The sequence below is a fragment of the Butyrivibrio sp. AE2015 genome (assembly GCF_000420825.1).
Taxonomy (GTDB): domain Bacteria; phylum Bacillota; class Clostridia; order Lachnospirales; family Lachnospiraceae; genus Butyrivibrio.
The window spans coordinates 1-42,960 of record NZ_ATVR01000028.1 but is presented as its reverse complement, the minus strand read 5'-3'; the positions used below and the strand labels follow the sequence as shown (position 1 = coordinate 42,960).

General features: G+C 40.5%; 38 protein-coding genes. 8 read left to right on the top strand and 30 right to left on the bottom strand.

The annotated features are described in order from the left end of the window. Nucleotides 1-881 precede the first annotated feature (881 nt). The 14 genes from G585_RS19060 to larB all read right to left on the bottom strand — a co-directional run bounded on the left by G585_RS19060 (nt 882) and on the right by larB (nt 16,501). Nucleotides 882-2,429 carry an SH3 domain-containing protein gene (locus G585_RS19060; protein WP_022775423.1) on the bottom strand — a complete coding sequence of 516 codons (1,548 nt, stop codon included), beginning with the start codon at nt 2,427-2,429 and terminating at the stop codon, nt 882-884. Further along, the gene (gene purD, locus G585_RS0112510; RefSeq protein WP_022775421.1) at nt 2,426-3,709 is read right to left on the bottom strand and encodes a phosphoribosylamine--glycine ligase; all 1,284 of its coding nucleotides are present in this window, start codon (nt 3,707-3,709) and stop codon (nt 2,426-2,428) included. Before purD ends, G585_RS19060 begins: the two co-directional genes overlap by 4 nt. Then, the gene (gene purN, locus G585_RS0112505; RefSeq protein ID WP_022775419.1) at nt 3,706-4,350 is read right to left on the bottom strand and encodes a phosphoribosylglycinamide formyltransferase; all 645 of its coding nucleotides are present in this window, start codon (nt 4,348-4,350) and stop codon (nt 3,706-3,708) included. The genes purD and purN overlap by 4 nt, the downstream gene beginning before the upstream one ends. A 25-nt stretch (nt 4,351-4,375) precedes the next feature. Further along, nucleotides 4,376-5,401 carry a phosphoribosylformylglycinamidine cyclo-ligase gene (purM, locus tag G585_RS0112500; RefSeq protein WP_026663978.1) on the bottom strand — a complete coding sequence of 342 codons (1,026 nt, stop codon included), beginning with the start codon at nt 5,399-5,401 and terminating at the stop codon, nt 4,376-4,378. Between the two features lie 48 nt (nt 5,402-5,449). Then, the gene (gene purE / locus G585_RS0112495) at nt 5,450-5,950 is read right to left on the bottom strand and encodes a 5-(carboxyamino)imidazole ribonucleotide mutase (protein ID WP_022775416.1); all 501 of its coding nucleotides are present in this window, start codon (nt 5,948-5,950) and stop codon (nt 5,450-5,452) included. A 98-nt stretch (nt 5,951-6,048) separates the two neighbouring features. Then, nucleotides 6,049-8,145 (bottom strand): aminopeptidase, encoded by a 2,097-nt coding sequence (locus G585_RS0112490; RefSeq protein WP_022775415.1) that lies wholly within the window; start codon nt 8,143-8,145, stop codon nt 6,049-6,051. A gap of 3 nt (nt 8,146-8,148) precedes the next feature. Beyond that, a complete protein-coding gene (locus tag G585_RS0112485) occupies nt 8,149-8,544 on the bottom strand; it encodes a DUF6142 family protein (RefSeq protein WP_242829993.1) in 396 nt (131 codons plus the stop codon). Further along, nucleotides 8,516-8,668, bottom strand: coding sequence for a hypothetical protein (locus G585_RS19730; RefSeq protein WP_022775412.1), 153 nt, complete (start codon nt 8,666-8,668; stop codon nt 8,516-8,518). The genes G585_RS0112485 and G585_RS19730 overlap by 29 nt, the downstream gene beginning before the upstream one ends. Before the next feature lie 35 nt (nt 8,669-8,703). After that, nucleotides 8,704-9,381: an orotate phosphoribosyltransferase gene (gene pyrE / locus G585_RS0112475; protein WP_022775411.1), complete on the bottom strand. Its 678-nt coding sequence runs from the start codon at nt 9,379-9,381 to the stop codon at nt 8,704-8,706. 87 nt (nt 9,382-9,468) lie between these two features. After that, nucleotides 9,469-10,395 carry an orotidine-5'-phosphate decarboxylase gene (pyrF, locus tag G585_RS0112470; protein ID WP_026663975.1) on the bottom strand — a complete coding sequence of 309 codons (927 nt, stop codon included), beginning with the start codon at nt 10,393-10,395 and terminating at the stop codon, nt 9,469-9,471. A 26-nt stretch (nt 10,396-10,421) separates the two neighbouring features. Further along, entirely contained in the window at nt 10,422-11,180 is a 759-nt protein-coding gene (locus tag G585_RS0112465; protein ID WP_022775410.1) for a response regulator, read from the bottom strand. Between the two features lie 29 nt (nt 11,181-11,209). After that, a complete protein-coding gene (locus G585_RS19055; protein WP_022775408.1) occupies nt 11,210-14,227 on the bottom strand; it encodes a response regulator in 3,018 nt (1,005 codons plus the stop codon). Between the two features lie 20 nt (nt 14,228-14,247). Next, nucleotides 14,248-15,720 carry a 4Fe-4S dicluster domain-containing protein gene (locus G585_RS0112455; protein WP_022775407.1) on the bottom strand — a complete coding sequence of 491 codons (1,473 nt, stop codon included), beginning with the start codon at nt 15,718-15,720 and terminating at the stop codon, nt 14,248-14,250. 10 nt (nt 15,721-15,730) lie between these two features. Beyond that, complete coding sequence (gene larB, locus G585_RS0112450) at nt 15,731-16,501, bottom strand: nickel pincer cofactor biosynthesis protein LarB (protein WP_022775405.1); 771 nt, start codon at nt 16,499-16,501, stop codon at nt 15,731-15,733. Between the two features lie 170 nt (nt 16,502-16,671). Between larB and G585_RS0112445 the strand changes: the two genes are divergently transcribed. Both G585_RS0112445 and G585_RS0112440 read left to right on the top strand, forming a co-directional pair. After that, nucleotides 16,672-16,866, top strand: a complete 195-nt coding sequence (locus G585_RS0112445; protein WP_022775404.1) for a hypothetical protein — start codon at nt 16,672-16,674, stop codon at nt 16,864-16,866. A 30-nt stretch (nt 16,867-16,896) separates the two neighbouring features. Then, nucleotides 16,897-17,556: a YczE/YyaS/YitT family protein gene (locus tag G585_RS0112440; RefSeq protein ID WP_022775402.1), complete on the top strand. Its 660-nt coding sequence runs from the start codon at nt 16,897-16,899 to the stop codon at nt 17,554-17,556. A gap of 57 nt (nt 17,557-17,613) precedes the next feature. On the opposite strand, the gene G585_RS0112435 is transcribed toward G585_RS0112440, so the two are convergent. From G585_RS0112435 to leuS, 5 genes are all read right to left on the bottom strand, one after another. After that, nucleotides 17,614-17,862 (bottom strand): hypothetical protein, encoded by a 249-nt coding sequence (locus G585_RS0112435; RefSeq protein ID WP_022775401.1) that lies wholly within the window; start codon nt 17,860-17,862, stop codon nt 17,614-17,616. A gap of 194 nt (nt 17,863-18,056) precedes the next feature. Further along, nucleotides 18,057-18,794 carry a hypothetical protein gene (locus tag G585_RS0112430; RefSeq protein ID WP_022775399.1) on the bottom strand — a complete coding sequence of 246 codons (738 nt, stop codon included), beginning with the start codon at nt 18,792-18,794 and terminating at the stop codon, nt 18,057-18,059. Next, nucleotides 18,795-20,447 carry a sensor domain-containing phosphodiesterase gene (locus G585_RS0112425; protein WP_022775398.1) on the bottom strand — a complete coding sequence of 551 codons (1,653 nt, stop codon included), beginning with the start codon at nt 20,445-20,447 and terminating at the stop codon, nt 18,795-18,797. Nucleotides 20,448-20,474: 27 nt separating this feature from the next. Beyond that, a complete protein-coding gene (locus G585_RS0112420) occupies nt 20,475-21,860 on the bottom strand; it encodes a diguanylate cyclase domain-containing protein (RefSeq protein ID WP_022775396.1) in 1,386 nt (461 codons plus the stop codon). A 203-nt stretch (nt 21,861-22,063) separates the two neighbouring features. Further along, nucleotides 22,064-24,493: a leucine--tRNA ligase gene (gene leuS / locus G585_RS0112415; RefSeq protein ID WP_022775395.1), complete on the bottom strand. Its 2,430-nt coding sequence runs from the start codon at nt 24,491-24,493 to the stop codon at nt 22,064-22,066. A gap of 237 nt (nt 24,494-24,730) precedes the next feature. On the opposite strand from leuS, the gene G585_RS0112410 reads away from it, so the two are divergent. After that, nucleotides 24,731-25,030, top strand: a complete 300-nt coding sequence (locus tag G585_RS0112410) for a hypothetical protein (protein WP_022775393.1) — start codon at nt 24,731-24,733, stop codon at nt 25,028-25,030. A 68-nt stretch (nt 25,031-25,098) separates the two neighbouring features. On the opposite strand, the gene G585_RS0112405 is transcribed toward G585_RS0112410, so the two are convergent. Continuing rightward, nucleotides 25,099-25,305, bottom strand: coding sequence for a hypothetical protein (locus G585_RS0112405; protein ID WP_022775392.1), 207 nt, complete (start codon nt 25,303-25,305; stop codon nt 25,099-25,101). Nucleotides 25,306-25,461: 156 nt separating this feature from the next. Then, nucleotides 25,462-26,097 (bottom strand): endonuclease III domain-containing protein, encoded by a 636-nt coding sequence (locus G585_RS0112400; RefSeq protein WP_022775390.1) that lies wholly within the window; start codon nt 26,095-26,097, stop codon nt 25,462-25,464. Nucleotides 26,098-26,239: 142 nt separating this feature from the next. Here G585_RS0112400 and G585_RS0112395 point away from each other — a divergent pair, with 142 nt between their 5' ends. Together G585_RS0112395 and G585_RS18055 are read left to right on the top strand one after the other, a co-directional pair. Further along, nucleotides 26,240-29,380 carry a toll/interleukin-1 receptor domain-containing protein gene (locus G585_RS0112395; RefSeq protein WP_022775389.1) on the top strand — a complete coding sequence of 1,047 codons (3,141 nt, stop codon included), beginning with the start codon at nt 26,240-26,242 and terminating at the stop codon, nt 29,378-29,380. 155 nt (nt 29,381-29,535) lie between these two features. Beyond that, complete coding sequence (locus G585_RS18055) at nt 29,536-30,513, top strand: bile acid:sodium symporter family protein (protein WP_022775387.1); 978 nt, start codon at nt 29,536-29,538, stop codon at nt 30,511-30,513. Between the two features lie 55 nt (nt 30,514-30,568). On the opposite strand, the gene G585_RS0112385 is transcribed toward G585_RS18055, so the two are convergent. From G585_RS0112385 to G585_RS0112355, 7 genes are all read right to left on the bottom strand, one after another. Next, nucleotides 30,569-31,225 carry a hypothetical protein gene (locus G585_RS0112385; protein ID WP_022775386.1) on the bottom strand — a complete coding sequence of 219 codons (657 nt, stop codon included), beginning with the start codon at nt 31,223-31,225 and terminating at the stop codon, nt 30,569-30,571. 8 nt (nt 31,226-31,233) lie between these two features. After that, nucleotides 31,234-31,857, bottom strand: coding sequence for a hypothetical protein (locus G585_RS0112380; protein WP_022775384.1), 624 nt, complete (start codon nt 31,855-31,857; stop codon nt 31,234-31,236). Between the two features lie 24 nt (nt 31,858-31,881). Continuing rightward, complete coding sequence (locus G585_RS0112375; protein ID WP_022775383.1) at nt 31,882-32,688, bottom strand: DUF1295 domain-containing protein; 807 nt, start codon at nt 32,686-32,688, stop codon at nt 31,882-31,884. Between the two features lie 37 nt (nt 32,689-32,725). Beyond that, nucleotides 32,726-33,574: an SDR family oxidoreductase gene (locus tag G585_RS0112370; RefSeq protein WP_022775382.1), complete on the bottom strand. Its 849-nt coding sequence runs from the start codon at nt 33,572-33,574 to the stop codon at nt 32,726-32,728. A 24-nt stretch (nt 33,575-33,598) separates the two neighbouring features. After that, the gene (locus tag G585_RS0112365; RefSeq protein ID WP_022775380.1) at nt 33,599-34,528 is read right to left on the bottom strand and encodes a hypothetical protein; all 930 of its coding nucleotides are present in this window, start codon (nt 34,526-34,528) and stop codon (nt 33,599-33,601) included. Nucleotides 34,529-34,651: 123 nt separating this feature from the next. Then, nucleotides 34,652-35,206, bottom strand: a complete 555-nt coding sequence (locus tag G585_RS19050; RefSeq protein ID WP_022775379.1) for a TetR/AcrR family transcriptional regulator — start codon at nt 35,204-35,206, stop codon at nt 34,652-34,654. A 206-nt stretch (nt 35,207-35,412) separates the two neighbouring features. Then, nucleotides 35,413-35,967, bottom strand: a complete 555-nt coding sequence (locus tag G585_RS0112355; RefSeq protein WP_022775377.1) for a DUF3990 domain-containing protein — start codon at nt 35,965-35,967, stop codon at nt 35,413-35,415. A gap of 75 nt (nt 35,968-36,042) precedes the next feature. On the opposite strand from G585_RS0112355, the gene G585_RS0112350 reads away from it, so the two are divergent. After that, the gene (locus G585_RS0112350; RefSeq protein ID WP_022775376.1) at nt 36,043-37,605 is read left to right on the top strand and encodes a glycoside hydrolase family 43 protein; all 1,563 of its coding nucleotides are present in this window, start codon (nt 36,043-36,045) and stop codon (nt 37,603-37,605) included. Between the two features lie 74 nt (nt 37,606-37,679). Here the strand turns inward: G585_RS0112350 and G585_RS18045 are convergent, their stop codons facing one another. Next, nucleotides 37,680-38,444: a PHP domain-containing protein gene (locus G585_RS18045; RefSeq protein ID WP_022775373.1), complete on the bottom strand. Its 765-nt coding sequence runs from the start codon at nt 38,442-38,444 to the stop codon at nt 37,680-37,682. Nucleotides 38,445-38,531: 87 nt separating this feature from the next. On the opposite strand from G585_RS18045, the gene G585_RS0112340 reads away from it, so the two are divergent. Next, entirely contained in the window at nt 38,532-39,314 is a 783-nt protein-coding gene (locus G585_RS0112340; protein WP_022775371.1) for a formate/nitrite transporter family protein, read from the top strand. A gap of 1,194 nt (nt 39,315-40,508) precedes the next feature. Here G585_RS0112340 and G585_RS0112325 read toward each other — a convergent pair. Further along, entirely contained in the window at nt 40,509-41,282 is a 774-nt protein-coding gene (locus G585_RS0112325; protein WP_022775365.1) for an SDR family oxidoreductase, read from the bottom strand. A gap of 184 nt (nt 41,283-41,466) precedes the next feature. On the opposite strand from G585_RS0112325, the gene G585_RS0112320 reads away from it, so the two are divergent. Then, nucleotides 41,467-42,624 (top strand): hypothetical protein, encoded by a 1,158-nt coding sequence (locus G585_RS0112320; protein ID WP_022775364.1) that lies wholly within the window; start codon nt 41,467-41,469, stop codon nt 42,622-42,624. The last annotated feature ends 336 nt before the right edge of the window (nt 42,625-42,960 follow it).

Genomic DNA, 42,960 nt, shown 5'->3' with positions numbered 1-42,960 from the left:
CATGAAAGTGGGTCTAAAGTGAATTGATATGTGTCCACTCTATAGGTAGTAGTTTAGGTGGCTCGAGTCTTGAAATCGGCCTATATGCCCAATTTCTCTTTTATAAAGACAATATCGGGGTGTCTGGCCTCGCAAAAAACTGCTATATGCCCAAAATAGTAAGAATCAGAGGTGGCTGGAAGCTTTCCAAAGCGCTATATGCCCAAAACGATATTTTTTCTATTATATGGATCGTTATACGGACGGAATGATTTTTATAACAGCGATTTTCTGAGATATAGGATAAAACCTGAATTTCTATCGAAATCCACTTTGATAATACCTATCATGACCAGAAACATGACCTAGGCAAGTGAAAAATGCTAATTAGGTCATGTTTTTAAGTAATAGCATGTAATCCATGCAGGCGTATCCTCGTATGTTACAATAAATCAATTATCACAGTAAAATGAGCATATAGCCCTACACATTCTTGAAAGTAGCCCCCTACTGTTCTCGGAATTTGATCCCGAGGCCCTTGTACCCAGCCACACCGAAGGTGCTTGCCATTGACGGGTTCTGGGGAAAACGCTACAATGCTGGTTCCGACGGTGCGAGATAATCTACTGTTCCCATCATCCTCACCGTCGGCTCGCAGACCAGGGCGTTTTCCTCAGACTCAGTCAATGGTGGCGGACGGAGACACAATCTAAAACTTTTCTAAGAGAATATGAGAGACGACTCAATAGGCTTTAAATTGGGAACTAATCACTAAAGCCGTCCCATTTTCCTACAGAGCCAGCTACTTACGCATATACAAAAACAGAGTGCTTTGGTGTAAGTAAAAACCTACGCCAAAACACTCTCCTAATCCTATCCAAAATGTTACTTATTTCAAAAGATCAATCATCAAGATCAAGGAACTCAAACTCGAAATCGTCATCGTCGCCGATAAAGTTCTTGGCTCTTCGACGAGGTGATTCCTCCTGAACATCATCTCTTCTTGAGACTCTGTCTTCTGCCTCTTCCTGTGCCTGACGGATGCGTCTTGATGCACGTTCCTCAGATCTTCTGGCCATACGCTCGTCACTATCATCTCTTCTTGAGTGTCTTGCCTGTCTGTCATCTTCAGCATTTCTTCTGGCAGCTCTGTCATCTGAATTTCTTTCAGGTCTTACTGTTCTCTCATCATCAGAATTTCTTCTTGATGGTCTGTCAGACCTTGCTGATCTCTCATCTGTAGCTCTTTCATCTCTTGAAGGACGAACTGTTCTTCCTTCGTTTTCTTTTCTTGAAGAGTCTTCTGCATTTCTTCTAAATGATTTGCGAGCAGGTTCTTCATCCTCGTCACCTCTTGCTCTTCTTCTGGCTACAGGAGCATCCTCATCCTCTTCATCTTCTCTTCTTCTCTTATCACTTGATGAATAGCGATCATACTCTTCATCTTCGTCTACATCCTCATAATACAAGGAATCTCTAAGCTTAAGAGCAAGAATGATAAGTGCAACAACAAGTACTGCTATAGCAATGCCAAGAGCGATGATAACGGTCTTGTATGTGCTGGCCTGCTTTGTAAGAGTTGGTACTGACTCAGCTACTTCTATAAGCTGTTTAACCTGTACTCTCTGGCCTTTCTCATAATCATAGAGATACCAAATATCATCTTCATACTTAAGTTCAAAAGAGCCATCGCCTACCTGAGTTGTTGTCTCTTCGGCAGGAGTCTCTGTCTCAGCAGGAGTTTCTGTAGCTTCTCCTTCGCCGCCTTCAGTGCCTTCAGCGTTCTCTCCTTCAGCATTCTCTGCTGTAGCCTCAGCTTCAGCAGGTGCAGCTTCGACAATATTTACAAGATCGCTTCTTACAAAGCCGGTCTTACCATTGTCTCCGTAAGTGATCTGATACCATGTTTTACTATCTGTACCTGTTGCCTCACCTGTGATAGTAACTGTATCACCCTTAGTAAGGTTTCCTACCTGATCATAGCCTGTGCCTGCACCTGAACGAACCTTACAGTTATCAACTGCTGTAGCACTCTTCTGATCTGTAGCTGTTACTGTTGTAGCAGGAAGTGATGCTGCTGCAGCATTTGTCTGGCTTGTTGTGGATGTAGTAGTTGTGGTAGCTGTGCTGCTATCTGTTGATCCGCTCTTTTTAACAAGATCACTTCTTACATATCCGTACTCACTCTTGTTGACTCTGATCTTGTACCAAACATAGCCTGAAGCATCTGTTGCCTCATCTACAATGTCAATCGTATCCCCAATCTTTAAGCTTGAAACCTGGGTTGCCGTAGTACTGGCTGATTCTCTTACCTTTACATTATCCTGGCTGACTGTACCTGTTGTTTCAGTATAGGCCAAAGCCTGAAGACCAGTTCCGGCAAAAATAACCACGCAAGCAATCAGTGAAAGTAGTACGTTGCCAATTCTCTTTCCCTTATTGTTTTTCATTTTACCTCCTTCGCGTCATCGATAGCCTTTCCAATATCATGACGCATATACTTGTTTTCAAAGCTAACCCATTCTGTAGCCTCATAAGCCTTTTTACGGGCCTCTGCAAGTGTATCACCCTTAGCTGTTATGCCAAGAACTCTTCCACCATTTGTGACTATCCCCTCTGAAGTAGCTTTGGTTCCTGCATGGAAGCAGTAGTAGCCTTCTTTGCCCTTGAAATTCTCAAGGCCGGTGATAAGCTTTCCTTTCTCATAGCTGACAGGATAACCTTCGCTTGCAAGGACAACGCATACAGCTGCTTTATCCTCAAATTCAAGGTCTGTTTCAGAAAGTTTACCATCAATACATGCATTAAACACATCTATTATATCAGTTTTAAGTCTTGGAAGCACCACCTGAGCTTCAGGGTCTCCAAATCTTGCATTGTACTCCAAAACCTTTGGCCCATCCTCTGTAAGCATAAGGCCAAAGAAAATAACTCCCTTGAACTCTCTTCCTTCACTGGCCATAGCCTCTACAGTCTTGCCATATATATGCTCGCGGCAGAATTTATCAACCTCTTCTGTATAGAAAGGACTAGGAGAAAAATTACCCATTCCACCGGTATTTAAACCTGTATCGCCATCTCCTGCTCTCTTATGATCCTGCGCAGATGACATAAGCTTATAGGTCTTTCCATCAACAAATGAAAGAACTGATACTTCTCTTCCTGTCATAAATTCTTCGATAACCATATGATTTCCGGCATCTCCGAATTTCTTATCCTGCATGATCTCTTTTACGCCAGCCTCAGCCTCTTCATAGTTCTGGCAGATAAGAACGCCCTTTCCAAGTGCAAGGCCATCAGCCTTAAGAACAATAGGAAACTTCGCATTTTTAAGATATTCGATTGCTTTTTGAGGATCATCAAAAGTCTCATAAGCAGCAGTAGGAATACCATACTTCTTCATGAGGTCTTTTGAAAAAGCCTTACTTCCCTCAAGGATAGCTGCGTTCTTCCTTGGTCCAAATACTCTTAAGCCTTCTGCTTCAAAAGCATCAACAATACCGCCAACCAAAGGATCATCCATACCGATAACAGTAAGATCGATCTCTTTTTCCTTAGCAAAAGCTACAAGCTTGTCAAACTCCATTGGAGTGATAGGAACGCACTCTGCGAGCTCCGCAATACCGCCATTTCCAGGCGCACAATAAATCTTATCAACCTGAGAGCTTCTTGAAACAGCTTCTGCTATAGCGTGCTCTCTTCCGCCTCCACCAACAATCAAAACCTTCATCCTAAAATACTCTCCTCATACCCTTCAATAATGACTTTGCCGTCTGCAACCTTAACCCTGTTATTAGCAATAAGGTCAATAGCAAGAGGCATTATCTTCCATTCAGCCTGTTCCATTATGCGTCTCTGCAGCGACTCCGGAGTATCATCATCTCTCACATAAACTGCCTTCTGCAAAATAATCGGTCCTGTATCTGTTCCTTCATCCACAAAGTGCACGGTGGCACCTGAAACTTTTACGCCTCTCTCAAGGACCTTCTCATGAACCTTAAGTCCATAGTACCCTGTTCCGCAAAAAGAAGGAATAAGTGAAGGATGTATATTGATAATCCTGTTCTTAAACTCTTTTACAACAATCTCAGGAATAACAACAAGGCAGCCTGCAAGGACAATAAGATCCGGCTCAGCATCCTTTAATATCTGCAAAAGAGCTTCATTAAACTCCGCTCTGTTTTCGAACTCCTTAGGGCTCTTTATAACGTAAGGGATACCTGCTTTTTTCGCCCTCTCTATGGCATAAGCATTGGGGTTGTTGCTATACACAAGGCAAATTTCCGTATTTGTGATCTTTCCCTCAGCTATCCCGTCGATGATTGCCTGTAAATTGGTACCTCCTCCGGATACCATGACTGCAATTTTCATATGTACTCCACCACACTCTTATTTGTTATACAAGTTCAACTTTTCTCTCGCCGGCCTTGGTCTCACCTACAACCCAAGCTTTATCTCCTGAAGCTTCAATAGCTTTGAGAGTCTTTTCCACATCGCTTGGATCAACTGCAAGTACCATACCAAGTCCCATGTTGTATGTGTTGTACATCATCTGTTCTTCAATTCCGCCCTTTTTCTGCATAAGTGTGAAAATAGGAGGAATGTCATAGCTGTCTTTTTTAACAACTGCTGTTATGCCTTCAGGAAGCATTCTTGGAATATTCTCGTAGAATCCGCCACCTGTAATATGGCTGCAGCCCTTAACCTTAATTCCGGCATTTTTGATGGACTTCATCATCTTTACATAGATTCTTGTTGGAGTTAATAAAGTCTCTCCAAGAGTTGCACCGAGTTCATCATAATATGTATCAAGGCTTTCTTTTGTCATATCAAAAACCTTACGAACAAGTGAAAATCCGTTGCTGTGTACTCCGCTTGATGCTACACCGATAAGTGTATCACCGGCTTTGATGCTGCTTCCGTCTATCATATCCTTACGATCGACAACACCAACAGCAAATCCTGCTACGTCGTACTCATCTTCTGGCATAAGTCCTGGGTGTTCTGCTGTCTCACCACCGATAAGTGCTGCATCAGACTGTTTGCATCCTTCTGCAACGCCCTTAACAATTGCAGCGATCTTCTCAGGAATGTTTTTGCCACAAGCTATATAGTCAAGGAAAAACAGTGGCTCGCCACCTGCACAGGCAACGTCGTTAACGCACATTGCTACTGCATCAATTCCTATTGTGTCATGTTTATCTAAAAGAAAAGCAAGTTTGATCTTGGTACCAACTCCATCAGTTCCTGATAAAAGAACCGGATCTTCCATGTTCTTTATATCTTTTAAGGAAAATGCTCCTGAGAACCCACCAAGTCCTCCAAGTACTTCAGGTCTCATAGTCTCCTTAACGTAAGCCTTCATAAGCTCCACAGACTTGTAACCTGCCTCGATGTCAACGCCAGCTTTCTTGTAATCCAGTGCCATAATAAAACTCCTCTTTTTCTATATTTTATCTGTAAAAATAAATTAGTAATTCTTGTATCCTACTTCCTGAAGATGCTCATCTTTTTTAACAACGCTGTCCTTCAGTGAAGCTGTATATGCTTTCAATTTATTAAGAAGTTCTGTATCTGATGTAGCCAAGATCTTGGCTGCAAGTATTCCTGCGTTAGCGCCGCCATTTATAGCAACTGTAGCTACAGGGATCCCTGTTGGCATCTGAACAATGCTATATAGAGAATCACGGCCTCCAAGTGAAGTTGTATGCATAGGTATTCCTATAACAGGCATTGGAAAGATTGCTGCGCACATACCCGGAAGGTGTGCTGCCATTCCTGCTCCTGCAATGATTACCTTAAAGCCTTTTTCTTCAGCAGTCTTAGCATATTCAAAGAACTCATCGGGTTCTCTGTGTGCTGAGATGATACGCATCTCATAAGATATTCCGAGTTCTTCGAGAATATCTGCTGCCTTTGCCATTACCGGCATGTCTGAGTCACTACCCATTACAATTCCAACTTGTGCCATATAAATCCTCCATTTTGTCTTTTATATATCTAGTAAACAAAATGTTATTTTTTTGTTTACTATAACATAACACAATATATTGTGCTACATTTTCCTCTTTAACCCTTAATTGGTATGTTGAGCTCTTCTGTACCCGGAAGAACAAATTCTCCGTTTGAAATGATAACGATTCCTTCTCTGTTCTCTTTTACTGCCCTGATCTCTCCAAGTTCATCATATGGAATGGTTATATCAGTATGACAGCTAAAGTAAGCTTTATCCGGATCAGTCTTTCTATTTAAAGAGATCTCGTTATCTCTTGCTATAATGCTCTTTCCATCTGGGTTGTAAGTGATATTGTCTTCTTCGTGGGAATAACATGTATCACCAACGGCAAAATGAGGTCCCGTCTTTTCAGCTATAAGGATTGGTAACTTATCCGCTATAGAATAGTCCCTCGCGATTTGGTATGCAGTTGTATTAGTTCCGATGGCAAACTCTCCAATCGGAAGAGTCTTATGATTAAAAAGAATATTGTCACTAATATACTTTTTATTCTCTTCATCGGATTCAAAGTTTGAACAATTATAATCTTTTATACATCCGTCTTCGAAAGTGATCTCAAGATTCTTAAAGAAAAGTCCCTCGAGATAAACTCCCGATACGTGGAGTGTTCCATTTGTTCCCTTGAGAACAGGCGATGTAAATACCTCTCCAACAGGGATATTGACATCGGCAACACAATTTTCGAAGTTGGTCTCATGAGCCTTGTCTTTTAACTCATGAAGCATGACCTTCATATCTGTTCTGTTGCCGTTCATGCCCTTAACTTCAACGTAAACAGCTTCATCAAGCGCATCTATGATTTTCTGTTGGATATTCTGATACAGCTTGTAATCAAGTGTATTTATCTTAACAACTTCATTGAAGATCTCAGGGAACTTTGGTCCAATTTCAGGAACAGGGAAAGCAATGATAGTAAAGCTTCTTTCCTTTCCTATTATGTATTCGTTCATAATAAGACTGTTCTGGATCTTATAATCACTTAAAAGCTTTTTCTGAGTATCGCTGTAGTGAACAGCATCCTTTTTAGGAACAGGGGCAAATGGCTTTTCTCCAAAGGTCTCAATAACAGCAGGGCCACCAAAAAGCTTTGCTTCCTTTTTATACTTTTCACCAGAAGCTCTCATGGCTTCAAGCCTTCTGGTAACAAGTGCTCCATCAAGATAAAGAGCATCATCATCTTTGTGGTCGTAGTCAAACTGCTTATTGGGAACTGCTCCTGTATATCCTGACCTTCTGGCACTTCCAAGCATTGTAAATACTGACATGTTAGCCCTATAAATACTGGACTTAAGACCAATTTCTTTAAAATTGGAAACAGCTTTTTTTACAATTCTTTCAAAACCAAGCTCATAAACAATAGCCGCAGTTTTCTTGATAGTAATGTCCTTGCCTGTCATGGCAAAGCCTATGCGATACCCTTCTGTATAAGTAGTTGCAAGCTTATCAATTTCTTCCTGCGACAGAGTGTTTAGATGCTCTGCAGTCTTAAGCTCATTGTCTGTAATATACTCTCCGAATTTATATAAATAACGAAGATCAGTAAGATCGCTCTCCATAATGATGTCTCTTGCAAAATCTGACTCAGGAGCCACCATCTGTGCAAATCTTATGCACCTTTCTTCCTCAGCATAGTCGCTGTAAAACCAGTACATTATCTGTCTGATATTTTCATATTCAGGAAGTTTTCCCGCCTCACAGGAAGAAGCAAAAGCTCCATATACTTCCAAAAACAGCTCAGCTCTGATGACCATGTCAAACAGGTTATGCTCAAACGCGCTTGGAATCATCGAGCGGATCTCAAAGTAAAGACTTGATAATATCTTTCCAAAGTCTTCTCCAAGTTTTTGAACAGCTACCTCTGGATTTCCAAAAGAACTGCCATAATTCTCAGGGAGAATATCCTCGTAAAGGGCTTTGTTTCTTTTTCCAAGCTCTTCCATAGAGTCTTTCTCAAGTCCGCCGTCAATCGACCATTTCAGCGTATCGTCCATCATCTCAATAAAGCCTGAAACGGTTCTGAAATACTCGTCAAACTCCGGTCTGCCCAGATTTTCATTTTTTATTTCTTTTATTCTTGAAACTGCAAGCTGATATCTTTCACCGATCATTTCGCTGTCAGTTGTAAATTCGTAGTAAAGTTCCTCACTCATTCTTTATCCCAATCCTAAAACTAAAATAAACACAACAAAAAGGAAGGCTACTAGGTTTAGTGCTATTCCAAGATTTGGAAAAAGTTTGAAAATGTCTTTTTCAAATCTGGATCTGATACCAAGCACCAACCCTATACATGAAAATATCGCCGCAACAAAAGCCGCTGCGGCGTATCTCATAATAGCCTGCCCATCATTTACATATGAAAAATAAACCGAAAGAGAAAGCGCGGTCACAGAGAGTACACCAAGAACAGTAGACATTATCCCCTTTTCAGGATGTCTATTATCTGTAAACATATACCTGTCTCTGACCGGCTCAAGTTTTTTAATCTTTAATCGAAAAGAACTCTTTTTACCCATTTGATACTTAAATAATAACTCTCTTTCTGCTTCCAAGGAGCTTAGCTCCACTTATAATAAGAAGCACCCCGACTGCAATCCCCGCAATAATGGAAATTATGCCAAAGGCTATATTAAGTGCCCCTGTGCCTCCAAGTACCTTATATGTATGTTCGTCCATTTGACCCTCCTCATATTGCCTGCACGCTGCAAAGATTATTTTGCACCGTACTCTGCATAATACTCATCAATAGCTTTCTTGATATCTTTTGTGATAACAACTTCACCATCGATTGGTCTGTTGTACAGATAGCTTACAACATCCTCCATCTTAACAATAGAAGATGCGCTGAAACCATATCTCTCTTTTATCTCATCAAGAGCACTTGCGTCAGAATCCTGACCCTTCTCCTGTCTGTTAAGAGATACCATAAGGCCGACAATATCACAATCTGCCTGCTCCTGAATGATCGGTACAGTCTCTTCAATTGACTTTCCTGATGTTGTAACGTCCTCGATGATAAGAACTCTGTCTCCGTCTCTAAGCTTAGAGCCTAAAAGAATTCCCTTATCGCCGTGGTCCTTGATTTCTTTTCTATTGGAACAATATCTGATCTCTCTTCCATATAGTTCACTGATTGCCATGCTTGTGGCAACAGCAAGTGGAATACCCTTATATGCAGGTCCAAAAAGAACATCGAACTCAAGTCCGAATGTATCATGAATAGCTTTGGCATAGTAGTTACCAAGCTTTTTAAGCTGAGATCCGGTTACATAAGCGCCGGCATTCATAAAGAATGGTGACTTACGTCCACTTTTCAAAGTGAACTCTCCGAACTTAAGAACATTACTGTCAACCATGAATTCTATGAACTCTTCCTTATATCTTTCCATACCCTGGTCTCCTTTGAGCAACATTTTAAGATTACAAAAATCACTAGTAGATTATAACACCTAAGTACTGTATGCACAATTTGCAATTTATCTGTTTGCAAGTGCATCAGCAATATCTTTTTTCATATCAAGAACAGCTGCTCTTGCGGCTTCTCCAACCTTACCATCATTAAACTGCTGATAGTTTTCGCTCTTCCAGGCAGCAATGATTCCACGTGATGAGTTTACAATAGCGCCAAGGCCATCTTTATTAAAGAAATGAACAAGATCTTTTCCTTTTCCGCCCTGAGCACCATATCCCGGAACAAGAATATAAGCATGAGGCATGATCTCTCTTAAGACTTTGCCCTGCTCAGGATATGTAGCCCCAACTACTGCTCCAACATTACTGTATGAGCCATCCATTGAATCAAGTCCCCATTTTTCAACCTGTTCTCCGACAAGCTCATACAAAGGTCTTCCATCAATTATCCTGTCCTGAAACTCTCCGCTTGAAGGATTCGATGTCTTTACAAGTACAAATATGCCCCTGTCTTCAGTATTGCAGACCGAAATAAAAGGCTTCACACCGTCGGAACCAAGATAGGGATTAACAGTAGCAAAATCTTCGTCAAATCCTCTAAATACCTTGTCACCAATCTTGACTGAGCCAAGATGGCCAACAGCGTAAGCCTCTGATGTGGAGCCAATATCTCCTCTTTTTATATCGCCAATTACTAAAAGACCTTTCTCCTTACAGTAATCTACAGTTTTCTTAAATGTAACAAGTCCAGGAAGTCCAAGTTCCTCATACATTGCAATCTGAGGTTTAACTGCCGGAACCAGATCATAAATGTTATCGATGATCTCTTTGTTGAACTGCCAAAAAGCCTCTGCAGCTCCTTCTAAATTCTCACCTTTTTCCTCAAAACATCTCTTTTTTATATTATCGGGAACGAAATTAAGTTTTGGGTCAAGTCCCACAACAATTGGTGCAGATGTCTTTTCAATTCTGTCAATAAGCTTTGATATCATTTGATCATTTCCTTTTTTGTTATTTATCATTTACGGCTTCGTAAGAAGTCGTCGATAGCACCTGTAAGCTTTTCTTTGGGCATAGACTTAAGAAGGTATTTCTCAGGTTTGAGATTAACTACCTTCATAACGCTTTCCTTATCATCTTTTGCTGTAAGGAAAATAACAGGAGTATGTTTGAGTTTGGAATTACCCCTGATCTCTTTGAGCACCTCAGGTCCACTCATAACCGGCATTTCATAATCCAAAAGGATAAGATCCACAGGATTCTGAGCCAGGAAAGAAAGTGCGATCTTACCTGAACTTGCCATGTAAACATGATACTTGACAGACAGCCATGTTTTCATCATTCTGAGCATGGTACCGTCATCATCTATAATAAGAATCTTTTTTCTTAAACTCTCATCAACTGCGCTGTATTCTACCACAGAGTCGAGATGTTCCGCAAGAAGCTTTACATCCAAAGGTCTAAGATATGTTTCCTGAACCTTCTCTTTGGCAATATAATTAAGAGCAAGAGTCAGCTCATCTCTGTTTCCGATAAGATAAAGCATGAAACGCTCCGTATCAATAGCTTCATTAAGATATTTGAAAAGGCTCACGTCGTCCATGGTCATGTCGCCCAGGTACAGAAGATAGATGCTTGGCTTATCTTCTACTTCCTTTATTGCTCTTTCATATGGCGCAACACTTATAACTTCATAATCTTCTTTCTGAAGACCTACAACAATGGCATTAACCATGAAACTCTTGGTATGTCCAATCAGGAATACTTTCTTTTCCATATCAGTTCCTTTCGATTTTCCGCTTTCTATTACAGTATATTCAAAAGACCATCTCTGTCAACCGCTCCCATAAGGCGCTTAATTTCGCTATGTTTTGAAGCATACTCCTGTGGGATACGGTAATCTTCAAGCATTTTCATTATGTCGTCAGCACTGTCAAAATATGATGCAGAAACAAATTCTTTTATGGAAGCATAGGCACTCTCAAGCTCAGAGGCATCTATTTCAGGCTTATCATTATCTTCTTCCTGCGTAAGTGAAGAAAGCTTTACGTTATAACTTCTATAAAGTTCCAAAAGCTCCGGAGTCAGTTTCTTTATCTCTTCAACATTTTCATCATTTCCGCACTGTTCAAGATACTCAGCCTGATCAGCCAGATCTATGGCTCCTATTGCACGGGCCGAGCTCTTAAGGCCATGGACATAGATCGTATAATTCTTGATATTTCCCTCAGCCTCATATTTCTCAATAAGACGGGATCTTTCATCAATTGCAAGTTTAAAGTCTTTCATTACTTCTAATGCAACATCAGGAGAGCCACACCTTGCAATAGCTGTTTCTATATCTACGCCGCTAACCTTCAGGATATCCTGCATAGCCTCTTTATCTGTCTCTTTTTCTTCTTCCTCGTTCGAAACAAAGTCTTTGTCACCGGGTCTTGAGACCTTAAAGGACGGCAGATAACTCATTATCATATCTTCAAGTTTGATAGGATCTACAGGTTTGGACATGTAGTTAGTGAAGCCTTCCTTGAAATACATCTCTCTGGATCCGGATACAGCATTGGCCGTAAGCGCAATTACAGGCGTCTTCTTATTGAGATTCCCGCTAAGCTCCTCCATTGCATGGAAGGTCTGGATACCATCCATTTCAGGCATTCTGTGATCCAAAAAGATAATGTCATATCTGTTTTTAGTTACAAGATCAAGGGCTTCCATTCCACTGGTTGCAGTATCAACAACTATCTGCGTCTTTTTTAATAGTCCCTCTACAACGGTGAGATTAGTCTTTGTATCATCAACAACAAGGATCTTGGCGTCAGGTGCGTGGAAGGTTTCATGGTAATCATGCGCATCCTTGACCGCCTCGTTATAGGCTTCACTGAAATTACCAATAGGTTCCGCATCTACTACTTTTTGAACTATGGCAAAAGAAAATTCGGATCCTTTTCCATACTGGCTTTTAACCTCAAGTTTGGAATCCATAAGTGATAAAAGACTGTTCACAATATTGATTCCAAGACCTGAACCTTCTATTGTCCTGTTTCTCTTTTCATCAATTCTTTCGAAAGCTCCTGAGAGTTTATCGATGTCTTCTTCTCTGATACCAATACCTGTGTCAGTTACTTTTACTTCCAAAAGGATCTTGTTTTCTTCATAAGCCTCTTCCGGACTTTCTGCCTCTATGTTCTTATAAGTAATATCGATGGTGACGCTTCCCACTTCTGTATACTTAATAGCATTTGTAACTATATTGATGATGCACTGCTTTATACGTACCTCATCGCCATAAAGAACATGAGGGATTTCCTCTTCAACATTCACGATCAGCTCAAGATTTTTATCTTCAGCTCTGACCCTCGCCATATTCACAACGTCATTGATGAGTGACCTGAGTTCGTACTCAACCGGGATTATCTCCAGCTTTCCGGCTTCTATCTTGGAAAAATCAAGGACATCATTAATAAGCGCCAAAAGAGTCTTACCTGAACTCTGAATGTCTTTTGCATACTGAATCACAGTGCTGTCATTGGACTCTCTGAGTATCATCTCATCAAAGCCAAGAACTGCATTAATAGGAGTTCTGATCTCATGGGATATGTTTGAAAGGAACCGCGATTTAGCCTCATTGGCGCTCTTTTCGATATTCAGCTGGTCTTCTATATTCTGCCTTGTTTTTACAAGCTCAATGTATTCCATCAATCTGTATATAGTCAGGTCTACAGCGTGGTATAATTCCTCAATTTCATCGCCGGTGCTTATATGCAGATCATGAACTTCCTTCACATTCGCATTAATATCGATATCATTGGAGTTATAGATTTCCGTGACAGCCTTGGATAAACTCCTTATAGGTCTTGCGATTCTGCGCTGGGCATATCTGTTAACAAATACCGCAAGCGGAATTACTATAATCGAGATAAGCATGGCAAGCTTCACACCAAAGGCTGTACTTCCAAGCTGATATCCATTAGTCTCAAGTTCCTCCGTGCTGGCTATAACATCATCCATCATAGTGATACTTACTCTGCTCTCAAGCATTTCTGCATTGGAAACATCACTCCAACTGCTATCGATAGCAGAGTTTTCCGCAGTATCCTCGATGGATTTCACTTTCATTGTAGGTATAAGCGTATTCGATGCAAGTTCCGCGGAAAGACCAAGAACAATGGCTTCGAACACGATAATCTGCATGACTACCGCGCCAATCTTGGATTTTCCTTCAACCTCGTATCTCTCATCTTCATCAAGAATTGAAGCATCCACGTAATACTTTCCATTTCCAAGCTTTAACTTTTTTTCTGTGGGCAGGAACCTAAAAAATGCATACACGATAAGACACCCGATAAAACACCCCGGCGCCTCGTTCATAAAGAAATATATATGCGTAAATCCTGAAAAATCTGCCAGATTCTTTCCTGCCAAAAGGAAAAGGATGATTCCCCAGAAATTACCTGTAAGAATTTGCAAAAACACCGATGTTAATAAAGTTTTTGGAATATTAGAAAAGAATTTCCTTCTGGCGAGCATATCTGTCACACAGCAGACCAAAAGGTAAATAAAACATAGATAAGAAAAGCTGCTATAAGCAATTGATTTATAGATAAACACAACAAGCACACTGATCATTCCGGGCACAGCCCCTCCAAGGGCTGTAACCAGAAGAATCGGTATGTATTTGAAAATATAGTAAACACCGGCAACGACCTGATTCATATCGTCAACGTACAGTATCTGTCTGTTGTAAAGTATCGTAAAAAACGATGCTAAAACAATCATGAAAAGGTCTATCAGTACTTTTTCCGGAATCTTCCTATTTTTTTTCATAAAAGCCTCTAAAGTCTGTATCACATGTGTCCATCACGATGCATAGAGAACTTATCCATCGGATAGTTTTTCAGGTTCTCCAAAACTTTTCTGTCATCTGCTTTTGAAAGCAGTGTCTCTCTGGCCTTAGTAATCTCCGTATATTGTTTATGTCTCGACGGGCCGCCTACACATCCTCCCGGGCAAACCATTCCTTCAACGAAATCTTCAGGAAGCTTGCCGACCTTCAAAAGAGTAAGTGCTTTTTTACATTCAGCACCGCCTGCTGCCCTGAGAAGCTTTAACTGTGAAGTATCTACTCCTCGCTCCTGCATGCACTCTATAACCGCATTCGCTACGCCGCCGCTTGTGGCAAATCTCTTTCCCCAGATAGATGATTCCTGATATTCATCAGAAACAGGCTCAAATTTAACATCTTTTGATCTCATGAGAGCTCTCAGCTCACCATATGTAACTACATAATCAGCATTCCCAGGTACTGATTTATCCTGCGCTTCAGATTTTTTAGCTATACAAGGTCCCACAAATACTGTCACGCATCCGGGTCTTGTTGCCTTTAAATATCTTGAGATGGCGCACATAGGAGAAACTGTGCTGGACATATTGTCCCTGTACTGATCAGGGAAGTGCTTTTTAAGCATATTTATAAATGCAGGACAACAGGAGGTTGTCATTTTGTGTCCTTTTTCAAAAGCTTCCGTCCACTCCTCAGACTCGTAAGCAGCTGTCATATCTCCGCCAAGTCCAACCTCAACCATATCGGCAAAGCCAATCTTTTTGAGGCCTTCTTTGATGGATGCCATGCTGATATCTTCACCAAACTGACCTTCTGTCGCCGGGGCACACATAGCAATTACTTCCTTGCCTGCCTTTATCTCTTTTATGATATCAACCAGGAAAGTCTTACTGCCTATGGCTGCGAAAGGACAGCTGTGAATGCAGTGACCGCACTGGATGCATTTATCTTCATCAATCTTGCAGTAGCCATATTCATCGTATGTAATGGCGCCTACCGGGCATGCCTTCTTACATGGTCTTTCAAGATGCACGATCGCGTTATAAGGACAGGCATTAGCGCACATTCCGCACTCTTTACACTTGGCCGGGTCAATGTGCATATGAGTATCACCAGGTGTTATGGCTCCAAACTTACACGAATTTATACACGCTTTTCCCATACAGAATCTGCAGTTATCAGTAACAGAATATGCTGAAATAGGACACTCATCACAAGCCGGATCAATTACCTGAACTATGTTCTCAGAATCCGGATTGTATGACGGATTCTTGGCCTGAGCCAGTCTTATACGCTGTCTTACAATCTCTCTTTCCTTGTAGACGCAGCATCTATAAGATGGCTTAGGTCCGGGAATGATCTTAAGGATAAGCTCCTCAATGTGTTCAGGATCATTTTTCCCATCCCATTCAAGTCTGCAGACCTGCTCCATAATATTGTGCTTAAAGCGATTCATACTTTCGTCATTTGTAACCATAATAATCCCCTCATTTCTTATTGATCATGCTTGCCAGATACCCTGCGCCAAATCCGTTGTCTATATTGACAACACTTACTCCACTGGCGCATGAATTGAGCATAGATAAAAGAGCTGCAAGTCCGCCGAAAGCTGCTCCGTAGCCTACACTTGTAGGAACAGCAATAACCGGGCAGTCTGCCAGTCCGCCCACAACGCTTGCAAGTGCGCCCTCCATTCCTGCAATAGCAATAATGACATTGGCGCTCATAATATGCTCCATGCTCTCTTTATTTATAAGTCGGTGTATTCCTGCCACACCAACATCATAAAGCCTTACTACATTATTTCCCAGAAATTCCGCTGTCCTGGCGGCTTCTTCCGCAACAGGCATATCGCTTGTTCCACCCGTTGCAACAACTATTTTTCCAACTGCCTTGGATTCATCAGGCATTTGGCCTGCTATGCCAATTTTGCTGAGCTCATCATAGTTAAGCTCAAGTTCGTCGTCTTTTTTGTTCTGTAAAAAGAAATCCTTTGCCTCCACAGACATTCTCGTGATAAGAACACTTTTTTGCCCGTGAGATAGAAGTTTTTTGGTTATCTCCAGGATCTGGTCAGGAGTCTTGCCCTGTCCATATATGACTTCAGGTGCTCCCTGCCGTAAACCTCTGTGAAAATCAGGCTTTGCAAACCCCATATCCTCAAATGGCGCTTCTTTTAGCTTAAGTAGCGCATCATCTATCGATCTTTCGCCCTTTTTAACAGATTCCAAAAGCTCCTTTATAGCTTTTTCGTCCATTTTTATTCTCCTTAGATTGCCTGTCAGGGCATACTTTCCATTTATAATATTCTACCATAATAAGAGTATAAATAATTATAAAAGAATCATGAACTACCAAGTGCTGTTATGAACCTAAAATTATGATATAATCAGTTTCGCATTTTCGTTTTATATAAGGGAGGGTCTATATGAATATTCATCTTTGTAAAGGTGACGAAACACTGGATCAGGCACTGGAATACATCAATGAGCACGACAGCGAAGGAAGAAAATACACTTTCGATAAGAATGCTGACAGATGTTACATAGGGGATGAAGCCTTTGTGAGCGCACCTGTTCTCATAAATTATAAAAATACATATTATGCTTTGCACGAAGTGTAAAAACTAATAAAAAAGTAAAAGGAAAGAATAATGAACACTATCAAGAATGCTATCAAAGAATATTTTACTCAAAAAGACTTCAAAAAGCGCCTCATTTTAATGCTTGTCGGCGTTTTTCTCATGGGATTTTTTCTATCCTTTCTCATCGAAGTCGACCTGGGAACAGACCCTTGCACATTTATGAATCTTACCATTTCAAGGCGCCTTGGAATTCTTCTTGGAACCTGGCAGCTTGCACTTAACACAGTTCTTTTCATATTCGTCATAATTTGGGGAAGAAAATATATTGGACTTGGAACCATTGCAAACATGGTTTTTGTAGGATACATAGCTGACTTTTTCTGTTTTGTATGGAGCAAAGCAATCCCTGAAAAATACTTTACTTTTTTCCCTTCAAGAGCTCTTATTTTTGTAATTGCCCTATTTTGTTTCATCGTCGCCGTATCGTTTTATATCAACGCCGCCATGGGAGTTGCCCCATACGATGCAATGCCTCAGATTATATCTGACAAAGTATTAAAAAAGGTGAAGTTCACCTACATAAGAATGGCATACGACTTTTTGGTCATCATTGTAGGAGTCTTATTTGGTGGCACACCAAACATAGGAATCATCCTTATGGCGCTGTTCCTTGGCCCCGTCATAACAGTCGTAGGTAAAAAACTAAACGACTACATTTTTCATCTTTAATTTAAGAAAAATATAGAGCTGTGAATGATTTCTCATTTCACAGCTCTTTTTATCTCATTATGCTCTGATCTTTACAAAAGCCACCGGCTTTTTCTCTTCAACATGCTCTGTTCTACGAACCAGGTCAGTTGTGTGAACCGTGTACTCTGATTCCTCTTCCTCATCGAACATGTTTCCTGAGCCCAGCATATCAAGCGCCTTAAACTTGCCGTATGATAAGTTCTGCTCCTTTGCCTTGATCGCATCAGTCATAATTGCAATGCAACTCTGGCTCATGCCTGTTTTTGTCTTTGCGGAACGTCTCATTATTAAATTCCTCCATCTCATAAGAAAATTTTTTTCATCAGATGAAACGGCGTGTAAAGTAACTTTTTCAGGCCCCTCAACCTATTGTATCTCTACACCAATTTTTCATCTAATGGGTACATTATATACCATGCCCTTATAAAATGGTAGACGCTTTACTGTTTTAAAATATTAAAATTTTATGAAATAAAATTTCATCTTTGTACTTTAATCCGATCATCTCCGGCCAGATAATTAAGCAGAGCCTGCCTTGCATGCTCTTTATCGGTGGCCTCTACACTTACCAAAAACTGATATGTATGCTTCTTACGTCCCTCCATCTGACTAAGTCTCTCAGCCTCTGCGATGGATTTGTCCCTGGTGTCTTCGCTTGTCATCTCCATTATGTCGTTGATGGCAAATGTCTTAAATATCTCTTTGTATTTTTCATCAGTAAGATACTTGTCAATAAGCGCTATAGTGTTTCCAAGGTTTAAGTATGCTCCGTGAAGAAAGCTCTCCATGTCAAGGATCTCACCATTTTTATTGCTGGTCTCTTCATCCCAGGAAAGCTCCTTACTCATGATCTCTTCTGTCTTATCCATGTTTGCTTTTTGCCAATCCATAACATACCACTTCCAGATCTGAAGACGTCTTCTGTTTACGTCCTCATCACTAAGCTCAGCCATTTTCTGAACAGCATGTCTTACGCCTCTTGAAATGAGCGCATCATTGGAATTGGCTATTTCATATTTGCGGCTCTGTACCTCTGCCTTTTTTACCGTATTTTCAATTTTCAGTCCCAGTTCCCCATCCGATATACGTATGAGAAAAAGAGAATAATCTCCATGACGTGCGATCACAACAGGTCTTTCAACAAGAATAGTATCCTTAAACTCGTTAAATGACTTGAGAACATCATCATTTTGAATATAACGAAAGGTTCTGCTCATTTAATTCCTCTTTTCAAGGTATTGTTCCTTAAATTTATCAATTCTGCAGGGTCTTCCCAATAGGTAGCCCATCATCTCTGATATAGGATAGCTTTTGGCTATTCCTAAAGTCTCCTCATCTTCTATCCCCGTGTAGCAGGTTCTTATCCCAAGCCTGTGGGTAAAAGAAGTGATTGCCTCCACCATGTACCTGGTAGTAAGATTTCCGGCTATTCCGCCAGTCACTGCAGGTACAAGGTTTACCAGATCAATTGGTAAATGTCTTACATAATCCAGAGAAGCAAAGTCAGAAACATCAAGTCCCACCTTTATTCCACATGATTTCAAAAACTCTATCTGGCTCTTTAAATGTTCCATTCCGAGCTGTCTGCTACTCTGTGCCATTTCAAGACATAAACCTGTAGCAGGATAACTTATTTTCCTCAAAATTTCAATAAGGGTAGTTCTGAAATCCGACCTCTCAAGCTGCATAAATGCAAGGTTTACGCACAAATAAAAATCTTTTTTTTCTTTTCTGATCTCTATGGCATCCTTAAGAGCATTTTCTAATATCCAGTTCCCAAGTGTATAAAATACGCTATCCTGTTCAAGCCATGGCAAAAACTCTGCCGGCGAAACCTCACCAAATGGCTCTTTTTTCCACCTGAGAAAAACTTCCATACCAACAAGCTTATCCTCTGTAACAGAAAATATAGGTTGGTATTCCAGATGAAAGCCTTCAAATCCGTTCAAGATGCAATTTCTGACTGTATCCACAAGTTCTATGCTGCTTTTATTATTATCAAGCTGATCATTGTGGAAAATTATCAGATTTCCATGTCTCTGGGTCTTGGAATAATCAAGGGCATATTTGGCACTGATATAGATTGAATGTTCATCTATGTCAAAATCTGTCGAGATTATGGCTCCGCCGCCCAGTTCTGCTCCTATTCTTTTTCCCTCAAGACTTAAGTTCTCTCGGGTAAAAAGTCTGAGCCTTCCATAAAGCTTTTTTATCTCATCTATGTTCATGGTTTCACTAATAAGGGCCATGATCGTTCCTTCGCCCCTATAAGCTTTACCCATATTCTCAGATTCCTGTTTAAGCTTTACTGCAAGCGCCCTCAAAATGTTATTGCCGCGCATGTAGCCATATTTTCTGTTTACATCAGCAAAATCAATGAAGTTTATCATCAATATGATATACTCTTTTTTCTGAGTCTTAAGGCTTCTCATGTGGTTGAGCATCTCATATTGATTAGGCAAAAGAGTTATCGGGTCATTGTTGTCAACTATACCTTTATTTATGATGGAGCAAGCATAAAACACAGGTTTTCCTGCATAGTCTTTTATGACCACTCCTCTGCAGGAGCAGACTACAAATTCTCCGTTGCGGTTTTTAGCTCTGTACTCAATATTGGGTTCAACCTTTTCTCCTGCAAAAGCCGCATTTATATACTCGTTGTATTTATCTTTGTCATCCCCATGGATTCTGGTCTCCCAGACACTTGCTGCATTATAGATATATTCTCCTGCAAGTCCAAAGTATTCAACCGCATTTTTGGACCACCTCGCTATGTTTCTCGACATGTCATACACATAAACATAGCGGCTTCTGGATGTTACAGCAAAAGTGTCAAAGATCCTGTTTATGGTGTCGTATGTTCCTCCCATTTTGGTCTATCCCCCGTATGCCTTTTATTATCTGAAGTCTCTGGCAGTAACTCTTCCTTTTTCCTGTCCTGTGAGCCTTTTAGCCTTTAAAAGCCTCTTGTTATAATACATTGCATCATCAGCTTTTTTCACTACGTCTTCAAACTTAGTGCCATCTTCAGGACAACGCGCATATCCGGCACTTATGGATGCATTTAGCTTTATCTCTCCTATTGTCACTTCTCTTCCTACATTTTCGCGCATTCTGGCAATAACGCCCTCAAAGAACTTCCTGTCATGGGTGCCATGAATAACCACTACAAATTCATCTCCACCGATCCTGAAAGCCCTGTCTTTTTCACGAATGCTGTTCTGAAGCCTCTTGGCAACAATATTTAGAAGTGCATCGCCTGTTTCGTGGCCATAGGTATCATTTACCTGTTTAAAATCGTTAAGGTCAATATAGATAAGGCCATAGGGAAGTTTTTTCTTAGAAAGTTCTTCCATATGTTCCTGGTAACTTCTTGGATTGTAAAGATTTGTCAGCGCATCTCTGTAAGACATTACTTCAAGCTCTTTGGCATTGGCCTGAAGTGATGTGTAAGCTGCAACAAGCATCGCCAGAAGAATACTTATCGTAACAACTATTATCAGGACACCTGCGATCTCATAAAGCTCCATCCAGTTGCCCATGGGAGCAATAGAAAGTGTCCAGTAACTTCCTCCTACAGTGCTTATCATGGCTTCCACAGGCGCTGCAAGCGCTCTTTCAGAGTACTCCATGATGATCTGTGTCTTACCTGTTACAACATCAGTACCTGTAAGCTTATATTCATAGTTTTCTTCTGCCAGACCTTTAGTATTTACTTCCGACAGGAAATTGGAAAGATTTATAGTAACTGAAGCAAACCCCCAAAAGTTATCAGTGGTTTTTTCATCGCCTAAATAGATTGGTCTTCTGATGATAATACCGTAATTGCCATCAGAAAGATTAACCGGAGTCATTATGATACCCACTCCGGTATTCCTACTATTATCCGCATGAACCTTATTCTGAGAATCCTCAAACAGATCTATTCTTTCAGAAACGCCGCTATTCATAGGATACAAATAGCTGACAATACCATTTGGCGCCAGGGTTATATCAACAACATCTATATTATCATCAAACAGAGCTTCACCTGTCTTTTGGAATTCTTCCTGGGTTATTTCTCCGTTACTGCTTCTGACCTGAATTTCCAGAATACGTGTGATGTACTCCCTGTTTCTAATTTCAGCATGGATTCTATTTGCGATAGATTCCGCAATAAAAGTAGCCCTTTCTCGCCTAATCCTTGAAGTATTAGTCAAAAAGGCCATTGCCAACAATGTTGTTATTATTAGTGAGATTGCAAAAGTGATAAGTCCTAATCTGATGCTACGTTTTTTGGACATTCATACCTCCAAATAAGAGCCGTTCACAAAATCCCGTGCCATTTTTACCTATACATAGTAATTATATCATACTTTTTGAATCAAAAAACTTTTGGGCACTTACCTTAACCGAATAGATTTTTTATCATATATGCTCAAAAAAAGAATCAGCCTGCAGATTATAATCTGCCAGCTGATTCTTTAATTCACAGTATCTAATTAAATTATTTAACAACGATATTTACGATACGACCGGGAACATAGATCTCTTTTACAATGTTCTTGCCTTCAAGCTTGTCTGCGATAAGCTCTTTGCCCTTGGCAATTACTTCATCCTTAGGATCTTCCTTACCAATTGCAAGAGTTGCCTTAACCTTACCATTGATCTGAACAGCAATCTCTACTGTATCTTCTACGCACTTAGCCTCGTCATAGGTTGGCCATGCTTCATAAGCAATTGTGTCGTCATGACCAAGGATCTGCCACATTTCCTCACCGATATGTGGGCAAATGCATGAAAGCATCTTAATAAAGTTCTCAGCGTACTCTCTTGGGCAGCTTCCCTCTTTGTAAACAGCATTAACAAAGATCATCATCTGAGCAATGGCTGTATTAAACGCCAGTGCCTCAAAGTCACTTGTTACTTTCTTTACAGTCTGATGATAAACTTTTTCAAGATTACCATTGTTTTCCTCTGTGATATTGCTCTCTTCTGTGAAGAATGAATATACTCGGTTAAGGAACTTTCTTGCACCTGTTACGTTGTTTGAATTCCAAGGCTTTGACACTTCCAAAGGTCCCATGAACATTTCATAGAGTCTCAAAGTATCTGCACCATATTCCTCAACGATATCACTTGGATTAACAACAAATTCAGGGAAACGCTTACCCATCTTGATGCCGTTTTCACCAAGGATCATTCCCTGATGTACAAGCTTCTTAAATGGCTCTTTTACAGGAGAAAGACCTTTGCTGTATAAGAAGCGGTTCCAAATACGTGAATATAACAAATGTCCAACTGCGTGCTCAGGTCCACCCACATAAAGATCAACAGGCATCCAGTGCTTAAGAAGTTCCTGATTAGCAAACTCATTGTCATTGTCAGGGTCGATATATCTCATGTAGTACCATGAAGATCCGGCTGAACCAGGCATTGTTGAAGTCTCTCTTGTGCCCTTAAGTCCGTTCTTATCGTAATGTTTCCACTCAGTTGCATTCTCAAGAGGTGCCTGACCGCCATGTCCCTTATAGTCCTCAAGTTCAGGAAGTACTACAGGAAGTTCGCTGTCATCAAGGAACTGAATGCTTCCGTCTTCCTTGTAAACACATGGAACCGGCTCGCCCCAATAACGCTGTCTTGCAAAGATCCACTCACGGAAGTGGTAGTTAACCTTTTCTCTGGCAACGCCCATATCAACAAGCTTCTTGGTAATAGCTTTTTTAGCATCTTCAACTGTCATTCCATTGAACTCTTCAGAATTCATAAGAATGCAGCCCTTGCCAAGGTATTCTGTCTTTTCAAAAGCATGCTTTGTAACGTCTACAGTACCTTCTGTATTGTTAATAACCTGAATAAGTGGAAGTCCATGAACTTCTGCATATTCAAAGTCTCTCTGATCATGAGTAGGAACAGCCATAACTGCACCTGTACCATAGCTTGCAAGTACGAAATCACCGATAAACAGTGGTACTTCTTTGCCATTTACAGGATTGATAGCATATATTCCCTTAAGAGGACAGCCTGACTTAGTCTTGTTAAGATCTGTACGATCAAGATCGTTCTTCTTGAGAGTTTCATCGATATATGCCTGAACCTCTTCAGGATTCTCAACACGATCCATAAGTCCCTTAACAATATCTCCGTCCGGAGCAAGTACCATGAATGTAATACCATAAATGGTCTCGATACATGTTGTGAAGATAGAGAACTCTCCACCACCTACGATCTTAAAATCAACTTCTACACCGGTAGACTTACCGATCCAGTTACGCTGGATTTCTTTTGTTGATTCAGGCCAGTCGATCTCGTTAAGGCCATCAAGAAGTTCCTCTGCAAAAGCCTGCTGATCGATAACCCACTGTTTCATCATCTTCTTAACTACAGGGTATCCACCACGCTCAGACTTACCGTCGATAACTTCATCATTTGAAAGAACTGTTCCAAGCTCTTCGCACCAGTTAACCGGCATATCAATGTGCTTGGCATATCCGGCTTCATATAACTTTTTGAATATCCACTGTGTCCACTTATAAAACTTAGGATCACTTGTTGCGATCATCTTGGACCAGTCATAATCGAAACCAAGCTCTTTAAGCTGCTTGGAGAATGTCTGTATATTTTTCTCTGTAAAACCAGCAGGATGATTACCTGTTGTTACAGCATACTGCTCTGCAGGAAGTCCAAAAGAATCATATCCCATCGGATGCAAAACATTATATCCCTGCATACGCTTCATACGGGACATAATATCAGTTGCAGTATACCCTTCCGGATGACCTGCATGTAGGCCTACTCCTGATGGATATGGAAACATATCCAATGCATAATATTTTGGCTTGGAAAAATCCCACACGTCTGTCTTAAATGTTTCGTGTTCTTCCCAATACTTCTGCCACTTAGGTTCAACTGCGTGATGGTTATATACTTCTGACATGAACTTTCTACTCCTTCTACTTTTTTCATATGGATACGTAACTATGCTCAATTAATTACCACGAATCATGCATAGATACTAAAAAATTTTACCACAAGTTGGTCTTATGTCAAACGGAGAATACGCTTGTCTGTTATTGTCAATTTTGCGTGAAAGTATTATCATTATCATATAGACAACAAGGGACTTACATGAAAGAATATAACCCATTACCGGAAAGAACGAGGTGATAAAAATATGTATATAGCAATGCAATGTGCTGACAGTAACGGCACTCTGAACACCGAGATATGTACTTTCTACGGAATAAGATATGACACCAGATACAGATCTGCTGTTATTTCAACAGAACACCAAAATCACGACTATGTCGTTCCCATGGATCCAAAGGATTATGAGAGCGCAGCAAATCAGGTCATGGAGGCCATGAAATCACATGCCGTCATGATCAAAATAGAAAAAGGGATTGTCTGCCGCGGAAGAAAAGGTGAATCCAGACACGTAAATCCACAGACTCTTACAATAGTTCCAATCTGATACCTTTGTTTTTTATAATATACAAAAATGCTTGCGTTTTTTGCGCAAGCATTCTTAATATCTACATATCATTTTCCCATCGACGCTATAAGCGCATCTATTTCTGCCTGGCTTAACATCTTTCCAGTATCCGCAGCAGCCGGAGCTGCAGCCGGTGCACCCGCCGCCGGTACACTTGCTGGAGAAAAGCCTCCTCCACCACCTGCCTGCGATGATTTACCCATTATGCTCGCAAGTAATTCCTGCTGTTCAGCACTAAGTCCATTTGCATCCATAAATTATCTCTCCAGGTTACCTTTTCTCTGTCAGTCTATGATCTACAGTTTCTTTGCCTAATGCACATATTTCCATCTTTAAGGTTATTGTATATAGTATAAAAATATTCGTCAAATAACCTTTTTATAAACATCTCTTAAACTACTGATAAAAAATCATACCTTCTTACCTGTTTTACATATGTCTTTCAGGCAGCACTCTGCGCACTTCGGGCGCCTTGCTACGCACACTGCTCTCCCATGAGTAACAAATCTGTGGCAAAGAGAATTGCCTTCCTCGGGAGGAATGATCTTCCAGAGCTCTTTTTCCACCTTTGCAGGTTCTTTTATATCATCTACAAGTCCAATAAGATTGCAGAGCCTTATGCAATGGGTATCTGTAACAATTGCCGGTTTTCCGAACACATCTCCCATTATAAGATTGGCACTTTTCCTGCCAACTCCCGGAAGTGCCAAAAGCTCTTCCATATTGTCCGGCACATTTCCGCCATATTTCTCATATATCACCTTCATGCAGGCTGATATGTCCCTTGCCTTGGAATTGCCAAGTCCGCAGGGACGCACAATCTCTTCGATCTCTGAAACTTCAGCTTTTGCAAGAGCCTCCACTGTTGGAAACTTTTCATATAATATTGGCGTTATCATATCCACTCTTGCATCTGTGCACTGAGCCGCCAGTCTTACGCTTACAAGAAGCTGCCACGCCTTGTCATAAGCAAGAGTGCAGACCGCATCAGGATATTCTTTTTTTAATCTCTCAATTACCTCTAGGGCAAGTTTTTTCTTAGTCATATTTTTTACCTGTGCCATATTCTGACGAAAATAATTTATGAAATAAAGATTGAATGCTATCTATTCTTTAATATATCCCGCCCGTGTGGTATCCTAATGCAGTTGGTGCTTTTTAATGAGGTGCCAGCGGGGGAGGAAAAGTATGATTAATTATTATAACGCGTTCATATCCTATAAGCACGCAGATCTTGACAATAAGGTTGCTGCTGAAATTGTTAAGGGACTTGAGCACTACCACATTCCCGGCAAGATCAGGAAACAGACCGGGGTAAAAAAGATTGACCGTATCTTCAGGGACAAGGACGAACTTCCTATCACCAATGATCTAAACGATACTATTGCTGAGGCCTTAAAAAATGCCGATTATCTCATAGTTATCTGTTCCACAAATACCAAGAAATCCACCTGGGTTGAAAAAGAAATAGAGACTTTCCTGCAAAATCACACCATGGGACAGGTTCTTACTGTTCTTGCTGATGGAGAGCCCTATGACGTAATACCAAAAATTCTTTTAACCTCTAAAAAAGAAATTCAGGATGAAAACGGAGAAACTCACACTATTGAAGTTCCGCTTGAGCCGCTTTCCTGCGACTTCAGGCTTCCTGTAAAAAGAGCCAGAGCTGAAGAGCTTCCTCGTTTGGCTGCTGCCCTTATTGGCTGCTCCTATGACGAACTTATGAACAGGCACCGTCAGTACAAGATGCGAAAACTCACTGCCATCTTTGCAGGCGCTATGGCCCTCATGATCGGATTTACAGGATATATGCTCTACAGCAATTCCCTTATCCACAAAAACTACATTGAGTCCCTTCGCAACAAGTCAAAATATCTTGCGAACGAGTCGCTAAAGCTCCTTGAAAACGAGAACCGTATCGAGGCAATGCAGCTTGCTCTTGAGGCTCTTCCAAAGGATGAAAAGGACGAGACGCCTGTAACTCCTGAAGCACTGAAAGCCATAACTCAGTCATCCCTTTCTTATGTATCACTTGCAGGATCAAACATTGACGCAGCCTGGAATTACCAGATGTCAAACCAGGTAAGGGAATATAAGGTTTCAAACGATGGTTCAAAACTGGCAGCTGAGGATCAGGGCAACAATGTCACTGTTTGGGATACTACGACTCATCAGGTTCTTTTAAACTGCAATGTTAATCAATTCGATGGATTATTCTTTTTTGATGATAACACTTTGATCGTCTCAAGCTGGGATTTCATCGATGCCTATGATCTTAAGACCGGCGAAAGGAAATGGCGAAATGAGGACCTGAGCACAGTAACCGAGGATATATTCAACTACACTGACACAACTTTCCTTGTTCCGGATTCCCATGGCAGAATATCAGAAGTATCTGTAAAAGACGGCTCAGTTGTTAATACCATTGATTTCAATGTTATCGAAGAGAAATACAGCATGGATTCCTGTGACGAATTTGTGTTATCACCTGATAAAAAGAGGATTGCTTTTTGCCTTGGCCAGGGAACAAGTGAAGAGCATACATATCTCCATAAAAGTTACTCTCTTATGGAATACGATATTCAAACAGGTGAGCTTTTATCTTATCCTTTGGAAGATCAAAAAATTCACTATATTGCTTATTTAAACGACAAATTGTACACCGCATGTACTAATGGCACTCTGGATGGCAGTGGAAAAATGTATGATAACATATACATAACTGATGACCATACAGGTATTTACTGCTTTAATTCAGGGGAACTTACTCTTAACTGGCAATATGATTTTGTTTCTACAAACTACGCGATAAACTGCGGTTTCAAGGTCTTAAATGACACCAAAATGGCCTTCTATGCAGGAAACATGGTCCGTGCCTGGGATAATGAAACCGGTGAACTTCAGCTTGAAGATAATGTAAACGAGCCTATCATATCAGTAAATGAAACAGGAAAAGAACTCTCTCCTATGTACATTACCAAAAGCGGTTCCATGGCAACACATACCACCATGAGCGAAACTTCGTCAGGTCTTACGCTGACATCACGTTTTACTGATGATCTCACCGACGCTATTATAAAAAAAGGTATCTATACCCATCAGGCCTACTCACATACAATAGTCTTCTATGGCGTTGGAATTTCAGATGAAGACTGGACCAAATTTGACAACTGCCCTGTATATGAAAACACATTCAGCTGCTACAACCTGGATGAAAAAGTCCTTTCAATTGCTGTATCCGACGGTGCCGATGGCTCAGATATCTTACTTTTTGATTCAGACCAAAAGACCTACAAGGACTCTATTCATGTAAGTGACAGCTGCAGATACTCAAAGGTAAAACTGCTTGGAACCTGCGAAGGAAAATTTTACTATGCCTTCACCGAATATGATGATAAATATAATTCCATACTATACCTTGCTTCTTTTGACCTTGTGACCAAAGAGCAGACAAAAGAAAAACTCAACGATAGCTACGGACCTTCCAATGCACAAATGGTTTTAAGTGATAACAACCTGGTTTATTACAATAACATCGATTACTATAATTCGGTAGTTGTATTAAACGATCTGAAATCCGGCGAAAAGACAGAAGTAAACCTTGATGACCTTGAGGTTCAATATTGTAAAACAATTAAGTATTTTTCCAAGGCAAATTTAGCATATATCAGCTGTGGTTCCTCCGATATGCCAAGCTATAAAATAATAGATTTTAACAACAATACCTCTTTTGACATAGCTGTCCCTTCAGGTTGGGAAGCGCCAACAGATATAGCAGTTGATGACACAGGAAAAAGAGTTGCCATAACAAATGGTGAAGTTATCTTGCTTAAGGATATCGAAGGTGAACTCATCCAGGAAATTTCCTGCAACAACGCTTCTCCGATGGGGATGGCATTCCTTGATTTTGAGAATTTAGGAACCCTTCTGGTAGTTCCCTATTCAAACGGGTCCATGTTCAGATATAGCGGAGATGATGGCTCATTTATCGGTAAAAGTGACCTCTCGACCTATTACAACAACTACGGTGAGACAGCAACTTTCGAAATTGACAAAGAGAATAATCTTCTTTATGTACTCGAAAGCAATATCCTCAACATCTTTGAACTTGAAAACTGGGTTGAAGTTGCTTACATAGAGCACTGCTATGGTCATCACAAGGGTACAGATACCTTTCTGACCTGGGCTTACAGTTCAAGCTCAAGTGAATTAGAGGTTGGCTATTTCAAGCACTACACTACTCAGGATCTGATTGCCAAAACAAAAGACTACCTTCAAGGAACAGAGATGTCTGAAGCAGAAAGATCCATGTATGGATTAGATGGCTAATTATTGCACAAGAAAGCATCTGGCAAAAAACATGCTTTCTTGTGCATTTTTATTGATTAAAAATAATCATTCTTGTATTTTTATGCACTCTTGGTAGACATTTTCGTTTACAGTTGTATAATTATGTATAAAATTGCATATTAAGGAGAAGAACAATGAAAAAAGTAAGTAGTTTTGTTGGGAAGTACATGGCAATCATTGTACTGGTAGTAGCTGCGCTGGCTCTTTTTGTACCCGCAACATGTCTATGGATCCAGACATCATGGGTAAACTACCTTCTTATGGTAGTAATGTTCGGAATGGGTCTTACTCTTAAGCCGGAAGATTTTATTCTTGTTTTCAAAAAACCTAAAGATATCCTTCTTGGATGTGTGGCTCAGTTCACCATTATGCCACTTATAGCTTTCGCTCTCGGAAAGGCATTTGGCCTTGAAGCAGGTCTTTTGGCTGGTGTTATCCTTGTTGGAACATGTCCTGGAGGCACATCCAGTAACGTTATCACATATCTTAGTAAAGGCGATGTTGCTTTGTCAGTTGGGATGACAAGCGTTAACACACTCCTTGCTCCATTTTTAACACCTGCAATCACATACCTTCTTCTTAGAACTTCTGTAACTGTAGATGTTTTGGGAATGTTCGTTTCTATCATCAAAGTAGTTATCGTACCAATCGGTCTTGGATTTGTTATCAACAGATTCTTTGGAAAGTTCACGGCCAAGGCAGCTGACGTTCTTCCACTTGTCTCTGTTGCAGCTATCACACTTATCGTAGCAGCAGTTGTATCACACAACTCAGCAAGAATCCTCGAGACAGGTGCTGTTGTATTCGTAGTAGTTATCCTTCACAACCTTTTAGGATATGCATGCGGATACCTTCTCGGAAAGCTTTTAAAGCTTCCTGTATCCAAGAAAAAAGCTCTTTCTATTGAGATTGGTATGCAGAACTCAGGACTTGCAACATCTCTTGCAGGAACAGCTTTCCCAGACCTTGCAATGGCAACAGTCCCAGGCGCTATCTTCTCAGTATGGCACAATATTTCAGGTGCAATCCTTGCAAATATCTACCAGAAGCTTGTAGATGATTCCAAAAAAAATGACACTGAGGAAGAACCCATTTTAGAAAAGGCTCAGTGATTCTAAATTGAACTTTATTAAAAATGCTTACGCCATCGGCGTAAGCATTTTTTAGTTACACTCCAAACAGAACCTGGTAAAAGAGCTTTTTCGTCTTCTCTTTTCCTATGGCCTTGATAAATACGTTGGTGGAAGGACCACCGTTTTCAATAAGGTCATTTACGTAGTTCAGAGTCTTTTGCTTTTTTAGTGCAACATCACTTACTTCAACATGAGGCAGACTCAAATATGTCTCCAGATACTCTTTTGCAAGCACATTAAATGTTGAAGACAGATTCTTTTTTCCCTTAAATGACATACAACCTGAAAGCTTGATGTCATCATACCAATGCTTTCCCGGATCTCTGTAAGGAAGATAGTCATACTTTGATACTAATGCTTCAAGTCTGTCCAGATTGTCTAATGTATCAGTGTCAACCACAGTATCAAAAAGCTCTGTAATCAAAATATCATTCCCCATGACCTTTATCCTGTCATAGGATAAAAGAGGCAGATCAGCCTCAGCTGGCGTAAATATTATGGTATCCATTTTCATGAGACCAAATAAGCCTTTAGCCGTCATTACAGATATATGCCCAAGATTTTTAGCTTCATAAGCCTTTATATCAAAGCGCATGCCATTGATTTTTAATCCATCATACTCTGAAGTATTTACAGGTTCCAACTCATAATGAGTCTTTATAATCTTAATCAGTTCATCCAGACAAGTCATAACCAGCCTCACTTTCCAAGTACAAGGTCAGCAATTCCGGCCTTATTCATGACTATCACGCCATAGAATAGAAGTCCCTGTCCAACAATGTTAATCATCTGGGCAATCCAGTTCATGTAGCTCTGAGTAAAATCTTTGGATGAAAGATATCCCATTGCAAGTGAGCAGAGAAAAGATATAACAAAAACCGCTATGAGAAATGGCTTTTTAAGCTTTACTGCAATTATGCACAAAGCAATATATATCATAGCAAGTCCAATGCACATGCAGCTTACAAATATTGCTGTGCCTGTAAACACAGGTGGTGCAACGGATAGCGCAGCGTTTTTGCCCTGTCTATGGAGAAGCATTGCAAGTATGCCTATTCCTGCCAAAAGAAATCCAATGGACTGCATCGGAAAGAATATATCATTCAAAGGCTTGAAATCACAGATTCCTGCGGCATAAAGAAGCTTATAGAGTGCTTTGGCAACTCCTGCACAGATTATATCAATTGTGCCCACAGCAAAAAGTGCGAAGGCGCCTTTGCTCATTTTGTTATACAGATTCCTTTGTAACATTATTGCTGCAACGGCAAAAAATATAACCGGTATAAAATCTATGATCCCCATTGTGATCGAATAATTTTTCATATGTAACCCCCAAGATGTCACTTATCAACTCGTTTTTTTATTCAGATGGTAAATAGGAACAAAAGGAAGAATGATCGGTGTCTTATCCGCATAATGATTATATGCAGCGTCATTGCCATAGCGTGCCATCTGGCGCTTTTCAAGGCGCTGAGCCCCGTTGAACATGATATAAACGATGCAGACATATGCTATTATGGCCATAAGCCACTGTCCAAGTCCCTGATAAGTTGTGATTCCTGCAACAAATACCCCTGTCCAGAAAATAATCTCCCCAAGATAATTCGGACATCTGACTATTTTGTAAAGTCCTTTGGTTGCGACCATATCAGGCCTTTCCTTTTTCTGCTCTGATTTCTGTTTATCTGCAAGTGACTCGAGTCCAAGACCAAAGACAGATATCAGCATGCCAATTACAGGAACGATCACATCCTTTGATCCATTTGCATATCTAAAGAGCATTGGGCTCACCTGTGCTGTATAAAGAATAGCAACGAATACCCAGATTGAAACGCTTACAAACACAGGTATTCTCTTGTCATTTCCTGTTGCTTCCTTTAACGTCTTACGATATGCCGCATTTTTTATCTCCCTTATCAAAAGAAATCCGGACAAACGTGCGCCATAGGCAAGAAACAAAGCAGCCTGTAAAATAGCAAGAACAACAACTCCTTCTGACCAGCCATACTTCAAAGACATAATTAAAATAGTTATACCGCCACCGGCAATTGCAAATCCATATCCAATAGACAGAAAGTACACATATTTATAAAAGCCCACTGCACTTAGTACAGCGCAGACAAGGCAGATTATAAGTAATGAATTCCAATACATAAATTATTCCTCCAAGTGAAAATACCTGCCACTTTTATCAGACGGCAAAGTTGTCTTTTATATATTTAGCAAAGCTCATATCTCCATATTTGGTTGAACCCACCATATCCTGAGATAAAGTAAATTTTGAGAAGCGGATGATTGCTTCTTTTCCATTCTTTTTGAGCTTATTCACAAATGCAAGTACATCAAAGAGCCAAGTCGGAGCCTTCTTTATTACCGGTTCTTTTCCTGCTGCCTTAAAGCACATTGTTGCAATTTCTTCATATGTGTAAGTCTCTTTTCCGCCTACATCATAAATCTTGTTGTCATCAAGCATGTGCTTTACGATGAAATCAGCAAAATCTTCAGTTGAAATAACGTTGCAGCTGACAGGTGTATTTCCAAGAAGGGTAACGGCGCCCTTCTCGACCATTGGTCTGAATACTTTTACAATGTCGTAAAAATAGCCTGTTGGCCTGTGAATAACATATGAGAGGCCGCTTTCTTTCAGCTTCTGCTCGAAAAGATATTTTGCGTGTACCATAGGTACTTTTTCAGGAGCCTGATCTGCTCTTATTACTGAAATATAGGTAAAATGCTTAACTCCAGCCTTTTTTGCCTCATTTAAGATGTTGAGATTTCCCTGATAGTCGATATCATAGTTGGAAATTGTGGCGGATCCCTTGGTGAGGCCCACAGTTGTAATGACTACGTCTGCGCCATCGCATGTGCCCACAAGTGTTTCAGGTTTTGTTACATCTACCTTGGTAAAAGAATATTTGCCATTAAGCTCAATATCTCTCTGCATCATGTCAAGAGCAACAACTTCATGTCCTTCCCTCAACAGAGCTTTAAATATATCTGCGCCCAAATTACCATAAGCGCCCGCTAGTACAACCTTCATTTTTTATCTCCTCCATGTCATGAATTATTTTTTCTTCTTTTCCTGAGCACGCTTGTCATTGATTATCTTCATGTGCTCCTCAGTTACAAGTTCAACGTTATTCTCTCTTGCCCACTCAACACAGCCCTTAAGAGCAGCAGGTAAAAAGACTCTTGGAACACCCAATAGGCACTTAAGTGCATCATCAGTAAACTTTATCTTGTCATCAGCTCTTTCTGCAGCATAACGAACAGAAGCAAGTGACGCTTCGCGAACCTGCAAAAGCTCTGCTCTCATTCTTCTCTTTCTGTGGAACCAGAAGTTCTTTGAATCCCTGTAACCGTAATCTACAGGAAGTGGCGGAAAATCTCTTGCTGTCACGCCGTTTATTATGGCATCGCGATATTTCTTTTTCATAAGGATCTTGTCGATTCTTAAGATAAAGTGCGCACCAAATTTACTGGTTATTCCGTTGAAATCGTGATATGGGCCTTCATAGCCTTCAAGCTGGCCTGGGGCATCGTTTGAAGCTCCATCAAGGTCTCTCATCCAAGTGCACTCGATTACTTCTATTGCGTCTGTCATGACCATTGGGCGCAGATCCTCTGGATTTTCCTCCTGAATAAGGCTCTTTTCCAATTTAAAATTACACTTTGGCATCTTCTCAGATGGCTTATCGCCAGGCCATGAAAGTTTCACTGCCTCATGAAAGTTTTTGGGATTGTCATCGATAAAGTTGATCGCACATTTTCCTGTGCGCAGGATATTCTGTGCTGTGTTAGATGAATTACGACAATTAAGAAGCATTGCGTAATAATCCTTACCAGCGACATAATATGGCTGGATCAGGGAATAGGGTCCCAGATTAGTTGATCCGTCTTCGCACAAAGTGCTGATAAGAACGGTAGGCATCGGAAAAAACAGTGATGTCTGATAAAAATTGTCTACGATTCGCAAGTTTTCAAAGCTACTCATTTCATACCCTCCGCTTTTGTAATATATAGCTAAAAAAGACGCTCCCCATTTTGCGCCTTTTCAAGTCTCACTTTTAATTTATATCCGCTGCAAAAGCGGACTTCTAATATCCATTTCAATATTTCATATCTTTAATAGAATTCCAAAAATATCTGCCTGCTTTTCAAAAGCAACATCGCCCAATGTCCAGAAAAGAAGCGATTCAGCGATGTGCGCTGCCAAAAAATCCGGATCATCATAGCCTTTATCAATGCACACCGGTAGTATTATTCCCCCCAGAACTCCTCGTAGCTGCGCGTGTCTTTCTGTAAAGACTGCAGAATAAACAGATGCTGCGTCCTTATCTTTAAAAAGAAAATTGTACTTTTCAATAAAGATCTTTAGCTGATCATGGACTCCCTTAAGAAAAGAAAGCTCATCAGAAGCATCCAGCTTTTTCATCTGCGTGGTGCAGCTCTTCCAGTCCTCCAACATGAATGAAGATATCAGCATATCTTTTGACGAGAAATAATTATACATAGTCCCAACGCCAATTCCGCAGGCTGCTGCAACAGAACGGATAGTCGTCTTTGAATAACCATTCTCAAAAAGCTGTTTTTTTGCTTCTTCTATGATTTGTTCCTTGATGTTTTCTATAATCTTGGGCATATCTATCTTTCCTGAAATCAAAATAACCATAGCTGTGCGCTGCTGTAGCTACAGCCTTCAATTTTTATGAACGTGTTCGTTTAAATGGTAACAATCTCTGATTTAAAAATCAATATTTTGCTGAAAATACGCTTATTTTCAGAGAAGTCTACAATTATCAGGTTCTGTTTTTGGTAGAAATTTAAAGAGAGGACATCTATTCCACCTAAGCATAAGTGGACTAGTGTCCTCTCTTATTATTCAAAACTCTCCATGGTTTTAGCAAATTCAGACATGTACTTTTCATTATCATCATCTGCCATTTTCCTGAACCCGGCTATCTTTTCATCCGTTAGTATCTCGTAGGATATGAATTTAAGCACCTTTGCCGCATTTTCACTCTTTAATACTATCTGCTCATAGCAGTTTCCTACCATGAGCAGCTTCATAGCCTCCTCATCAGACAAAAAGCCGCTGGTGATAACTCCGAGTGTATCGTGTATCGTATCATTAGCAATAGGCCCGATGATCAAATCATACTCACTAAGATAGTCTGCTTTCCCACGCCTGTTATTAAATATATACTCAAACCATTCTTTATTTCTTTCAAAATGTTTGATCTTCAGGTTGCTTTCATCAAGCTCATACTTATTTATGATGATATCAGCATCCTTTTTCTCAACCACCCAGCGGCATGCAAACCCATATTTATCAGAAGTATAAAAGCCCTGCCCAAAATCGGCGTTTTTCCTGCCATAATGAATATCCGGTTTCTCGATAACATTGTAACCTGCATGAAATAATATGATCATATTGCATTCCCCTTTTTGTCAGAAAAATGAACATTGCTGCCTCAATTGTCTCACTATTATGCTACAATATCTTTTATGAATACGCAAAATATAAACCCAATAACTAAACTTGATTACCCGGACCCTGATGTTATCTGTGTTGATGGCGTCTATTACATGGTCAGCACCACCATGTACTTTATGCCCGGCTGTGAAATCTTAAGTTCCTACGACCTTGTAAACTGGGAGCATGCTTCTTTTGTCTATGACAGACTAGATGGCACTCCTTCACAGAAACTTCAGGGAAAAGAAAATATCTACGGCCAGGGAATGTGGGCTGCAAGCCTCCGCTACAATAAAGGCTTATTCTACATTTGCTTTGTTGCCAACGACACCCATAAAACCTATATTTTCACTTCTGCTTCAATTGAAGGTCCTTGGGAGAAGTATACTCTCGAAGGTTTCTATCACGATAATTCCATTCTTTTCGACGATGATGGCAGGGTTTATATCGTGTACGGCAATAAGAATATCTTCATAAAGGAGCTCGCTATTTCAGGAGAAAAGCTTTCAGATTCTGATACGCACGATACTGAAAAGCTGATAATATCAGATGCCGATGACGCATATCTTGGCTATGAGGGTTCTCATTTTTACAAGATAAATGGAAAATACTATATTTTCCTGATCCACATTCCAAAATCCACAGGAAAACGCACCGAAAGCTGCTTTGTTTCAGATTCGCCATTTGGCCCCTACACCGGAAAGGACGTATGTGATGATGACAGAAACTACCGCTCTTCAGGCGTCGCTCAGGGAGGAATAATCAAAACTCCCGGCGGAAAATGGTACAGCATCCTCTTTCAGGATAGCGGTGCTGTAGGAAGGATTCCTGTTCTTATACCTGTGACATGGGATGGAGATTATCCGGTCTTTGGAGATAACGGCCACATCCCTGAGTCTTTTGACATTGAAGATTTGAAACCGGGCCACTGCTATAACCCGCTTGTTTCAAGCGATGACTTTAAGACTGATTATTCTCTTCAGGGAAATTCTTCATTTGGTTTTAAGCCATGCTGGCAATTTAACCATGAACCTGACTTATCACTCATAAAAAGAAATCTTACAGATGGAACAGTTACTATAACAACTGATAAGCTATCATCCAACCTGATGCAGGCTAAAAATACACTGACTCAGAGAACTCTTTTCCCGGGCTGTAGCAGCACGGTCATCGTCAATGGTTCAAATCTGAAAGATGGTGACTACGCCGGTCTTTGCGTTTTGGAAAGCTGTTATGGCTTCATAGCTATAACAAAGCGCCATGATTCATACTATCTTGTCATGGGCAAAAGAGATATCACCACAGGTGGTATTTTTGGCGAGCGCCACGATGACGAGCCATTTGATGAGATGGAATGTGTCAAAATTGATACTCCTATAGTGAGATTGCAGGCAGATGTGGAATTTGATAATGATACAGCTATCTTTGGCTACTATGAGAAAATGGATAACGCCACTCCAAAAAAACTCGGCATTACCCATAAACTGCAATTTAAGCTTGACCACTTCACCGGTGCCAGATTTGGCCTATTTATTTACAGCACCAAAACTATCGGTGGAAGTGCTTCATTTGCAGATTATAAGTATCTGACATAAAACCTTTACCTTTGTAAACTACAGATAAATCTGTAGTTTACAATGCTAAAAGGAAGATGTTATACACGTATTTCTCAATGGTAAATGACTTCAAGAGATGGTCCTTTATCCGGAGTTGTCAAAAGAGCATTAGTGTCAAGCGGCTTAAACTCTGATAACGGATTCAATGCATCAGCTTTATAGAGAGGTATGCCCTCTCCTGCCATAAACGCTTCAACATACTCTTCAATTGTCTTTATGTGACGGTTAAATCCCATTCCACCCATGTTCTTTAATCCAAAATTGTGAATATCAGAGCCCGCAGCCATTCTCATATTATTCTCCACTGCATACTGATACCCAAGAGCATTCTGGTAGTCCGGGTTTGATGCGTTGTAAACCTCAGCACCGTCACAGACATTTTTTGTAAGGTGTATAGCCTTCAGATAGTCTCTTTCTCTATAGGGATGCGCATGGATCATTATCGCCCCCGCTTCATGAACTGTCTCATAAACTTCATATCTGTCTTTTTCCATTATGTCAGGGTTTGCCAAAAGCCAGTTTTTATCTACTCCGTAAAGCAGGTATTCATCCCCTTCAAAGTTATACTCTATTCCAAAAAGTACAACGAACTCATCGCCTGCAGCTGCTCTTGCATGCTCATACCCCTTGCAGTACAATTCAACTCTTTTCTCCCACGGAAGATCTTTTGGAACAGCACTGTTTCCGTTAAAAAAGTGATCTGTCACAATGATGCCGCTGTAGCCAAGCTTTTTCATATAGTCAATATAATTTACTCCCGGCGTAGATGAACAGGCACTTCCTTCGATAGTGTGTAAATGTGTTTCAAAAATATACATGATTAATTCCCCAAAAAATATTTCCTTTTCAAAAATAACCCTTTAAGATTATAATATAGTTTCACGTTAATTTGGGAGGAAAAAGATATGAAATCACCGGCAGAAATTGCTACAAGATACGAAGCTGCAGGTTCAGCTAAAGCATCTGCACCCTTCGGAAAAACTCTTTTACTTGGAATAATGGCAGGAGCATTCATAGCACTTGGAGGCCTTGGAAGCCAGATAGCTTCCTGCTTTGCTTCTGATCCATCATCAGCAAGAATGATCAGCTCAGTGGTATTCCCTATAGGACTTTTTATGGTACTAATCGGCGGAGCTGAACTTTTTACAGGTAACTGTCTTATCACAATTCCTGTTCTTTCAGGTAAAGCCAAGCTTTCAGGCATGTTAAAAAACTGGGTAATTGTTTACTTCGGTAACATGATAGGAGGCTTCATCATAGCAGCTCTTGCTACTTTCAGCCACATCTACTCATTTGGCGATAACGCACTTGCTTTGTCAGTCGTAAATACCGCCATTACAAAATCAAACATAAGCTTTACAGATGGACTCCTCCGAGGAATACTCTGTAATGTTCTTGTATGTATGGCCGTATGGTGCTCCTTTGCAGCAGACGAACTTGCAGGAAAGGTATTTGCTCTTTGGCTTCCTGTAATGCTCTTTATCATCTGCGGATTTGAGCACTGCGTTGCCAACATGTACTTCATTCCAGCAGGACTTCTCACATCAGCCTTCTATGGTATCCCAGGCGATGGTCTTTCACTTGCAGGTTTCTTTATAACAAACCTCATTCCTGTAACTATCGGAAACATCATCGGTGGCGGCCTCTGCGTTGGCGCAGTATACTACGCTGCATACCTTAAAAAATGATCACAGAGAAGAAATAACACGAATATTGTAGATAATGGAGAGTAATCAGCTGAATGCAATTAGCATACATCTGATTACTCTTTCTTTGTATATGCGTAAGTAATTGGCTCCGTACGCCACCATTGACTGAACCTGAGGAAAACGCCTTGGTCTGCGAGCCGACGGTGAGGATGATGGGAACAGTAGATTTTCTCGCACCGTCGGATTCAGCATTGTAGCGTTTTCCTCAGAGCCCGTCAATGGCAAGCACCTTCGGTGTGGCTAGGTATAAGGGCCTCGGGCTCTGAATCCAGGAACAGTAGGGGCGGCTATTTTCAAGGATGTATGGCCGAAGCTTTCCAATGCAAGCGTGCTCACATTGGAAAGCTTTTGGGCATATATTGTTTTTTGAAGTCCACTCACTGCTTATAGATTTTCTCCTTTTCATCCCGTCATACGGATAATTCCAGCACCATTCTTTATTTTTATCCGTACAATATGGTTAATTTTTGCTCAATGATCTTTCATTTTACGGATAAGATTGCACGATGTTGCTGTCTTATCCGTATGCCACGCGGGAAATGAACCTTATACTGACCGATTTTACGGATAAGATGACACTTTATCAGCATTCTTATCCGTACCTCTGCCAGAAGTATCGGAATTTTTATAGACAAAAATGTCATTCCGGGCATATAGCTATTTTTTTGTAAGTTTGAAATCAGGCTTATATGCCCCAAACAGAATTTTCGTTTTCTTCGCACTCTTGTATTGGAAACTGCGGCCATAAAACCCTTCACATGCTTGAAAATAGCCACCACTACTGTTCCTGGATTCAGAGCCTGAGGCATTAGATTACAGCCACACCGCAGGTGCTTGCCATTGACTGGTTCTGATGGAAACGATAAAATGTAGCAACCGCCGGTGAGATAAAATCTACTGTTCCCATCATCCTCACCGTCGGCTCGCAGACAGAGGCGTTTCCAGCAGGTTCAGTCAATGGTGGCGTACGAATCCGCAATCTAAATTTTTTAGAATGTTAGAGAAGTCACTTACGCTTATACAAAGGAAGAGTATTCCGTTGAAAGCCAATTACATTCAACAGAATACTCTCCCTAATCTACAGTATAAGTCGTATCACATATATTTTGTGTTATTAAAGCAATCTTCTTACTTTACTGCATGGTACGTTTATAGATCAGTTCTTTGGGCGTATTACATGCTGGTGTAGCCGCCGTCAACTGGAAGGGCGATTCCTGAAACGTAGCTTGATGCTGGAGAAGCAAGGAAAACTGCTGCTGTATCAAGCTCACCTTCAACACCGTATCTCTCCATAGGAATAGCTGTCTTTGCATACTCCTTGAAGTAATCGGAATCAAGAGTTTCTTTTGTAAGAGGAGTGTAGAAATATCCTGGGCAGATGGAATTTACTGTGATTCCGTGCTTGCCCCATTCACCTGCAAGAGCTCTTGTGAGGTTAACTACACCACCTTTTGCTGCGTGGTATGGAGATGAAGGAGCAATCTTGTTTCCAACAAGTCCGTACATAGAAGCGATGTTGATGATCCTTCCGTATTTTGCAGGAATCATTGCCTTTTTAGCAACTGCTCTTGCAACTTTGAAAGTTCCAAAAAGATCAATGTTAAGCTCATTGCTGAACTGATCATCTGTGATATCCTCTGCAGGAGCGACAGCACCTGTTCCGGCGTTGTTGATAAGAATATCTATTTTTCCAAAATGAGCAAGAGCCTCATCTATAGCCTTATCAACCATATCAGTATCTGTAATGTCACATCTTATAGCGAGAGTGTCAACTCCGTATGTATCGTGGATTTCTTTTGCAACCTGATCGATCATCTCCTGACGTCTTGCGAGAGCGATGATTGAAGCGCCCTGGCTTGCAAGAGCTTTAGCCATCTGTACACCAAGTCCTGTTGAGCAGCCTGTCACAAGTGCAACTCTTCCTGTTAAATCAAACATATTATTCATAAATATCACATCCTTTCTAGTAAAATGTTTTGTATTTGTGAATTGGATTGTATACAATCTATCACATAATTAAATTGTATCCAATATATATTTTTAAATTGTTTTATTTTTTTTTAATTATTGTGGTACACAAAATGGTGTAGCATTATATATGAATTTAAATTTCATTTATGAGGAGGAATACATGAAAAAAAGATTCGTAACTTCTATCATGGCTATTTCTATGGCCATTTCTATGGCTGCATGTGGATCAGGTGCAGCAGAAGCACCAACAACCGAAACAAGTGAAGCAGTTGAAAATGTAGCAGAGGCAGCTTCTTCTGAGAGTACTAAAGAAACAGAAATCGCAAATCCATGGCGTGAGTGTACTGAAGATGAAGCATATGCTGTAGCTCCAAATCTCTTTTCTGCACCTGAAGGGGCAACAAATATAGTATGGCGAATGATGGAAGCTGAAAAAAAGGAGAATGAGTATACATGGCCTCTTGTAGAGCTTACCTTTGATCTTGATGGCAATTCTTTTGTTGCAAGAGAGCAGCTCATTGCTTCAGATGAGCCTACGGATATTTCAGGCCTGTATTATAACTGGACAGTGGAAGATAATATTACTCTTGCTAACTGGGGCGGTGGAAATATGACAGGAAAAGCTTACCGCTACATTGGCGAGGATAAATATGTTGATCTTATCACCTGGTTTGATATAGAAACAGTGGCAGATTATTCTCTTACTGTAGAGGCTGCTGACCTTGACGGATTTGATCTTCAGGCAGTAGCAGAGGCTATGTATGATGAGAGTAAGCAGGTTGGCGCCAATATGCCGGATGATGAATATGTTCCTACTGACATTACAGGATGTGATACTTTTACACAGATTGTAGATAAGCTTGAAAAAGGAGGCGGTTATGCTAATGCAACTATCGATGGGGTAGATGTTTTACTTGTGACAAAGTACACATTTAATAACAGCCCTGATGGTGGCGTATTCAATGCAGCTATCGATTCAGAAGTATATCGCTACAATGAAGCTGGTGTTCCAGAGTACCTTGGTCTTGTAGAAGCAGGCGGTACAGCTTATCCTCTTGCAATTTATGATGGAAAGCTTTACGCAGGTTCAAATCATTGGATCAAAAAGTACACCATTGCAAGCGGAAGTATTCTCTGCATTGACGAAGAAGCATATGTAGAATATGACGGAAACGGCAATGGTACATATTACCATCACTCAGATCTTCGAGAGCTTGATGGAGATGAAAATGCAGTAGTACCTGATGACTCAGCAATGAAAGCTATGTATGCTGATCTTGAAAAAGCTGAAGTTATTGAATACAGCGTTGTACAGTAAAGTATACTTTCTTGTGAGTGCCCAACTAATGCCGGTGTTACATATAACTTAGAATTAGTTTATCACCAGCGCAAACGAGGTACTCTATATACAGGAGAGTAGAAGTTGCACTAATGTTGTTGATTAGGGAGAGTATTCAGATGAATGCAATTAGCATACATCGGAGTACTCTCCCTTTGTATATGCGTAAGTACTTTGGTTACGTCCGCCACCATTGACTGAACCTGATGAAAACGCCATGCCAGTCCTGCCGACGGTGAGGATGATGGGAACAGTAGAGGTGGCCGGAAGTTTTTTAAGCGCTATATGCCCAAATCATCCTTTTCATCTAAACAT

Excerpts from the sequence above, each read along its gene's own strand:
- G585_RS0112410 (WP_022775393.1), top strand. The coding sequence starts at position 24,731 with ATGTATATAGCAATGCAATGTGCTGACAGTAACGGCACTCTGAACACC.
- leuS (WP_022775395.1), bottom strand. The coding sequence starts at position 24,493 with ATGTCAGAAGTATATAACCATCACGCAGTTGAACCTAAGTGGCAGAAG.
- G585_RS0112490 (WP_022775415.1), bottom strand. The coding sequence starts at position 8,145 with ATGAGTGAGGAACTTTACTACGAATTTACAACTGACAGCGAAATGATC.
- G585_RS0112370 (WP_022775382.1), bottom strand. The coding sequence starts at position 33,574 with ATGAAGGTTGTACTAGCGGGCGCTTATGGTAATTTGGGCGCAGATATA.
- G585_RS0112395 (WP_022775389.1), top strand. The coding sequence starts at position 26,240 with ATGATTAATTATTATAACGCGTTCATATCCTATAAGCACGCAGATCTT.
- G585_RS0112355 (WP_022775377.1), bottom strand. The coding sequence starts at position 35,967 with ATGATCATATTATTTCATGCAGGTTACAATGTTATCGAGAAACCGGAT.
- G585_RS0112420 (WP_022775396.1), bottom strand. The coding sequence starts at position 21,860 with ATGTCCAAAAAACGTAGCATCAGATTAGGACTTATCACTTTTGCAATC.
- purD (WP_022775421.1), bottom strand. The coding sequence starts at position 3,709 with ATGAAGGTTTTGATTGTTGGTGGAGGCGGAAGAGAGCACGCTATAGCA.
- purE (WP_022775416.1), bottom strand. The coding sequence starts at position 5,950 with ATGGCACAAGTTGGAATTGTAATGGGTAGTGACTCAGACATGCCGGTA.
- G585_RS0112400 (WP_022775390.1), bottom strand. The coding sequence starts at position 26,097 with ATGACTAAGAAAAAACTTGCCCTAGAGGTAATTGAGAGATTAAAAAAA.
- G585_RS0112425 (WP_022775398.1), bottom strand. The coding sequence starts at position 20,447 with ATGGGAGGAACATACGACACCATAAACAGGATCTTTGACACTTTTGCT.
- G585_RS19060 (WP_022775423.1), bottom strand. The coding sequence starts at position 2,429 with ATGAAAAACAATAAGGGAAAGAGAATTGGCAACGTACTACTTTCACTG.
- G585_RS0112440 (WP_022775402.1), top strand. The coding sequence starts at position 16,897 with ATGAACACTATCAAGAATGCTATCAAAGAATATTTTACTCAAAAAGAC.
- G585_RS0112405 (WP_022775392.1), bottom strand. The coding sequence starts at position 25,305 with ATGGATGCAAATGGACTTAGTGCTGAACAGCAGGAATTACTTGCGAGC.
- G585_RS0112320 (WP_022775364.1), top strand. The coding sequence starts at position 41,467 with ATGAAAAAAAGATTCGTAACTTCTATCATGGCTATTTCTATGGCCATT.
- G585_RS0112445 (WP_022775404.1), top strand. The coding sequence starts at position 16,672 with ATGAATATTCATCTTTGTAAAGGTGACGAAACACTGGATCAGGCACTG.
- pyrF (WP_026663975.1), bottom strand. The coding sequence starts at position 10,395 with ATGATATCAAAGCTTATTGACAGAATTGAAAAGACATCTGCACCAATT.
- pyrE (WP_022775411.1), bottom strand. The coding sequence starts at position 9,381 with ATGGAAAGATATAAGGAAGAGTTCATAGAATTCATGGTTGACAGTAAT.
- purN (WP_022775419.1), bottom strand. The coding sequence starts at position 4,350 with ATGAAAATTGCAGTCATGGTATCCGGAGGAGGTACCAATTTACAGGCA.
- G585_RS19055 (WP_022775408.1), bottom strand. The coding sequence starts at position 14,227 with ATGAAAAAAAATAGGAAGATTCCGGAAAAAGTACTGATAGACCTTTTC.
- G585_RS0112430 (WP_022775399.1), bottom strand. The coding sequence starts at position 18,794 with ATGAGCAGAACCTTTCGTTATATTCAAAATGATGATGTTCTCAAGTCA.
- G585_RS0112435 (WP_022775401.1), bottom strand. The coding sequence starts at position 17,862 with ATGAGACGTTCCGCAAAGACAAAAACAGGCATGAGCCAGAGTTGCATT.
- G585_RS0112350 (WP_022775376.1), top strand. The coding sequence starts at position 36,043 with ATGAATACGCAAAATATAAACCCAATAACTAAACTTGATTACCCGGAC.
- G585_RS0112455 (WP_022775407.1), bottom strand. The coding sequence starts at position 15,720 with ATGGTTACAAATGACGAAAGTATGAATCGCTTTAAGCACAATATTATG.
- larB (WP_022775405.1), bottom strand. The coding sequence starts at position 16,501 with ATGGACGAAAAAGCTATAAAGGAGCTTTTGGAATCTGTTAAAAAGGGC.
- G585_RS19730 (WP_022775412.1), bottom strand. The coding sequence starts at position 8,668 with ATGGACGAACATACATATAAGGTACTTGGAGGCACAGGGGCACTTAAT.
- G585_RS0112365 (WP_022775380.1), bottom strand. The coding sequence starts at position 34,528 with ATGAGTAGCTTTGAAAACTTGCGAATCGTAGACAATTTTTATCAGACA.
- G585_RS0112375 (WP_022775383.1), bottom strand. The coding sequence starts at position 32,688 with ATGTATTGGAATTCATTACTTATAATCTGCCTTGTCTGCGCTGTACTA.
- G585_RS0112340 (WP_022775371.1), top strand. The coding sequence starts at position 38,532 with ATGAAATCACCGGCAGAAATTGCTACAAGATACGAAGCTGCAGGTTCA.
- G585_RS18055 (WP_022775387.1), top strand. The coding sequence starts at position 29,536 with ATGAAAAAAGTAAGTAGTTTTGTTGGGAAGTACATGGCAATCATTGTA.
- G585_RS0112465 (WP_022775410.1), bottom strand. The coding sequence starts at position 11,180 with ATGGAAAAGAAAGTATTCCTGATTGGACATACCAAGAGTTTCATGGTT.
- G585_RS0112385 (WP_022775386.1), bottom strand. The coding sequence starts at position 31,225 with ATGACTTGTCTGGATGAACTGATTAAGATTATAAAGACTCATTATGAG.
- G585_RS0112325 (WP_022775365.1), bottom strand. The coding sequence starts at position 41,282 with ATGAATAATATGTTTGATTTAACAGGAAGAGTTGCACTTGTGACAGGC.
- G585_RS0112380 (WP_022775384.1), bottom strand. The coding sequence starts at position 31,857 with ATGAAAAATTATTCGATCACAATGGGGATCATAGATTTTATACCGGTT.
- G585_RS18045 (WP_022775373.1), bottom strand. The coding sequence starts at position 38,444 with ATGTATATTTTTGAAACACATTTACACACTATCGAAGGAAGTGCCTGT.
- G585_RS19050 (WP_022775379.1), bottom strand. The coding sequence starts at position 35,206 with ATGGTTATTTTGATTTCAGGAAAGATAGATATGCCCAAGATTATAGAA.